The 57,671-nt window shown below is 68.8% G+C and carries 52 protein-coding genes and 1 riboswitch (1 of these 53 cut by a window edge); of the genes, 27 read left to right on the forward strand and 25 right to left on the reverse strand.

Annotation, left to right across the window (positions count from 1 at the left end):
* Positions 1-162: 162 nt before the first annotated feature.
* A complete protein-coding gene (hisC, locus tag ACH4NX_RS28370) occupies positions 163-1,242 on the reverse strand; it encodes a histidinol-phosphate transaminase (protein ID WP_398129077.1) in 1,080 nt (359 codons plus the stop codon).
* Between the two features lie 409 nt (positions 1,243-1,651).
* Here hisC and ACH4NX_RS28375 point away from each other — a divergent pair, with 409 nt between their 5' ends.
* The 3 genes from ACH4NX_RS28375 (at position 1,652) to ACH4NX_RS28385 (ending at position 5,295) form a co-directional block, all read left to right on the forward strand.
* Positions 1,652-2,764, forward strand: coding sequence for a LacI family DNA-binding transcriptional regulator (locus tag ACH4NX_RS28375; RefSeq protein ID WP_351387703.1), 1,113 nt, complete (start codon positions 1,652-1,654; stop codon positions 2,762-2,764).
* A 372-nt stretch (positions 2,765-3,136) separates the two neighbouring features.
* Positions 3,137-4,243, forward strand: a complete 1,107-nt coding sequence (gene sppA, locus ACH4NX_RS28380; protein WP_351387700.1) for a Ser/Thr/Tyr protein phosphatase SppA — start codon at positions 3,137-3,139, stop codon at positions 4,241-4,243.
* Between the two features lie 182 nt (positions 4,244-4,425).
* Positions 4,426-5,295, forward strand: coding sequence for a hypothetical protein (locus ACH4NX_RS28385; protein WP_351387698.1), 870 nt, complete (start codon positions 4,426-4,428; stop codon positions 5,293-5,295).
* A 24-nt stretch (positions 5,296-5,319) separates the two neighbouring features.
* On the opposite strand, the gene ACH4NX_RS28390 is transcribed toward ACH4NX_RS28385, so the two are convergent.
* Both ACH4NX_RS28390 and thiC read right to left on the reverse strand, forming a co-directional pair.
* Positions 5,320-6,804 (reverse strand): VWA domain-containing protein, encoded by a 1,485-nt coding sequence (locus ACH4NX_RS28390; protein WP_351387696.1) that lies wholly within the window; start codon positions 6,802-6,804, stop codon positions 5,320-5,322.
* Between the two features lie 642 nt (positions 6,805-7,446).
* The gene (thiC, locus tag ACH4NX_RS28395) at positions 7,447-9,240 is read right to left on the reverse strand and encodes a phosphomethylpyrimidine synthase ThiC (protein ID WP_351387693.1); all 1,794 of its coding nucleotides are present in this window, start codon (positions 9,238-9,240) and stop codon (positions 7,447-7,449) included.
* A riboswitch (TPP riboswitch) is annotated at positions 9,233-9,422 on the reverse strand. It overlaps the preceding gene by 8 nt.
* 71 nt (positions 9,423-9,493) lie before the next feature.
* Between thiC and ACH4NX_RS28400 the strand changes: the two genes are divergently transcribed.
* The gene (locus ACH4NX_RS28400; RefSeq protein ID WP_398129076.1) at positions 9,494-11,062 is read left to right on the forward strand and encodes a YibE/F family protein; all 1,569 of its coding nucleotides are present in this window, start codon (positions 9,494-9,496) and stop codon (positions 11,060-11,062) included.
* Between the two features lie 59 nt (positions 11,063-11,121).
* Here ACH4NX_RS28400 and ACH4NX_RS28405 read toward each other — a convergent pair whose 3' ends face one another.
* From ACH4NX_RS28405 to ACH4NX_RS28420, 4 genes are all read right to left on the reverse strand, one after another.
* Positions 11,122-11,559, reverse strand: coding sequence for an SsgA family sporulation/cell division regulator (locus tag ACH4NX_RS28405; protein ID WP_351387688.1), 438 nt, complete (start codon positions 11,557-11,559; stop codon positions 11,122-11,124).
* 99 nt (positions 11,560-11,658) lie between these two features.
* Positions 11,659-12,384, reverse strand: a complete 726-nt coding sequence (locus tag ACH4NX_RS28410; RefSeq protein WP_398129129.1) for an IclR family transcriptional regulator — start codon at positions 12,382-12,384, stop codon at positions 11,659-11,661.
* A 319-nt stretch (positions 12,385-12,703) separates the two neighbouring features.
* Positions 12,704-12,916 carry a DUF5326 family protein gene (locus tag ACH4NX_RS28415; RefSeq protein WP_007388908.1) on the reverse strand — a complete coding sequence of 71 codons (213 nt, stop codon included), beginning with the start codon at positions 12,914-12,916 and terminating at the stop codon, positions 12,704-12,706.
* A gap of 176 nt (positions 12,917-13,092) precedes the next feature.
* On the reverse strand, positions 13,093-13,410 hold the full coding sequence (locus ACH4NX_RS28420; protein ID WP_279565173.1) for a cupin domain-containing protein: 318 nt from the start codon (positions 13,408-13,410) through the stop codon (positions 13,093-13,095).
* Between the two features lie 59 nt (positions 13,411-13,469).
* Here ACH4NX_RS28420 and ACH4NX_RS28425 point away from each other — a divergent pair, with 59 nt between their 5' ends.
* The 7 genes from ACH4NX_RS28425 to ACH4NX_RS28455 all read left to right on the forward strand — a co-directional run bounded on the left by ACH4NX_RS28425 (position 13,470) and on the right by ACH4NX_RS28455 (position 18,803).
* Positions 13,470-13,847, forward strand: a complete 378-nt coding sequence (locus tag ACH4NX_RS28425; protein WP_351387685.1) for a phage holin family protein — start codon at positions 13,470-13,472, stop codon at positions 13,845-13,847.
* A 5-nt stretch (positions 13,848-13,852) separates the two neighbouring features.
* Positions 13,853-14,347: a low molecular weight protein-tyrosine-phosphatase gene (locus ACH4NX_RS28430; protein ID WP_398129075.1), complete on the forward strand. Its 495-nt coding sequence runs from the start codon at positions 13,853-13,855 to the stop codon at positions 14,345-14,347.
* Positions 14,344-15,522: a cystathionine gamma-lyase gene (locus tag ACH4NX_RS28435; protein ID WP_351387679.1), complete on the forward strand. Its 1,179-nt coding sequence runs from the start codon at positions 14,344-14,346 to the stop codon at positions 15,520-15,522. The genes ACH4NX_RS28430 and ACH4NX_RS28435 overlap by 4 nt, the downstream gene beginning before the upstream one ends.
* 231 nt (positions 15,523-15,753) lie before the next feature.
* A complete protein-coding gene (locus tag ACH4NX_RS28440; protein WP_351387677.1) occupies positions 15,754-16,659 on the forward strand; it encodes a LysR family transcriptional regulator in 906 nt (301 codons plus the stop codon).
* 67 nt (positions 16,660-16,726) lie between these two features.
* A complete protein-coding gene (locus ACH4NX_RS28445) occupies positions 16,727-17,209 on the forward strand; it encodes an NUDIX hydrolase (protein ID WP_351387675.1) in 483 nt (160 codons plus the stop codon).
* 142 nt (positions 17,210-17,351) lie between these two features.
* A complete protein-coding gene (locus ACH4NX_RS28450; RefSeq protein ID WP_351387672.1) occupies positions 17,352-18,218 on the forward strand; it encodes a GNAT family N-acetyltransferase in 867 nt (288 codons plus the stop codon).
* Between the two features lie 132 nt (positions 18,219-18,350).
* Positions 18,351-18,803, forward strand: a complete 453-nt coding sequence (locus tag ACH4NX_RS28455; protein WP_351387670.1) for a GNAT family N-acetyltransferase — start codon at positions 18,351-18,353, stop codon at positions 18,801-18,803.
* Between the two features lie 83 nt (positions 18,804-18,886).
* On the opposite strand, the gene ACH4NX_RS28460 is transcribed toward ACH4NX_RS28455, so the two are convergent.
* Together ACH4NX_RS28460 and dnaB are read right to left on the reverse strand one after the other, a co-directional pair.
* Complete coding sequence (locus ACH4NX_RS28460; RefSeq protein WP_398129074.1) at positions 18,887-20,272, reverse strand: serine hydrolase domain-containing protein; 1,386 nt, start codon at positions 20,270-20,272, stop codon at positions 18,887-18,889.
* Between the two features lie 55 nt (positions 20,273-20,327).
* A complete protein-coding gene (gene dnaB / locus ACH4NX_RS28465; RefSeq protein WP_351387665.1) occupies positions 20,328-21,806 on the reverse strand; it encodes a replicative DNA helicase in 1,479 nt (492 codons plus the stop codon).
* A gap of 458 nt (positions 21,807-22,264) precedes the next feature.
* Between dnaB and ACH4NX_RS28470 the strand changes: the two genes are divergently transcribed.
* Positions 22,265-23,602: an MATE family efflux transporter gene (locus ACH4NX_RS28470; RefSeq protein ID WP_351387662.1), complete on the forward strand. Its 1,338-nt coding sequence runs from the start codon at positions 22,265-22,267 to the stop codon at positions 23,600-23,602.
* 110 nt (positions 23,603-23,712) lie between these two features.
* On the opposite strand, the gene rplI is transcribed toward ACH4NX_RS28470, so the two are convergent.
* From rplI to rpsF, 4 genes are all read right to left on the reverse strand, one after another.
* On the reverse strand, positions 23,713-24,159 hold the full coding sequence (gene rplI / locus ACH4NX_RS28475; RefSeq protein WP_351387660.1) for a 50S ribosomal protein L9: 447 nt from the start codon (positions 24,157-24,159) through the stop codon (positions 23,713-23,715).
* Between the two features lie 18 nt (positions 24,160-24,177).
* Entirely contained in the window at positions 24,178-24,414 is a 237-nt protein-coding gene (gene rpsR / locus ACH4NX_RS28480; RefSeq protein WP_003949403.1) for a 30S ribosomal protein S18, read from the reverse strand.
* A gap of 42 nt (positions 24,415-24,456) precedes the next feature.
* Positions 24,457-25,050: a single-stranded DNA-binding protein gene (locus ACH4NX_RS28485; protein WP_351387657.1), complete on the reverse strand. Its 594-nt coding sequence runs from the start codon at positions 25,048-25,050 to the stop codon at positions 24,457-24,459.
* Between the two features lie 77 nt (positions 25,051-25,127).
* Positions 25,128-25,418 carry a 30S ribosomal protein S6 gene (gene rpsF / locus ACH4NX_RS28490; protein ID WP_077798159.1) on the reverse strand — a complete coding sequence of 97 codons (291 nt, stop codon included), beginning with the start codon at positions 25,416-25,418 and terminating at the stop codon, positions 25,128-25,130.
* A gap of 278 nt (positions 25,419-25,696) precedes the next feature.
* On the opposite strand from rpsF, the gene ACH4NX_RS28495 reads away from it, so the two are divergent.
* The 3 genes from ACH4NX_RS28495 (at position 25,697) to ACH4NX_RS28505 (ending at position 28,444) form a co-directional block, all read left to right on the forward strand.
* Complete coding sequence (locus ACH4NX_RS28495; protein ID WP_351387654.1) at positions 25,697-26,002, forward strand: hypothetical protein; 306 nt, start codon at positions 25,697-25,699, stop codon at positions 26,000-26,002.
* A gap of 158 nt (positions 26,003-26,160) precedes the next feature.
* Entirely contained in the window at positions 26,161-27,282 is a 1,122-nt protein-coding gene (gene femX / locus ACH4NX_RS28500) for a peptidoglycan bridge formation glycyltransferase FemX (protein WP_351387652.1), read from the forward strand.
* 130 nt (positions 27,283-27,412) lie between these two features.
* Positions 27,413-28,444: an alanine racemase gene (locus tag ACH4NX_RS28505; RefSeq protein WP_398129073.1), complete on the forward strand. Its 1,032-nt coding sequence runs from the start codon at positions 27,413-27,415 to the stop codon at positions 28,442-28,444.
* A 59-nt stretch (positions 28,445-28,503) separates the two neighbouring features.
* Here the strand turns inward: ACH4NX_RS28505 and ACH4NX_RS28510 are convergent, their stop codons facing one another.
* Together ACH4NX_RS28510 and ACH4NX_RS28515 are read right to left on the reverse strand one after the other, a co-directional pair.
* Positions 28,504-30,000: a glycosyltransferase family 87 protein gene (locus ACH4NX_RS28510; RefSeq protein WP_398129072.1), complete on the reverse strand. Its 1,497-nt coding sequence runs from the start codon at positions 29,998-30,000 to the stop codon at positions 28,504-28,506.
* Positions 30,001-30,130: 130 nt separating this feature from the next.
* Positions 30,131-32,536, reverse strand: coding sequence for a transglycosylase domain-containing protein (locus ACH4NX_RS28515; protein ID WP_351387645.1), 2,406 nt, complete (start codon positions 32,534-32,536; stop codon positions 30,131-30,133).
* Positions 32,537-33,179: 643 nt separating this feature from the next.
* On the opposite strand from ACH4NX_RS28515, the gene ACH4NX_RS28520 reads away from it, so the two are divergent.
* The 4 genes from ACH4NX_RS28520 (at position 33,180) to ACH4NX_RS28535 (ending at position 36,966) form a co-directional block, all read left to right on the forward strand.
* A complete protein-coding gene (locus ACH4NX_RS28520; RefSeq protein ID WP_351387643.1) occupies positions 33,180-33,857 on the forward strand; it encodes a helix-turn-helix transcriptional regulator in 678 nt (225 codons plus the stop codon).
* A 44-nt stretch (positions 33,858-33,901) separates the two neighbouring features.
* Complete coding sequence (locus ACH4NX_RS28525; RefSeq protein WP_345593821.1) at positions 33,902-34,984, forward strand: inositol-3-phosphate synthase; 1,083 nt, start codon at positions 33,902-33,904, stop codon at positions 34,982-34,984.
* Between the two features lie 78 nt (positions 34,985-35,062).
* Positions 35,063-36,325: an MFS transporter gene (locus ACH4NX_RS28530; protein WP_351387639.1), complete on the forward strand. Its 1,263-nt coding sequence runs from the start codon at positions 35,063-35,065 to the stop codon at positions 36,323-36,325.
* A gap of 122 nt (positions 36,326-36,447) precedes the next feature.
* Complete coding sequence (locus tag ACH4NX_RS28535) at positions 36,448-36,966, forward strand: hypothetical protein (RefSeq protein WP_351387637.1); 519 nt, start codon at positions 36,448-36,450, stop codon at positions 36,964-36,966.
* Between the two features lie 130 nt (positions 36,967-37,096).
* Here ACH4NX_RS28535 and ACH4NX_RS28540 read toward each other — a convergent pair whose 3' ends face one another.
* A complete protein-coding gene (locus tag ACH4NX_RS28540; RefSeq protein WP_351387633.1) occupies positions 37,097-38,566 on the reverse strand; it encodes a CCA tRNA nucleotidyltransferase in 1,470 nt (489 codons plus the stop codon).
* 234 nt (positions 38,567-38,800) lie between these two features.
* On the opposite strand from ACH4NX_RS28540, the gene ACH4NX_RS28545 reads away from it, so the two are divergent.
* The 7 genes from ACH4NX_RS28545 (at position 38,801) to trxA (ending at position 48,726) form a co-directional block, all read left to right on the forward strand.
* Positions 38,801-41,206 (forward strand): DUF6049 family protein, encoded by a 2,406-nt coding sequence (locus ACH4NX_RS28545; protein WP_398129071.1) that lies wholly within the window; start codon positions 38,801-38,803, stop codon positions 41,204-41,206.
* 44 nt (positions 41,207-41,250) lie between these two features.
* Positions 41,251-43,683: a murein biosynthesis integral membrane protein MurJ gene (gene murJ, locus ACH4NX_RS28550; RefSeq protein WP_398129070.1), complete on the forward strand. Its 2,433-nt coding sequence runs from the start codon at positions 41,251-41,253 to the stop codon at positions 43,681-43,683.
* Positions 43,684-43,824: 141 nt separating this feature from the next.
* Entirely contained in the window at positions 43,825-45,546 is a 1,722-nt protein-coding gene (locus ACH4NX_RS28555; RefSeq protein WP_398129069.1) for a protein kinase family protein, read from the forward strand.
* Between the two features lie 31 nt (positions 45,547-45,577).
* Positions 45,578-46,303: an RNA polymerase sigma factor SigM gene (sigM, locus tag ACH4NX_RS28560; RefSeq protein WP_398129068.1), complete on the forward strand. Its 726-nt coding sequence runs from the start codon at positions 45,578-45,580 to the stop codon at positions 46,301-46,303.
* Positions 46,304-46,320: 17 nt separating this feature from the next.
* Positions 46,321-47,220 (forward strand): anti-sigma factor family protein, encoded by a 900-nt coding sequence (locus tag ACH4NX_RS28565; protein WP_398129128.1) that lies wholly within the window; start codon positions 46,321-46,323, stop codon positions 47,218-47,220.
* 163 nt (positions 47,221-47,383) lie between these two features.
* A complete protein-coding gene (trxB, locus tag ACH4NX_RS28570; protein WP_279564449.1) occupies positions 47,384-48,352 on the forward strand; it encodes a thioredoxin-disulfide reductase in 969 nt (322 codons plus the stop codon).
* Positions 48,353-48,393: 41 nt separating this feature from the next.
* A complete protein-coding gene (trxA, locus tag ACH4NX_RS28575; protein WP_003975042.1) occupies positions 48,394-48,726 on the forward strand; it encodes a thioredoxin in 333 nt (110 codons plus the stop codon).
* Positions 48,727-48,807: 81 nt separating this feature from the next.
* On the opposite strand, the gene ACH4NX_RS28580 is transcribed toward trxA, so the two are convergent.
* The 9 genes from ACH4NX_RS28580 to rpmH form a co-directional block, all read right to left on the reverse strand.
* On the reverse strand, positions 48,808-49,425 hold the full coding sequence (locus ACH4NX_RS28580) for a GNAT family N-acetyltransferase (RefSeq protein ID WP_351387623.1): 618 nt from the start codon (positions 49,423-49,425) through the stop codon (positions 48,808-48,810).
* A gap of 333 nt (positions 49,426-49,758) precedes the next feature.
* The gene (locus ACH4NX_RS28585; RefSeq protein ID WP_351387620.1) at positions 49,759-50,874 is read right to left on the reverse strand and encodes a ParB/RepB/Spo0J family partition protein; all 1,116 of its coding nucleotides are present in this window, start codon (positions 50,872-50,874) and stop codon (positions 49,759-49,761) included.
* Complete coding sequence (locus ACH4NX_RS28590; RefSeq protein WP_351387755.1) at positions 50,871-51,944, reverse strand: ParA family protein; 1,074 nt, start codon at positions 51,942-51,944, stop codon at positions 50,871-50,873. The genes ACH4NX_RS28585 and ACH4NX_RS28590 overlap by 4 nt, the downstream gene beginning before the upstream one ends.
* Positions 51,945-52,278: 334 nt before the next feature.
* Positions 52,279-52,998: a 16S rRNA (guanine(527)-N(7))-methyltransferase RsmG gene (rsmG, locus tag ACH4NX_RS28595; RefSeq protein ID WP_345595842.1), complete on the reverse strand. Its 720-nt coding sequence runs from the start codon at positions 52,996-52,998 to the stop codon at positions 52,279-52,281.
* A 125-nt stretch (positions 52,999-53,123) separates the two neighbouring features.
* The gene (locus ACH4NX_RS28600; protein ID WP_398129067.1) at positions 53,124-53,636 is read right to left on the reverse strand and encodes a protein jag; all 513 of its coding nucleotides are present in this window, start codon (positions 53,634-53,636) and stop codon (positions 53,124-53,126) included.
* A 15-nt stretch (positions 53,637-53,651) separates the two neighbouring features.
* Positions 53,652-54,938: a membrane protein insertase YidC gene (gene yidC / locus ACH4NX_RS28605; RefSeq protein WP_351387615.1), complete on the reverse strand. Its 1,287-nt coding sequence runs from the start codon at positions 54,936-54,938 to the stop codon at positions 53,652-53,654.
* 3 nt (positions 54,939-54,941) lie between these two features.
* The gene (gene yidD / locus ACH4NX_RS28610) at positions 54,942-55,316 is read right to left on the reverse strand and encodes a membrane protein insertion efficiency factor YidD (RefSeq protein ID WP_351387613.1); all 375 of its coding nucleotides are present in this window, start codon (positions 55,314-55,316) and stop codon (positions 54,942-54,944) included.
* Entirely contained in the window at positions 55,313-55,684 is a 372-nt protein-coding gene (gene rnpA, locus ACH4NX_RS28615; RefSeq protein ID WP_279564442.1) for a ribonuclease P protein component, read from the reverse strand. Before rnpA ends, yidD begins: the two co-directional genes overlap by 4 nt.
* Positions 55,685-55,705: 21 nt before the next feature.
* Positions 55,706-55,843 carry a 50S ribosomal protein L34 gene (gene rpmH, locus ACH4NX_RS28620; protein ID WP_003975051.1) on the reverse strand — a complete coding sequence of 46 codons (138 nt, stop codon included), beginning with the start codon at positions 55,841-55,843 and terminating at the stop codon, positions 55,706-55,708.
* 376 nt (positions 55,844-56,219) lie between these two features.
* Here rpmH and dnaA point away from each other — a divergent pair, with 376 nt between their 5' ends.
* On the forward strand, positions 56,220-57,671 hold the 5' portion of the coding sequence (dnaA, locus tag ACH4NX_RS28625; protein ID WP_351387608.1) for a chromosomal replication initiator protein DnaA. Its footprint extends 528 nt past the window's final position; only the first 1,452 of its 1,980 coding nucleotides appear in the window; its start codon is at positions 56,220-56,222; the stop codon falls past the right edge of the window.

The raw sequence follows: 57,671 nt of genomic DNA on the forward strand, positions 1-57,671 counted from the left end.
CCCCTACCCCCCCCCCCCCCCGGCCCCCCCCCCCCCCCCCCCCCCGCCCCCCGCCCCCCCCCCCCCCCCCCCCCCCCCCCCCCGGGCCCGTCTCTCCACAGCGACCTGCGCACACAGCGACTCGCGCGTACGGCGAGTGACTGGCGCGTTGCGGCGGCGGACCTACAGCTCCTTGCGGAACTCCTCCGACACCTTCAGGAAGATGTCGTTCGCCTCGTTCTCCCCGACCGTCACCCGCACGCCCTCACCCGGGAACGGCCGGATGACCACGCCGGCCTGCTCGCAGGCGTCAGCAAAGGCGACCGTGCTCTCCCCCAGCCGCAGCCACACGAAGTTGGCCTGGGTCTCCGGCACCGTCCAGCCCTGCGCGCGCAGCGCGTCGACCACGCGCGTGCGCTCACACACCAGCGAACCGACCCGGCCGATCAGCTCGTCCTCGGCCCGCAGCGAGGCGATCGCCGCCTCCTGCGCGATCTGGCTCACTCCGAAGGGCACCGCCGTCTTGCGCAGCGCCGCAGCCACCGGTTCGTGTGCGATGGCGAACCCGACCCGGAGGCCGGCGAGTCCGTACGCCTTGGAGAAGGTGCGCAGGACGCAGACATTGGGCCGCTGACGGTAGATCTCGACGCCGTCCGGCACCTCGGGGTCGCGGATGAACTCCCGGTAGGCCTCGTCGAGGACCACCAGGACGTCGCTCGGCACCCGGTCGAGGAACCGCTCCAGCTCGGCCCGCCGCACCACCGTGCCCGTCGGGTTGTTGGGGTTGCAGACGAAGATCAGCCGGGTCCGGTCGGTGATCGCGGCCGCCATCGCGTCCAAGTCGTGCACGTCACCGGGCGTCAGCGGCACCTTCACCGACGTCGCGCCGCTGACCTGCGTGATGATCGGGTACGCCTCGAAGGAGCGCCAGGCGTAGATCACCTCGTCACCCGGGCCCGAGGTCGCCTGGATGAGCTGCTGGGCGACACCCACAGAGCCGGTTCCGGTGGCCAGGTGGGAGAGGGGCACGACGAACCGGTCCGACAGTTCGCTCATCAGGGACGTACAGGCCATGTCCGGGTACCGGTTGAAGGACGCGGCCGCGGCCGTCACCGTCTCCATCACGCCCGGCAGGGGCGGATAGGGGTTCTCGTTGGAGGACAGCTTGTAGGCCTCCGGGCCGTCGGTCGCGGCGGGCTTTCCCGGCTTGTAGGTGGGAATACCCTCCAGCTCGGCGCGCAGCTTGGGGCTCGTCTCGCTCACCGCAGTCCTCCTCGTGACCAGCACCGGAATCGAATACTTCTTACCCTATGAGGATTCGGCGCCGCTGCGTATAGCTGAGGCCAGACCTGGTCCGTCACACTGCCCTCAGGGGAATCAGGGGCATCAGCACACGAAGGCGCACGATTCGGGGGCGCGCCGCACATATATCTACGCGCCGGTGGCTCGCGCCGTGGCGCGCATCCCCCGTGCAGGTGAGTTGAGACCTCTTCGCAACATCCACCACTTGGCAGGCCCTCACTGTTCGACACGCCAGGTACGGGGGTGCAGGTGCTCAAGTGGCTTAATTCGCAAGGCTATTGCGGCTTTATGATCTTGCAGAAACGTGACTGTCAACGCATGCATATGCGTCCGCCCTACCCCACCCCATGAGCCCTACTATCGGCTCGCCATGACAGCAGCAGGGAAGCACCAGGTGAGCCGCGCGGAAACCTCACGTCGAGGCAGTCGGCCGGGCCGGGCGGGCATCAGGGACGTGGCCGCCGCCGCCGGAGTGTCCATCACTACCGTCTCCGATGCCCTCAACGGCAAGGGCCGACTCCCGGATGCCACCCGGCGCCATGTGCGCGAGGTCGCCGACCGACTGGGCTACCGGCCCTCGGCCGCCGCCCGCACGCTGCGCACCGGCAAGTCCGGACTCATCGGCCTGACCGTCACCACGTACGGGGATGAACCTTTCACCTTCACCGAGTTCGCGTACTTCGCCGAGATGGCGCGCGCCGCCACGTCCGCGGCGCTCGCCCGCGGCTACGCCCTCGTCATCCTCCCGGCGACCTCCCGTCACGACGTGTGGTCCAACGTCGCCCTCGACGGCACGGTCGTCATCGACCCCTCCGACCACGACCCGGTCGTCAGCGAACTGGTCCGCCAGGGTTTACCGGTCGTCTCCGACGGCCGCCCGGCCGGCTCACTCCCCGTCACCGCCTGGGTCGACAACGACCACGAGGCCGCCGTACTCGGCATCCTCGACCACCTGGCCGACGCAGGGGCCCGCAGGATCGGCCTGCTCACCGGAACCACGACCGACACGTACACCCATCTGTCGACCACCGCCTACCTGCACTGGTGCGAGCGCGTCGGCCAGGACCCGGTCTACGAGGCCTACCCGGCCCATGACCCGTGTGCCGGCGCGGTCGCCGCCGACCGGCTGCTCGCCCGCCCCGACCGGCCCGACGCCGTCTACGGCCTCTTCGACCCGAACGGCACCGACCTGCTCGCCGCCGCCCGCCGCTACGGGCTGCGCGTCCCGGAGGACCTGCTGCTGGTCTGCTGCAGCGAATCCACCGTGTACGCCAGCACCGAGCCACCCATCACGACCCTTTCGCTCAAACCACGCCGCATCGGCACGGCGGTGATCCAGGTCCTCATCGACGCCATCGAGGGGCTCGACTCGGACCAACCGGTCGAGCAGGTGATACCGACCGAACTGATCGTGCGTACATCGTCGCAGCGCCGCCCGCCCCGTACGACGGTCAGCCCTCCGCGGTCGCCCGAGGGCACGTAGGGCCGTCCGCGGGCACACGGAAACGCGGGGTCGGCCGGTGGGCACGGGGCTGGAGCGGGGCGGCCCTGCGCGGGAGCGTGGGCGGCCATACGCGGGCACGGCGGGATGTCACGCGCGGGCACGGCGGGATGTCACGCGGCGACGGCGGCGAGGAGGGTGGAGGCGGTGCCCGGCGCGTCCCGGGCATGACGGAACCGCCGTCACGGATGGGCTAAGCCGGGTCCAATCGGGGCGAAAGCCGCGGCGAACCGGAGTCCTGTTCTGATTCACCACCCCTGGGTCATCACACAGCGCGATCCGCATTCCTATGATGGGCCCACACACCGCGGGCCGCTGCGACCAGGCAGTCCGAAGCGGTGCAGATGCGGCGCGATGGTGGAGGGGTCGATGACTCAGGGGGCCGGTCAGGGACCCGAGGTGGAGCGGACGGCGACGGTACGCGACTTCCGGGTGCCCGCGTACGTCCACGAGGCCGCTCCGTACGCCGCCACCGGCACGCGCGCGAGCGAGTCCGCGCCGCCCTCCGAGGAGGGGTACGAGGAAGGCCTTCCGGAGGGGTACACGCCCACTCAGCGGGATCTGCCCGTCATCCGTCGGGGTGACACGGTCCAGGTGACCGTCGACCCCGAACCGGTCCAGGTGCAGCAGCCCGCCAGAGGTCAGGGACCGCTGTTCGTCGTCGGTGACGTGCACGGCTACCTCGACGAGCTGCTGGCCGCCCTTCGGGAGAAGGGCCTCATCGACGCCGCCGGGCAGTGGTGCGCGGGCACCTCCCGCCTGTGGTTCCTCGGTGACTTCACGGACCGCGGTCCGGACGGCATCGGCGTCATCGACCTCGTGATGCGGCTGTCCGCCGAGGCCGCGGCGGCCGGCGGCTACTGTAAGGCGCTGATGGGCAACCACGAGCTGTTGCTGCTCGGCGCCAGGCGATTCGGCGACACGCCCGTCAACTCCGGCGCGGGCACCGCCACCTTCCAGGCGGCCTGGCTGCTGAACGGCGGCCAGAAGACCGACATGGACCGACTCCAGGACCACCACCTGCAGTGGATGGCCCGCCTCGACGCCATGGAAGAGGTCGACGACCACCTCCTGGTCCACTCGGACGCCACCACCTACCTCGACTACGGCCGCTCCATCGAGGAGGTCAACGACACCGTCCGAGAGGCGCTCACGCGCAACGACGCGGAAGAGGTGTGGGACCTGTTCCGCAAGTTCACCAAGCGCTTCTCCTTCCGGGACGAGGGCGGCGCCGACGCCGTGCGCTCCCTGCTGGACACGTACGGCGGCACCCGGATCGTGCACGGCCACAGCCCCATCCCCTACCTGCTGGGCGAGGTCGGCTCCGAGGACGGCGAGGACGACACGCGTACCGCGGTGGAGGGACCTCACGTCTACGCGGACGGACTGGCCATCGCGATGGACGGCGGCGTGACCATGGCCGGAAAGCTGCTGGTCCAGCAACTGCCGCTCGACGTCTGACGGTTCACCGGACCGGTCTCAGCGCGGTCGCGTCCATACAGGTCGGCACCCAATTTCTGGAAACCCCCTGTCACCGCCCACCGTCACCGCTCTACCATCGGCTTATCCGTAGCAGGCTCCCCTCCGTTTCTGCCCGACGGCTCGTTGGCATGCGAGCCCCAAGCCCTACGGAGCATCGGGGGATGCACATGAACAGCGTTCCGCAGTACCTGTCGAACGAGGACCGCAAAGAGTACGAGCGGGTCCTCGACGAGGCACTGCGCTCCGCACCACACCGCCCGGAACTGGCCGCTGTCGGACAGCGGCTCAACCCCGAACAACTGCGCACCATGGCACTCAACGCCACCGCCCTCATCACGGCGGCGGCCACGACCGAGTACCAGCACTACGTGAAGGTCCGCGAGGAACTGCGCCATCCGGCGCCGTCCGCCCCGTCGTCGTCCACACGCGAGTCCGGCTCCGACGAGCCGGGCACGGGCGGGGTGGGGCTCGCAGCCACCATGGGCGAGGTCGCCGAGGCGACCGGCGCGGGTGCCGTCGCCGTCGTCGCCGTCCTGGCACCCGTCCTGGCCGGCACGGCCGCGGCGATCTTCCTGCTGGTCGGGTACATCCTGAAGATGCTCGATCCGGGGCAAACCTTCGCCCAGACCATGCTCACCACCGGATGGGTGTTCGGCGCCGTGACCGCGGTGGCGATCCTCGTCGCCGCTGTGGGCCTGCTGCTCACCGCGCTGCGCAACCGACCCACTGCCGAGCCCCACTTCTACGACGAACACGACGAGGAAGTGGTCCGGGCCAGGGACGCCTGGCACGACGCCCTGCTGGAACGCGGCATCCTGCCGTTCCTGCGGGAGGCACTGGCCGACCCGAGCACGACGGCACTGCACCGTACGGGCCTGGCGAGGCCGGCCAGCCGCATGCCGCACCTCGGCTACGGCCGTCCCGGCTTCACGAGCCCCGACGGCGGCCCCGAGGCCGGCCCGCGTCCGCGCTACTCGAGTCCGGACTACAGCAGCCCGGACTTCGGTGGCCCGGAACACCAGCCCGAGTAGCCACCGGCCCGGGCGGGCAACGGATCAGAGGATGCCCGCCCGGCCGGCGGCAGTGATCCAGGACGGGAACTCGGACAGCAGTCGGTCGTACAGCTCCGGATCCGGGACGGTGCTGATGTCGTCCACGGCGAAGAAGCCGACGTTGTCGACACGGCGGCCCGGCAGGGTGTCGAACCGTTCGAGCACCCCGTAGTTGGACCGCCCCAGCCCCACGAACTGCCAGAAGACGGGCTCCTCCACCGCCTCCCGCAGCTCCCGCTCGATCTCGGCGTTGCGATAGACACCGCCGTCGGAGAAGAACAGCACCAGGGTCGGAACCGACGCCGGGTTGTCCCGGACGTAGGCCCGGACCTCGGCGATCACCTTCTGCTCCTCGTTCTGGATGCCGACCGCCCGCATGTCGACCTGCTCGGGGTGCAGGCCCTTCTTCCGGCCGCGGCGGAACAGGCTGATCTCCCCCACGCGTACATGCAGCCGAAGCCAGTCGGGGAGGTCACCCAGGCGCAGGTCGGGCAGCCGGGCGGGGTTCGAGGCGAAGGTCCATGCCTGCATCTCACCGTCGTCGTCCAGCTGCGCGGCGACGGCGGCCATCCGCTCCACGACGTCCGTGACCACGCCCTTGGAGTAGAGGAAGGACATGGACCCGGAGGCGTCGAGGACCAGGATGACGCGTGCGGTGGCCCCGGCCGCCCCGTGCTTGGTCAGGCTGACAGCGACCTGTTCCTTGCGCAGGGACAGTCGCTTGCGCATGTCGACGGGAAGCTGTTCCTCACCCTTGGTGAGGCGGGGGCCGGAGCCGGTGGTGGCCTGCGGCGAGGCCGTCGCCGTGGGCGGAGCGGAGGGGGCCGTCGGTGCGGGCGGTGCCGGGGACGCCGGTGATGCCGGGGGCGCCGGTGATGCCGGGGGCGCGAGCGGCGGGGGAGCCGCTGCCGTCGACGGGGCGGCGGGCGCGGCATCCGGGGGAGTGTCGTCCACACTGATGCCGAAGTCGGTGGCCAGCCCCGCGAGGCCGGAGGCGTATCCCTGCCCGACCGCGCGGAACTTCCACTTGCCCTGGCGCCGGTACAACTCGCCGCCGACCATCGCGGTCTCCGTGCCGGCCGTGATGTCGAACCGGGCCAGTTCGGTGCGGGTCCCGGCATCCAGCAGGCGCAGTGACAGCCCCGGGACCCGACCGAACGTCCCGCCGTCCGCCGAGGCGCACAGGGCGATGCGGTCGACGGCCGGTTCCACCGAGCGCAGGTCCACCTCGACGGCATCGGTCGTGACACCCGCGCCGGAGCCGTGGCCGTCCTGCTTGCCCAGATACACCACCGCGTCGGACGCGTGGCGAGGCTGGTTGTAGAAGACGAAGTCGCCGTCGTCCCGCACCCGTCCGGCCGAGGTGAGCAGCAGCGCTGAGGCATCGACCTCCGGCACCCCCGGACCGGCGGACCAGACGAGTTCGACACGCACCGCGGGGGAGTCGACGGCGAGGTTGGCGCCCTTGCTCAGGGAGGTGGCTGTCATGCGCCCAGTCTGCCCAGCCGAACCCCTCGGTGGGGAGGGGCAGGCCCCGGCGGCCGCTCCTGTCCACCCACCCATCTGCCTCATCCGGCCTCATCCGGTCTCGGCTGCCTCAGCGTTACCTGTCCGCATCTGCTTCACGTCCCTCATCAGGCGCGTCCGGCTCGGGCGCCTCACCGGTGCGTCGGCTCCCCGGGGACTGCTCGTCATCGGCTGTGGCGTGGGTCGGACGCAGCAGCTCCTCACCCGTCGCGGACAGCTCGACCAGCAGCGGACGCTGAGACCGGCCCGCTTCCGTCAGGCCGTACCGCGTCCGCACGGGGAAGTCGCGCCGCCGTTCGACCTCCCCCGGGCCCCGCTCTTGAAGGACTCGCAGCTCCGTGAGCCCCCGGGGCTCCTCTTTCAGTTCACGCAGCGGCGAGGTGGTACAGCGACCAGAGGACGGCCGCGAGAGCGACTTCGACCGGACAACCGCCCTCGGGCCGGACGTGGCTCGCCGGTGCCGTACGGATACGGGCGCTACGTGATCGACAACCCGTTCGGGATGGCCAGGCCTCCCGGACAGGCATCGGCCCCCGGCTCACACTGAGCGCCCTCGCCGCACGCGTACGGGGCGGCTCAGTGTGAGATCGCAGCGGGGGACGCTCAGTCGGCCAGCGGCAAGTACACCCTGTTCCCGCTCGCCGCGAACTCCTTCGACTTCTGGGCCATGCCCTCCTCGATCTCGGCCTTGCTGCCTCCGTGCTCGCGTCGGATGTCCTGGGAGATCTTCATCGAGCAGAATTTCGGCCCGCACATGGAGCAGAAGTGGGCCGTCTTGGCGGGCTCGGCCGGCAGCGTCTCGTCGTGGAACTCCCGCGCCGTGTCCGGGTCGAGAGCCAGGTTGAACTGGTCCTCCCACCGGAACTCGAAGCGGGCGTCCGACAGCGCGTCGTCCCATTCCTGCGCGCCTGGGTGCCCCTTGGCGAGGTCGGCGGCATGGGCGGCGATCTTGTAGGTGATGACGCCGGTCTTGACGTCGTCACGGTTGGGCAGGCCCAGGTGTTCCTTGGGCGTGACGTAGCAGAGCATGGCCGTGCCCCACCAGGCGATCATCGCGGCACCGATGCCGGAGGTGATGTGGTCGTACGCCGGAGCGACGTCCGTCGTCAGGGGGCCGAGCGTATAGAACGGAGCTTCATCGCAGATCTCCTGCTGAAGGTCGATGTTCTCCTTGATCTTGTGCATCGGGACGTGGCCCGGGCCTTCGATCATGGTCTGTACGTTCAAACGCTTGGCGATTCGGTTGAGTTCCCCGAGCGTGCGCAACTCCGCGAACTGCGCCTCGTCGTTGGCGTCCGCGATCGAGCCCGGCCGCAGGCCGTCGCCGAGTGAGTACGTGACGTCGTAGGCGGCGAGGATCTCGCAGAGTTCCTCGAAGTTTTCGTAGAGGAACGACTCCCTGTGGTGCGCCAGGCACCATGCCGCCATGATCGAGCCGCCGCGCGAGACGATGCCGGTCTTGCGGTTCGCGGTGAGCGGCACGTACGCCAGGCGCACTCCGGCGTGGACCGTCATGTAGTCCACGCCTTGCTCGGCCTGCTCGATGACCGTGTCCTTGTAGATCTCCCAGGTCAGCTCCTCGGCCCGGCCGTCGACCTTCTCCAGGGCCTGGTAGAGCGGCACTGTCCCGATGGGGACGGGGGAGTTGCGCAGCACCCACTCGCGCGTGGTGTGGATGTTGCGGCCGGTGGAGAGGTCCATGACCGTGTCGGCGCCCCATCGGGTCGCCCAGGTCATCTTGTCGACCTCCTCCTCGATGGAGGACGTCACCGCCGAGTTGCCGATGTTGGCGTTGACCTTCACCAGGAACCTCTTGCCGATGATCATCGGCTCGATCTCCGGGTGGTTGACGTTGGCGGGGAGTACGGCCCGGCCGGCTGCGATCTCCTCACGGACCACTTCCGGCGAGACGCTCTCCCGCACGGCCACGTACTCCATCTCGGGCGTGATCTCGCCCCTGCGCGCGTACGCGAGCTGTGTGACCGCGCTGCCGTCCCTCCCCCGGCGCGGCTGACGCGGCCGTCCGGGGAAGACGGCGTCCAGGTTGCGCAGACCACCGCGCGGCGAGGTGTGCTTGATTCCGTCGTCCTCGGGACGAACGGGACGGCCCGCGTACTCCTCGGTGTCGCCGCGGGCGATGATCCAGTTCTCCCGCAGCGGAGACAGCCCCCTGCGGACATCGGTGTCGACGAGCGGATCGGTGTACGGGCCCGAAGTGTCGTACAGCGTGACCGACTGCCCGTTGGTGAGGTGCACCTGACGAACCGGCACGCGCAGGTCGGGGCGCGAGCCCCCGAGGTACGCCTTGTGCCAGCCGATGGACTTCCCGACCTCCGTGGGCTCCTCCTGGGCGGAGTTCTGCGTGGAGGCAGGCGTGCGTGCGTCCTTGATGGTCATGAGACCTACTCCCTACGCCGGCATTACCCGGTAACAGGTTCGGCGGTCGACGCAGCGGCTTCCGTCTGTCGACGCTTCGTGGGGAACGTCACTCGGATTCGGTGACGTTCCCCGTGAAACATCGCTGGGACGGAGGTCAGCGCCCTCTCAGCCCGGTGCTCCGAGCTCCCGCGTGTACAAAGGTGACTCCACGCTAGCGTCAATTCGGGCGCGGTGAACAGAGGGCCCCCCACGTTCTTGCGATGATCGGCCGGTGACCACACCGCAGCATCCCCCGTTTCCGCCGCACGAGCCCCGCCCCGGACCGAGCGCCGAGGACCACAGTCGCCATGAAGCCGGGCACGCCCCCGTCGGCTCTCACGGCACGGGTGGTGGCAGACCTGACGTGAGCGACAGGCACGGTGCCGGAGACGGCGGTGGGCACGGTGCGGGTGGTGGGCACGGTGCCGGAGACGGCGGTTCCGGGGGACACGGGGGCGGGGGCGGGGGCGGGCACGGGCATGCGCACGCCCACGGGCACGGACCGGCGGCGCCCGTCTCCCGGCACCTGAGGAAGGTCATCGCCGCGGTCCTCATCCCGTTCGCCGCGGCGGTGCTGATCGGGCTCGCGGTGCTGTGGCCGGGCGGTGCCCCGCCGCACGAACGCACCGGGGTGGGATTCGACCGGCAGACGGAGAAGGGCACCGTCACCAAGGTGGTCGAGCTGAGCTGCCAGTCCGTCAACGCCTCGGGCGTCCCCCCCACCGGCGACACCTCCACCGCCGAGGGCTCCTCCGCGGTGCAACAGGCGAACGGCGACTGCAAGCGGGCGACGATCCGCGTCGACAGCGGCGACGACAAGGGCCGCACGTTCACCGAGATCGTGCAGCCGGACCAGTCACGGCAGTTGCGGCAGGGACAGAAGGTCGTGGTCGCCTACGAGCCCTCCGCGCCGGAGGACCTGCAGTACTCGGTGACCGACATCAACCGTCGGCTCCCGATGGCCCTGCTCGCCGGCATCTTCGCACTCGCCGTCGTGGTCGTCGGACGGCTGCGGGGCCTCATGGCCCTGGTCTCGCTGGCCATGAGCTTCCTGCTGCTGAACTTCTTCATCCTGCCCGCGATTCTGCAGGGATCGAACCCGCTGGCCGTGGCGGTGGTCGGGTCCAGCGCCATCATGCTGATCGCGCTGTATCTGTGCCACGGCCTGTCCGCACGCACTTCCGTGGCGGTACTCGGCACCCTGATCTCGTTGTTGCTGATCGGTGTTCTCGGGTCGTTGTTCATCGGCTGGGCCGCGCTGACCGGGAACACGGACGACAACACCGGTCTCATCCACGGCCTGTATCCGACGATCGACATGAGCGGCCTGCTGCTCGCCGGTGTCATCATCGGCTCGCTCGGTGTCCTCGACGACGTGACGGTCACCCAGACCTCGGCGGTCTGGGAACTGCACGAGGCCAACCCGATGATGGGCCGACGCGCGCTGTACCGCGCGGGCATCCGTATCGGACGAGACCACATCGCCTCGGTCGTCAACACGCTCGTCCTCGCCTACGCGGGTGCCGCGCTGCCGCTGCTGCTGCTGTTCTCGATCGCGCAGAGCGGTGTGGGGACGGTCGCCAACAGCGAGTTGGTCGCGGAGGAGATCGTTCGCACGCTGGTCGGCTCGATCGGCCTGGTGGCGTCCGTTCCGGTCACCACGGCCCTCGCGGCCCTCGTCGTGTCGGCCGATCGGCCGGGCAGTCGACCGGCCGACCGGCCGGCGGCACAGGCCTCCGGGGCGACGCCGGGTACGGGTGCGGCTCCCGTGCGCGGACGGGGCCGCCGTCGTAAGCGCTGACTCCTCGACGGCTGCCCTGGCGAAGCGTTACGCCAACGCTGTGGAGCTGCCGTAACGGTTCAGCCCGCGCTCTGCTCCTCCGCCAGGATGCGGTCCAGGGCCTCGTCGAGGTGGGCGTCGAAGTCGGCGAGCGCGCCCTCCTGCCCCAGTGGCACCAGCTTGTCGGTCCGGTCGAGGAACGCCACCAGAGGGGCCGCGGACGAACGGAACAACGCCTGGTCGATGCCGACCTGGAGCCGGATCAGCACCTCGGCCAGCGGCTCGGGATCGACCGGGGCGATACGCACGTCACCGTCGCCACACGGCCGTCCCACCCCGTCGACCAGCAACTCCCGGCCGAACGCCCAGGTCACCGGCGCGTCCCCGGGCAGATGGAAGGTCAGTCGCACGGCATAGGGATCACAGGTCTCGTAGCGCAGCTCCACGGGAATACGGAAAGAGAGCTCCTCGGACACGAGAAAGCTCATCATGACCTCTGCCTGTACGGACTCGCCCATCGCCTACCCCGTCATTCGCCGTCGACTGTCCGGGAATCAAACCTCTAACACTGATGGCATCTTGCTTAACGTACACACCAGATCACAAGGAGTGAGTTTTCAGATACTGATAGAGATCGCGAGTGACCCCAGAAGCCGTCCCACCTCGTACTGCAACCGGTCCGCCGCGGGCAGCAGCCGACCGGCCTGTTGGAGGGGCAGGGAAATGGCCATCGTCGCCGCCGTGGTGCCGACGGTGATCGGAATCGCCGCGCAGACCGTCCCCAGGGCGTACTCCTGGCGTTCGGTCACCGGCGTCATCCGCCGCATGCGTTCCAGTCGCTTCAGCAGACTGTGGCCGTCACGCACCGTGTACGGCGTGACCGGCTGCACCGGGTATCGGTCCAGGTGGTCGCGGCGGGCATCCTCGTCCAACTGGGACAGCAGGCACTGTCCGATGGCGTGCGCGTGCCCGGTCTCGCGGAAGTCCGCCCATTCCTCGACCGCCGGATTGCCCGGTGTGTCGGAGACGCACCTGATCTCGATCTCGCCGTCACGGTACATCGCGTAGTAGACGGGAACGCCGATCGTGTCGCGCATGTGTGCCAGCGCGTCGACCACCGTGCTGCGACGTTTCTGCTCGGCTCCGCTGCTGCTCAGCCGCTCGGCGGCCTCGCCGAGGAAGAACAGACCCTTCTCACGGCGCAGATATCCCTCGTGCACCAGGGTGCGCAGCAGGTGGTACGCCGTGGGCAGCGCCAGTCGCGCCTCACGGGCCAGTTGCTTGGCCGGGGCTCCGTACTCGTGCTCGGCGACGCACTCCAGAAGGCGCATCGCCCGCTGCACGGAGCCGATGAGGGTCACGGCCGGAGGGTCCGCGGAGGGAGTCCCGGCGGGTGTCCCAGGCGTCGAGTGGGGCTGCACGGGCAGTGCGTGCAGTGGAACGAATGCGGTGTCAGCCGTGGCCAAGGGGCACTCCCGGAACGCGAGGGGGCAGCCCGTGCGGGGAACACGGGTGGGGGTGTACACCACTCGCGGGGTCGCCCCCGCGTGGAGTCACCGGACTCTAATCGCCGGTCACCGCTCGCCGACGGCCCGTCCGGGAAACTTCCCTCGCGCGAGGGAACCGGCGATTCCTGTTACCGCCACCGGTTCCCCACGGCTCTCACCAGTCGCTGCGCGACGAAGAACTCGACATGAACTTGCGTACGACGTAGATCAGTCCGCCGACGAGTGCCACGAAGACCAGCAGCTTGAACAGCAGTCCGATCACGAAGCCGACCACACTGGCGATCAGCCCGCCGAACACGACCAGGGCGATGACCGGCACCGCGATCCACTTCACCCACCACGGCAGTCCCGTGAAGATCTCTCGCATCGCCCTCGTCCTTACCTCTCCGCCCGTTCGAGTGCCGGTTCCTCGGATGGCCCGGTATCCCGCTGGGAATCTTCTGTTGTCCTGCACTCGATGCTAGAGCCGCGAGGGCCCCGGCAGGGCCCTCGCATCCCTTGTCTCCCCCTGACCGATCCCCTAGGGAACCCCGGGGTCGCGGCTCAGCTCTCGGGCGGAGAGAACACCACCAGAACCCGCAGGTCCTCGCTGATGTGATGGAACTTGTGCGCGACCCCGGCCGGCACGTACACCACACTGCCGCGGGCGACCTGGGTCGTCTCCATGCCCACGGTGATCGCGGCCCGCCCGCTCACCACGAAGTACACCTCGTCCTGCCCGTGCGGCTGCTGGGGGTCGGCCGTACCCGCGTCGAGGGCGTACAGACCGACCGACATGTTCCGTTCGCGCAGGAACTGCAGGTAGGCACCGTCGTTGGCGGCACGCTCCGCCTCCAGTTCGTCCAGCCGGAATGCCTTCATCGCCTCGTCCGCCCCTGCCTCACCGTTCGTTTCCGATCGCGTCTGCCACGATCAGACACATGAAGAATTTCCTAGTCAAGACGATCGCCAACGCCGGCGCCCTCGCGGTCGCCGTGTGGCTGCTCGACAAGATCACCCTGACCGGGGGCGGCACCGGCGAGAAGACCGCCACCCTCATCGTCGTCGCCCTGGTGTTCGGCCTGGTGAACATGCTGGTCAAGCCGATCGTGCAGCTACTGACCTTCCCACTGTTCATCCTGACCCTCGGCCTGTTCACGCTGGTGGTCAACGCGCTGATGCTGTTGCTCACGTCATGGCTGGCCGACAAGCTCGACCTGAGCTTCCACGTCGACGGGTTCTGGACCGCCGTCCTGGGCGGCCTGATCATCTCGATCGTCTCCTGGGCACTCAACGCGTTCCTGCCCGACAAGGACTGATCCCGATGACCTACCGCGTCTGCTTCGTGTGCACGGGCAACATCTGCCGCTCTCCGATGGCCGAGGCCGTCTTCCACGCGCGCGTGGCGGACGCCGGGCTGGGCGGCCTGGTCGAGGCCGACAGCGCCGGCACCGACGGCTGGCACGAGGGCGAGGGCGCCGATCCCCGCACCGTGGCCGTCCTGGAGGAGAACGGCTACGGCGTCGCCCACACGGCCCGCCGGTTCCGGCCGTCCTGGTTCTCCCGCCTCGACCTCGTCATCGCCCTCGACACCGGCCACCTGCGGGCCCTGCGTCGCCTCGCGCCCACGGAGCAGGACTCGGCAAAAGTGCGGCTGCTGCGGTCCTACGACCCGGCCGCCGACCGTGGCGACCTGGACGTGCCCGACCCCTATTACGGGGGAGTCGACGGCTTCGGGGAATGCCTTGAGATGGTGGAGACGGCGAGCACCGGACTGCTCGCCGCGGTACGCGAGCAAGTGGAAGGACGGGCGGCATGAGCCACTCCGCTACGAACGACGAGGCCGGTACGGGCGCGGAGGGGGTCCCTGCCGACACCGGTGACGGCACACGCGCGGTACGGGCCGGACTGCCCGAGCCCGTCAAGCACGAACCGACGCTGCCCGGTCCCGTCTTCGCCGCCCACTTCCATCTGCCGGGCGAGCCGACCGGTCCGTACACCTACGGCCGCGACGAGAATCCGACCTGGACACTCCTCGAGCGCGCCATCGGTGAACTGGAGGCGCCCGGGCAGGACGACGTCGAGACACTCGTGTTCGCCTCCGGCATGGCAGCGATCTCCTCGGTGCTCTTCTCACAGTTGCGTGCCGGTGACGCGGCCGTCCTGCCCGACGACGGCTACCAGGCGCTGCCGCTGGTCCGGGCCCAGCTGGAGGCGTACGGCATCGAGGTACGCACCGCGCCGACCGGCGGGGACGCCCAGCTCGACGTGCTGGACGGAGCGAAGCTGCTGTGGATCGAGACGCCGTCGAACCCCGGGCTCGACGTGTGCGACGTCCGGCGGCTCGTGGAGGCGGCCCACGCGCGTGGCGCCCTGGTCGCCGTCGACAACACGCTCGCCACGCCTCTCGGACAGCGACCGCTGGAGCTCGGTGCTGACTTCTCGGTAGCCAGCGGGACCAAGCAGCTCACCGGCCACGGCGACGTCCTGCTGGGCTACGTGGCCGGCCGCGACGCCGGGGCAATGGCCGCCGTACGACGCTGGCGCAAGATCGTCGGTGCGATCCCCGGGCCCATGGAGGCCTGGCTCGCACACCGTTCGATCGCCACCCTCCAGCTGCGTGTGGACCGGCAGAACGCCACCGCGCTCAAGGTGGCCGAAACCCTCCGCACGCGGCCCGAGATCACCGGTCTGCGGTACCCGGGGCTGTCCGACGACCCCTCGCACACGATCGCCTCGCGGCAGATGCTGCGCTACGGGTGCGTCGTCTCCTTCACGCTGCCCACGCGCACGCGTGCCGATCGTTTTCTCGAAGCGCTGCGGCTCGTGGACGACGCGACCAGCTTCGGCGGGGTGCGGTCCACGGCCGAGCGGCGCGGACGCTGGGGCGGCGACGCGGTGCCGGAGGGCTTCGTCCGGCTCTCGGTCGGCGCGGAGGACCCGGGGGACCTGGTCGCTGACCTGCTGCGCGCACTGGAGGAATCGGCGGACTGACCGCCGTCGCACAGCCGCCGCGCCGTGTCCGGCCGCATACGACGGGCGGTCCGAGCCTCCCCCCTCGTGGCTCGGACCGCCCTCCGGTTCCGCGCGCGAAGAACCGCGCGATTAAGGCTAGTTGACTCGGTGTCAGTGTCCAATCACAGTAGCGACAGCGACCTATCGACATATTTATAGTTGGGCGCGGCCGGGGGGCTGGAGGGAAACAGAAGAGGGAGAGGGTTTCTCGTGGACCTGGCCTTGCTGCGCACTTTCGTGACCGTGCACCGGGCCGGTTCCTTCACCCGCGCGGCGGCCCTGCTCGGCCTCTCCCAGCCGGCCGTCACCTCGCAGATCCGCACCCTGGAACGGCAGCTCGGACGCCCCCTGTTTCTGCGGCAGGCCCGCGGCGTCACCCCGACGACCATCGGCGACGAACTCGCCCACAAGGCCGCCCCGCACCTCGACGCCCTGGTGGAGATCGCCGAAACCGGGGTGGACGACGACTCCCTGCTGAGGACCCTGCATCTGGCCGGTCCTCCCGAGTTCACCGCCGAGCGGGCACTTCCCGTACTCACGGAGCTCACCGGCGAGGACGGGCAGGGTTTCGCCCTGCGCGCTTCGTTCGGCAACGCCGAGGAGACTCTCGAGGGACTGGCCGCCGGACATCACGATCTGGCCATCGGCACGGCCCGGCCGCGCGGCGCGCTGCTCACGGCGACTCCGCTCTGCGACGAGGAGCACGTCCTGGTCGCCGCGCCACGCTGGGCGGAGCCCATCGGCGCCGAAAAGGTCCGCCTGGCCCCCGCGCCCGCTCTGGAACACATTCCCGTGGTCGAGGTGCACGAGTCGCTGCCCTTTGTCGCCCGCTACTGGGCGTCCGTCTTCGACACCCGCCCGGCCGCCCCTGGCACGGTCATCGCCCCCGATCTGCGTGCGGTGCTCGCCTGTACGGTCGCGGGGGCCGGGCTCGCCGTACTGCCCCGCTATCTGTGCGCCGATGCACTGGAGCGCGGCGCCGTCGTCGCCCTGCACGAGCCTGCGGTGCCGCCGCTGCGGACCTACTTCCTGGTAGTGCGGACCGGCACGTTGGCGATGCCGCACATTGCCCGCGCCCATGAGGGGCTGCTGCGCGCGGCCGCCGACTGGAACTGAGCCGGCGGGCTCGCACGGTGAGCACCTGCGATGTTTCACGTGGAACCAACCGGGCCACATTTTCCCCATGACCGTCCGACCCGTGGTCAAGCGCACCGCCCGCGCCGTCCTCCTGGACGGCGACCACCTCATCCTGATCAAGCGCACCAAGCCCGGCGTCGACCCGTACTGGGTCACTCCCGGAGGAGGAGTGGAACCGGGCGACAACACCGTCGTGGACGCCCTCCACCGCGAGGTGTACGAGGAACTCGGAGCCAAGATCTCTGACGTGGTCCCGTGTTTCGTGGACACCGTGGAGCACATCGGCGAGGACGAGGGCGCGACCGGCGTGAAGGTGCAGCACTTCTTCGTCTGTCACCTGGAGTCCATGGATCCGGCCCTGCGCCACGGCCCCGAGGTCGACGAGCCCGCGGGTGAGTACGAGATCGTCCGGGTGCCGTTCACCCGGGTCGGGATTGCCTCCGTCCACCTCGTCCCGCTGTCACTGCGGCACTATCTGGACGGCAACATCGAAGGTGTGCGTGCCATGCACGCCCCCGACCTCGGCTGACACCGGCGGCAGAGGCTACCGACCGGTACGGCGTCCGGCGGACGACGGGCTACTGTGCGATCGGCCACAACATGGCCAAAGCTCGCGTGTTCCACCGGAAAGTGGTGGACGCGGACGGCCGTTGTCGGACAGCCTGACCTGCGTGCCGACACCTTCCCTCGCCTCTCTGCCGATCCGACGTCTGACGCTCCGCGATCTCAGCGCCTGCGCCGACCTGTCCGAGGACCGGGGGTGGCCGCGCGAGGAGCACAAGTGGGGATTCCTCCTCACAGCAGGGAAGGGATATGGCATCGACGACCCGGGGGGCGGTCTCGTCAGCGCCTGCACCGTCACCGAGTACGGGCCGCCCGAACGTCCCTCCCTCGCCGCCATCGGCATGGTCCTGGTCGCCGAGCGGCATGCCCGCCAGGGCGTCGGACGTCGGCTGATGCGTCACGTCGTCTCCGCGCTGGGACCCATCCCCCTGACTCTGCACGCGACTCCGTATGGCCGGCCGCTCTACGAGGAGCTCGGCTTCAAGGCCACCGGCAGGGCGGAGATGGTACGCGGGCGTTTCACTTCGGGCGGCCCCGAGCCCCGGGTCGCCACGCGCGCGGCCACGGCCGAGGACCTCACCGCGATCCTCCGGCTCGACGAGGAGGTGTTCGGCGCCGACCGCACCCACATCATCACGCGGCTGCCGGCCTTCTCCGACCAGCTGCGCGTCGCCGAGGAGCACGGCCGACTCATCGGGTACGCCGCGGCCTGGCCCAATATGGACACTCACGTCGTGGGCCCTCTGATCGCCCGCGACACCGATACGGCCAAGGCACTCATCGGCTCCCTCGCCGCCCGCACCGACCGCCCGCTGCGCACGGACATCGACGTACGGCACGAGGAGTTGCTGTCCTGGGCCAAGGCACACGGCCTCGCCTTCATCGCGCCCAACGTGGTCATGACGTACGGGATCGCCGAGCTGCCCGGAGACTGGAACCGGCGGTTCGCACCGCTGACGGTGGCGGCGGGCTGACCTGGCGGCCGACTGCCTCTCCTGACCCAACGACGCCGGGGTGGACCTCAAGCTCTTGACCGAGGCGTTCCCCTCCCATGACGCCGCCCTAACGCCGTGTTCCCGCCTGCCGCCTCTGCGTAGGGTGCGGTCATGGGAGATCTTGAAATACGCGCCACCACCGAGGACGACATCCCAGCGGTCGTCGCGATGCTCGCCGACGACCCCCTGGGCGCCCAACGGGAGTCACCGGACGACCTGAACCCCTACCTGGCCGCGTTCGAACGGCTCCGCGCCGATCCGAACCAGCACCTCGTCGTCGCTGTCCGCGACGACCGCGTCGTCGGCACCCTTCAGCTGACGATCGTCCCCGGTCTGTCCCGGCGCGGCGCCACCCGGTCGATCATCGAAGGTGTCCGCGTCCACACCGCCGAACGCGGCAGCGGACTGGGGACCCAGCTCATCGAGTGGGCGGTCGACGAGTCCCGTCGGCAGGGATGCCACCTGGTACAGCTCACCTCCGACAAGACCCGTACGGACGCCCACCGCTTCTACGAGCGCCTCGGGTTCTCCGCCTCACACACGGGCTTCAAGCTCCAGCTCTGAGCGAACGCTCCGCCTGCGCGTCCCTCCGCGTGTCCTGTTTCACGTGAAACAGGACACCGCACCCACGATTGCGGTCGAGATTCCTAACCGATCCCTCGCCACCCCGCCGGGTCCACTCCTCCCGGCACAGGGGCCCCCTCGTCGTACGGCTGACGCGTGAACACGAACGACCCGAGGTCCAGGTGGCTCACGGATCCGTCCGGGCGACGGACGGCTCGCAGGGACTCCCCGGCGTAGTAGCCCTCGAGCCCCATCCACGTACCGTCGTCGGTTGCCTGGAAGCGTGAACGGCGGCCGTAGCCCGACAGCGGCTCCAGCGAGACTCCCCCACCGGGCGCCAGCCGCAGGGCGAAGACCTGTGTCCCCCAGTACCACTGCCCGGCCAACTCCAGCACAGCCCTGTCGACATCCGGCAGAGGACGCCACGGTTCGGGGATCCGGGGCTCCGCCTCTGCGACGATGCGCACGAGATCGGCACCGACCCCGGCCGGCAGCGGCCCGGACGTGCAGTTGGTCAGTACCACCGCGGCAACGTCGTCCTCCACGCTGATGGTGAGGTTCGCCTGGAACCCCGGCAGGGAGCCGGAGTGCCCCACGAGCAGCCGCCCGTCCCAACGCTGGATCTGCAGACCGAAGCCGTACGCGGCGCCGTCCACGACATCCGCGGCCCCAGGCGGCGCCGCGGGCTCCCGCATCTCCCGCACGGTCTCCGCGCTCAGCACCCTGTCGTCCCCCTTCGTCAGGAAGGCGGCGAACCGTGCCAGGTCCGCGGTGGTGGACCAGAGCTGCCCGGCGGGGGCCATCCGCCCGAGGTCTTCGGCGGGCTCGGCCAGCATCACATCGGCCCACGGATGTACCGCCCAGCCACCGGCGTGAGGCGTCAGCGGACGCCCGGTCGTACGGTCCAGACCCAGCGGCTCCAGCACCTCCCGCCGCAGGACCTCCTCCCACGGAGCACCCCGCAACTCCTCGACCAGCGCGCCGAGCAGGGTATAGCCGGGGTTCGAGTAGTGGTGCCGACGGCCCGCCGGGTGCAGGAGCGGCTGCTTGCCCAGCACATCGGCGAGTTCGGGCCGCAGAGAACCCGGCGTGCGCTCCCACCACGGCCCGGGTGACTCTGCGGCCAGCCCGCCCGAGTGCGCCAGCAGTTCGGCGATCGTGGCCTCGCCCGCTCCGGTACCCGGCAGGTGTTTCTCCAGCGGATCCCCGAGGTCGAGCACCCCCTCGTCACGCAGCCGCAGAACGAGAACAGCGGTGAACGTCTTGGTGATCGAGCCGATCCGGTACTGCACGTTCTCGTCCGGGCCGTGTCCCTCGACCGAGGTCCGGGCTCCGTGCCACACGGCGCGCCCGTCCCGGACGACAGCGGCGACGAGCGACGGGGTGCGCCCTTCGGTCTGTGCCACGGCGATCCGGTGCAGCAGCGCCCGGCGGGTGGCGGGCAGCAATTCTTCCTGTTGTGTCGTCATATCCCCACTCCATCGGCCCGGGCCCCCCGAGTCGAGCCGATTTCCCGCGCGGGGGTCAGGTCTGCGCCATGTCCACGAAACGCGAGTAGTGGCCCTGGAAGGCGACGGTGATCGTCGCCGTCGGACCGTTACGGTGCTTGGCCACGATCAGGTCGGCCTCGCCGGCGCGCGGGGACTCCTTCTCGTAGGCGTCCTCGCGGTGCAGCAGGATGACCATGTCGGCGTCCTGCTCGATCGAACCGGACTCACGCAGGTCGGAGACCATCGGCTTCTTGTCGGTGCGCTGCTCGGGGCCGCGGTTCAGCTGAGAGAGCGCGATGACCGGCAGTTCCAGCTCCTTGGCGAGGAGCTTGAGGTTACGGGACATGTCCGACACCTCCTGCTGACGGCTCTCCGCGCGCTTGGAACCGCCGGACTGCATCAGCTGCAGGTAGTCGATGATGACCAGCTTGAGGTCGTTGCGCTGCTTGAGACGACGGCACTTGGCGCGGATCTCCATCATCGACAGGTTCGGCGAGTCGTCGATGTACAGCGGAGCCGCCGAGACATCCGGCATCCGGCGGGCCAGACGGGTCCAGTCGTCGTCCGTCATCGTGCCGGACCGCATGTGGTGCAACGCGACGCGGGCCTCGGCGGACAGCAGACGCATCGCGATCTCGTTGCGCCCCATCTCGAGCGAGAAGATCACGCTCGGCAGGTTGTTCTTGATCGAAGCGGCCCGAGCGAAGTCCAGAGCGAGGGTCGACTTACCCATGGCGGGACGCGCCGCGATGACGATCATCTGTCCGGGGTGCAGGCCGTTGGTCAGCGAGTCGAAGTCCGTGAACCCCGTCGGCACACCGGTCATCTCGCCGCTGCGGGACCCGATCGCCTCGATCTCGTCGAGTGCGCCCTCCATGATGTCGCCGAGCGGCAGGTAGTCCTCGCTGGTGCGCTGCTCGGTGACGGCGTAGATCTCGGCCTGGGCACGGTTGACGATCTCGTCGACGTCGTCGTCGGCCGCGTATCCCATCTGTGTGATCCGGGTGCCGGCCTCCACCAGGCGGCGCAGGACGGCACGCTCGTGCACGATCTCCGCGTAGTACGCGGCGTTCGCTGCCGTAGGCACGGTCTGGACGAGAGTGTGCAGATACGAGGCCCCGCCGACCTTGTTGATCTCACCGCGCTTGGTGAGCTCGGCGGCGATCGTGATGGGGTCGGCCGGCTCGCCCTTGGCGTAGATGTCGAGGATGGCCTGGTAGACCGTCTCGTGGGCCGGCTTGTAGAAGTCGTGGCCCTTGAGGATCTCGACGACGTCGGCGATGGCGTCCTTGGACAGAAGCATGCCGCCGAGGACGGACTGCTCGGCATCCAGGTCCTGCGGTGGCACCCGCTCGAACGACGGTCCGCCGCCGTCCCACGCGGCGTGGTCCGGACCGCGCTCGTGTTGATCGTCGCGGCTGCGGCCTCCGTCACCGCGGCGGCGGGAAGCAGGCAGACGATCACTGGGACCGCTGTCGGCCCACGGGTCGTCCAAGGGCTCGGAAATGCTCACCGAGCCACCTCCTCACGTCCGCCGAGCGGACCTCGCCGTGCCCTCATTTCTACGGCACGGCACTGACAAATAGGACGCCCAACTCCGGTTCTGACGCGTCGGTTTTGTGTTGGTTCACAAGCCGGCGGACGGAGCATGCGCCGGACCACCGTAGGCCTGCCGGCACCGTCAGCCAATCTGGTTATCCACAGGCCATGTGGACGACTGGCCAGATGCTGTGGAGAACTCGTCCAAACCTGTGCACGACTCGGTGGACAGCCCTGTGAACAAGCCCTCGACCTCACCTGGAAACCCATCCTGAGCTGCACCTTTGCCATCCACCCCCTGTGCAGGAGAAAAACTTTCCCACTTGGATCAAGATCGCTTCTCACCGTGCTCGGAAGCACACGCGGCGAGACGGCACGTAAGGGTCAGGAAAGCTTTGCATCTCTTACCTGTGGACGATTAGATTGGTGCTCATGACACAGGCCCCCGCGCGCTCCCGTACCGCACGGCGCCGGCATGACCGAGAGATCGTCGCGCTCGCCGTTCCGGCCTTCGGCGCGCTCGTCGCCGAGCCCCTCTTCGTCATGGCCGACAGCGCGATCGTCGGCCATCTCGGCACCGCGCAGCTCGCCGGACTCGGCATCGCCTCGGCGCTGCTCACCACAGCCGTCAGCGTCTTCGTCTTCCTCGCCTACGCCACCACGGCGGCCGTCTCTCGGCGCGTCGGTGCGGGCGACCTGCCATCCGCGATCCGCCAGGGCATGGACGGAATCTGGCTGGCGTTGCTGCTGGGCGCCGCCGTCATCGCCGTCGTACTTCCCACGGCGCCATCCCTGGTGGCACTTTTCGGCGCCTCGGACACCGCGGCCCCGTACGCCGTCACGTATCTGCGGATCTCCGCCCTCGGCATCCCCGCCATGCTCGTCGTGCTGGCCTCGACCGGTGTCCTGCGAGGACTGCAGAACACCCGCACCCCCCTCTACGTCGCCATCGCCGGCTTCGTCGCCAACGCCGTCCTCAACGTCGTACTCGTCTACGGCGCCGGCCTCGGCATCGCGGGGTCCGCCTGGGGCACCGTCATCGCCCAGTGCGGTATGGCCGCGGTGTACCTGTGGGTGGTGGTCCGCGGGGCACACCGGCACGGCGCCTCGCTGCGTCCCGACATCGCCGGTATCCGGGCGTCTGCCCAGGCCGGGGTGCCGCTGCTGGTACGTACCCTCTCGCTGCGTGCGATTCTGATGATCGCAACGGCCGTGGCGGCCCGCCTCGGTGACGCCGACATCGCGGCCCATCAGATCATCCTGTCGCTGTGGAGTCTGCTCGCCTTCGCCCTCGATGCCATCGCCATCGCGGGGCAGGCCATCATCGGCCGCTATCTCGGAGCCGGCGACGCCCAGGGAGCCCGGGACGCCTGCCGCAGGATGGTGGAGTGGGGCGTCGCGGTCGGGGTCGTACTCGGTCTGCTTGTGGTGCTGTCACGTCCGGCGTTCCTGCCCCTGTTCACCGGCGACTCCGCGGTGAAGGACACCGCCCTCCCCGCCCTTGTGATCGTGGCCGTCTCGCAGCCGATCTGCGGAGTGGTCTACGTCCTGGACGGCGTGCTCATGGGTGCGGGCGACGGCCCGTATCTCGCCTGGGCGATGCTGCTCACCCTGGCGGTCTACACCCCCGTGGCGCTTCTCGTTCCGACGTTCGGCGGTGGGCTCACCGCGCTGTGGGCGGCCATGACGCTGATGATGGCCATGCGCCTGGTGACCTTGTGGCTGCGCACGCGATCGAGTCGCTGGATCGTCACGGGCGCGACGCGCTGACCGTTTCACGTGAAACACGATGTTTCACGTGAAACCCGCCCACGAAGATGGGGCCGCATCCCCCCACTGGGAGATGCGGCCCCATCTCATCGCTTCAGCGAGAGCAGAGCTCAGGCTGCGACGACCTCGATGCTGACCTTGGCGGCCACCTCGGGGTGCAGACGCACAGACGTCTCGTGGGCGCCCAGCGTCTTGATGGGCGAGCCCAGCTCGATGCGACGCTTGTCGACCTCGGGACCACCAGCGGCCTTGATCGCCGAGGCGACGTCGGCCGGGGTGACGGAGCCGAAGAGACGGCCGGCCTCGCCGGAGCGAACGGCCAGACGGACCTTCACGCCCTCGAGCTGGCCCTTCACCTGGTTGGCCTGCTCGATGGTCTGGATCTCGTGGATCTTGCGAGCACGACGGATCTGCTCGACGTCCTTCTCGCCACCCTTGGTCCAGCGGATAGCGAACTTCCGCGGGATCAGGTAGTTGCGAGCGTAACCGTCCTTGACGTCGACGACGTCGCCCGCGGCACCGAGGCCGGAGACCTCGTGGGTGAGGATGATCTTCATGTTTCGGTCACCCTTCCCTTATCGCGCGGTGGAGGTGTAGGGCAGCAGTGCCATCTCACGGCTGTTCTTCACGGCCGTGGCGACGTCACGCTGGTGCTGAGTGCAGTTGCCGGTCACGCGGCGGGCACGGATCTTGCCACGGTCGGAAATGAACTTCCGCAGCATGTTCGTGTCCTTGTAGTCCACGTACGTGACCTTGTCCTTGCAGAATGCGCAGACCTTCTTCTTCGGCTTGCGCACAGGCGGCTTAGCCATGATGTTTCTCCTGTGTGATCAAGAAGTGTGAGTAGAGCCCGCCTAGAAGGGGGGCTCGTCCGAGTAGCCGCCACCGCCGCCGGAGCCACCGCCCCAGCCGCTGCCACCCTGGCCGCCACCGCCCTGCTGGCCACCGGCGGGAGCGCCGGTCGCCCAGGGGTCGTCGGCCGGAGCGCCGCCGCCCTGCTGGCCACCGCCGGGGCCGCCGCCCCAGCCGCTGCCACCCTGGCCGCCGCCACCGCCACCGCCGTAACCGCCCTGGCCACCGCGGCCCGAGGTCTTGGTGACCTTGGCCGTGGCGCTGCGCAGGCTGGCGCCGACCTCGTCGACGTCCAGCTCGTAGACCGTGCGCTTGACGCCCTCACGGTCCTCGTAGGACCGCTGCTTCAGCCGGCCCTGCACGATGACGCGCATGCCTCGCTGGAGCGACTCGGCGACGTTCTCCGCCGCCTGACGCCAGACCGAGCAGGTGAGGAAGAGGCTTTCGCCGTCCTTCCACTCGTTCGTCTGACGGTCGAAGGTGCGGGGGGTCGACGCGACACGGAACTTCGCGACGGCCGCACCGGACGGGGTGAAGCGCAGCTCGGGGTCGTCGACAAGATTGCCGATGACCGTGATGACGGTCTCGCCTGCCATGGGGGAACCTCTCGGCGGGTTTGCTGCTGGCTGCTTGTGCTGCTACTCGAATCCCGGGATCGGCTGAGCGGAAGGGCTCAGTGCATCTCGGGACGGAGGACCTTGGTCCGGAGGACCGACTCGTTCAGGTTCATCTGCCGGTCGAGCTCCTTGACGACCGCAGGCTCGGCCTGCAGGTCGATGACCGAGTAGATGCCCTCGGGCTTCTTCTTGATCTCGTACGAGAGACGACGACGGCCCCAGGTGTCGACCTTCTCGACCTTTCCGCCGCCGTCACGGACGACAGAGAGGAAGTTCTCGATCAGCGGGGAGACAGCACGCTCCTCGAGATCGGGGTCGAGGATGACCATCACCTCGTAGTGACGCATGTGGAACCCACCTCCTTTGGACTCAGCGGCCACGGTCGTTCCGTGGCAGGAGGGTTGCGATGCGTTGGCACCGGTATCAACGAGTAAACCAGGACCCACTGACAATCGGGCCTCCTCCGAGGAGGTGGCCCGGCCCGTGGCCGGCAGGAGACACCAGTGCAGAAGATACAGAGTACCCGGCCACCGGCCTGCGGTTGAAATCCGGCTGCGAGGGGACACAATCGGTACTCAGCGGATGTGAAGGGCGAAGACGCCCTGCCTTTGGCAGGAGGTTCCCCATGGCACAGATCATGCGACCCGCCAAGCCCCGGACCGGGCTGCTGGCCACCGACGGCAAACCCCACCCCCTCCAGGACACGCTGCTCGCCGTGACCCTGGTGCTCGCGGTCCTCGCCCTCGCCACCGCGAGCTTCCGAGGGCTCCACATCGTGACCTCCTGGGCCGGGCTGCTCGGGGTCCTGACCGGCGGATACGGCCAGCTCATCTCGGCGACGACGCGTGAGCGCTTCGGCCTGGTGCTGGGCCTCGGAGCCTCGGCGTTCGGTCTGTACTTCGGCATCTACCACGGCGGCTTCTTCGGCTGAGACCAGGAGCCGGGCCCCCGCCACCCGCCCACCGGCCAGCCCTTCCGCCCGCCTTACACCCGTACGCCGGACGGGGCGCTCACAGGGCGCAGTAGGCTTCGCGCGAGAGCCGGAGCCCCTGTACCCATGGGGACACACCAGCCCGAGGAGCGCCCCGAATGAGCCTGACCCTGAGGACCATCAGTCGCGAGCAGCATCTGGCCTACATCCAGAGCCTGCCGGCGGCGAGTCACATGCAGGTCCCGGCATGGGCAGACGTGAAGGCGGAATGGCGTTCGGAGAACCTCGGCTGGTTCGACGACCGGACCGGTGAGCTGGTCGGCGCGGGCCTGGTCCTGTACCGGCAGCTGCCCAAGATCAAGCGCTACCTCGCCTACCTCCCCGAGGGCCCGGTCATCAACTGGTTCGCGCCGAACCTGCAGGACTGGATGGAGCCCATGCTGGCGCACCTCAAGCAGCAGGGCGCCTTCTCGGTGAAGATGGGCCCGCCGGTGATCATCCGCCGCTGGGACGCCACGTCCATCAAGAAGGGCATCCAGGACCCCGACGTCAAGCGTCTGCGCGACATAGAGGCCGACCACATCGAGCCGCGCGCCTTCGAGGTGGCCGACAAGCTGCGCCGCATGGGCTGGCAGCAGGGCGAGGACGGCGGCGCCGGCTTCGGTGACGTGCAGCCCCGCTACGTCTTCCAGGTGCCGCTGGCCAACCGCTCCCTGGAAGAGGTCCACAAGAACTTCAACCAGCTGTGGCGCCGCAACATCAAGAAGGCCGAGAAGGCCGGCGTCGAGGTGGTCCAGGGCGGCTACTACGACCTCGAGGAGTGGCAGCGCCTGTACGAGATCACGGCCGTGCGCGACCGCTTCCGGCCGCGCCCGCTGTCGTACTTCCAGCGCATGTGGGCGGCCCTCAACAACGAGGACCCCAACCGCATGCGGCTGTACTTCGCCCGGCACAACGGGGTGAACCTGTCGGCGGCGACCATGCTGGTCGTCGGCGGGCACGTCTGGTACTCCTACGGCGCCTCCGACAACATCGGCCGTGAGGTCCGGCCCTCGAACGCGATGCAGTGGGCCATGCTGCGCGACTCCTACGCCCTGGGCGCCACCGTCTACGACCTGCGCGGCATCTCCGACTCCCTGGACGAGAGCGACCACCTCTTCGGCCTGATCCAGTTCAAGGTCGGCACGGGCGGGCAGGCGGCCGAGTACCTCGGCGAGTGGGACTTCCCCCTGAACAAGCTGCTCCACAAGGCACTCGACATCTACATGTCGCGTCGCTGATCCCCCTGCCCGACGCTCCCGGCTCCAGTAGCGTCGGTGACAGCGTCCACAGCTCCACCCACGCTTCCCCTCGATACACCGCAGCACATCGCAGCACATCGCAGCCACGAGAAAGGTCCCAGGTCCGGCCATGGCGCTCACGCTCTACGTCGACACCGCGCGCTGGCGGGCGCACCACAAGCACGTGCAGGAGCAGTTCCCCGGGCTGGTCCCGGTCTGCAAGGGCAACGGTTACGGTTTCGGGCACGAGCGGCTGGCGGAGGAGGCCACGCGCATGGGCTCGGACGTACTGGCCGTCGGCACGACGTACGAGGCCGCCCGGATCAAGGACTTCTTCGGTGGTGACCTGCTGGTCCTGACGCCGTACCGGCGTGGCGAGGAGCCCGTTCCGCTGCCCGACCGGGTCGTGCGCTCGGTGTCGTCCATCGACGGCGTGTACGGCCTCGTGGGCGCGCGCGTGGTCATCGAGGTGATGTCCTCGATGAAGCGGCACGGCATCAGCGAGCAGGACCTGCCGCAGCTTCACGCCGCCATAGAGAACGTCCGGCTGGAGGGCTTCGCCATCCACCTGCCGCTGGACCGTACCGACGGCTCGGACGCCGTCGAGGAGGTCATCGGCTGGATGGACCGGCTGCGCGCGGCCCGGCTGCCGCTGCACACGATGTTCGTCAGCCACCTCAAGGCGGACGAGCTGGCCCGGCTCCAGCAGCAGTTCCCGCAGACCCGGTTCCGCGCCCGGATCGGAACCCGGCTGTGGCTGGGGGACCACGAGGCCACGGAGTACCGCGGTGCGGTCCTGGACGTCACGCGCGTCGTCAAGGGCGAGCGTTTCGGCTACCGGCAGCAGAGGGCTGCCTCGGACGGCTTCCTGGTGGTCGTGGCTGGCGGTACGTCGCACGGGGTGGGCCTGGAGGCCCCGAAGGCGCTGCACGGCGTCATGCCGCGCGCCAAGGGTGTCGCCCGGGCCGGCCTCGCCACGGTCAACCGCAATCTCGCGCCTTTCGTCTGGGGTGGCAAGCAGCGCTGGTTCGCGGAGCCGCCGCACATGCAGGTGTCGATCCTGTTCGTGCCCTCGGACGCGCCGGAGCCGCAGGTCGGTGACGAGCTGGTGGCCCACCTGCGGCACACCACCACGCAGTTCGACCGGATCCTCGACCGCTAGCTCGACCGCTGAAAAAGGCCGTACACGGTCCTCCGTGTACGGCCTTTCCGTGCGTTCGCTCAGAGTGAACGACCTGTCTGTCTCCCGCCCCATCTCACCCGTGGCCCCTCGAAGTGGGCTGCGGGCTGCTCGGTATGAGCTGCGGGCCCCAGGGCGAAGACGTCCTCCGCACCGTCGAGCACACCACCCGACGGGTCGTCGTCCCCCTTCCTCCGGACCGGGTCCCGGTCCGGCATCAGGATGTCCCGCACGACCATGACGCACAGGAAGAGCGTTCCCAGCAGGTGCACGCCGATGGCCCAGTGGTAGCCGTCCGTCGGCAAGCCCTTGTGGGCGTCGCCGCTGGTCGTGTAGGCGAGGTACATCCAGATGCCCAGGAAGTAGGCCACCTCGCACGCCTGCCAGATCAGGAAGTCGCGCCACTTCGGCCGCGCCAGCGCGGCCAGCGGGATCAGCCACAGCACGTACTGCGGTGAGTAGACCTTGTTGGTGAGGATGAAGGCCGCGACGATCAGGAAGGCGAGCTGGGCGAACCGGGGACGCCGCGGGGCGGTCAGCGTGAGCGCCGCGACGGCGCCACAACACAGCAGCATCAGGAGCGTGGCGAGCGTGTTGACCGTCTCCGTGCTTGGCGGGTTGTCGGTGTTCTGGACCAGGATCAGCCAGAAGGAGCCGAAGTCGACGCCGCGTTCCTGGCTGAACGTGTAGAACTTCGACCATCCGTCGAAGGCGAAGAGCATCACCGGCAGGTTCACCACGAGCCAGGCGACGACCGCGCCCCCCAGTGCCTTTCCGAACTCCCGCCATTTACCCGCCCGCCAGCACAGCATGAGCAACGGGCCGAGGATCAGGAAGGGGTAGAGCTTCGCGGCCGTGGCCAGCCCCAGGAGAACACCGAAGGCCAGCGAACGCCCTCGCGACCACATCAGGATCGCGGCGGAGGTGAGAGCGACCGCCAGCAGGTCCCAGTTGACGGTCGCGGTCAGCGCGAAGGCGGGCGCGAGGGCGACCAGCAGGCCGTCCCAGGGGCGCCGGGTGTGCGTACGGGTCACGCAGACTGCGATGACGGCCGCGCACACCATGAGCAGCCCGGCGTTGACCATCCAGTACCACTGCTCCTGGTGCTGGATGGTGCCGCTGCCCGGTGTGAGCCAGGAGGCGACCTCCATGAAGACACCGGTCAGCACCGGGTATTCGAGGTACTCCATGTCGCCGGGGAGCTTGTCGAAGTACGGCACGAGCCCGTCGACGAACCCACGCCCCTGGTAGAGATGCGGGATGTCCGAGTAGCACGCGTGCGTGTACTGGGAGCTGGCACCGAAGAACCAGGCACCGTTGTAACAGGGCGCCTTCTGGACCAGTCCGAGGGCGAACATGCCGATCGCCACGAGTGCGATCACCCGCACGGGCGTCCACCAGGACGTCCCGAGCAGGGCACGCCGGCCGAGAGGACCGCCGATCAGCTCGCTGCCGGCCGCGGCGACCGTGTCCTCCCTGGTCGGCCGCACCGGGTCCGGCTCGTGCACGCTCGCTGGCGTCGATTCTGCACTGGGCATGGGGCACATCCTGCCGTACGCACCTGGGAATACACCGGGGCCGCCGCACCCTCGTGGATGCGGCGGCCCCGGTTTCACGTGAAACTTACGGGCGTTTCACGTGAAACGCCCATGCCGGTCGTTCCGACGGCTAGCCGTTCTGGCCCCAGATCGTGTTTCCCTGGCTGTTGCCGTTGCCATTGCCGTTGCCATTGCCGTCGCCGTCTCCCTCCGTCTCACTGCTCGACGGGGACGGTGACCCACTTCCCTCCGAGCCGCCCGCGTCATTGCCGCCGTTGTCATTACCGCCGTCGTTCCCGTCGTCGCAGTTCCATTCCCACATACCGCACGACGGACTCGGTGCGGTCGGCGAGGGACTGGTCTCCGACTTGCTGGGCGACGGGCTCGGCGACGGACTCGCCTCCTCCGTCTCGGAGGTGGAAGGCGAGGGCGAGGGGGAGGGACTGGGCGGCGGTGTGTCGTTGACGACCTCGCCGATGGGCTCCGGCTTCGGGAACTTCTCCGCCTTCGTGCCCTTCAGCGCGTCCTCCATGTAGTCCTTCCAGATCTCGGACGGGAACGACGCACCATGGATCTTCTTCTGGCCGCCCGTTCCGTACATCTCCAGGAAGGTCCGCTCCTTGACGGACTCGTCGTCCGGATAGCGGAACATGCTGATCGCGGTCGACAGCTGCGGGGTGTAGCCGACGAACCAGGCGGACTTGTTGCCGTCCGTGGTACCGGTCTTGCCCGCCACCTCGCGGCCGGGCAGCTGGGCAGCGCTACCCGTACCCTCCTCGACGACGGTTTTCAGAATGTCCGTGACGTTGTCCGCGACCTGAGCCGTGAACACCCGCTCGGACTTGACCGTGTGCGTGTAGATCGTGCCGCTCTTGTTCGTCACCTTGGTCACGGAGTAGGGCTCGCTCTGCTTGCCACTGGCCGCGAAGGTGGCGTACGCGTCCGCCATACGGATGGCACTCGGGGACGAGACGCCGATGGAGAACGACGGGTAGCCGGCGCCCGCCAGGCTGCCCTCGAGGAGGCCCGCGTCGATGGCGGCCTCCTTCACCTTGTCCAGACCGACGTCCATGCCGAGCTGCACGAAGGCGGAGTTCGACGACTGCCGCATCGCCTCACGGATGTCGATCTTGTAGTCCGGCGGGTCGCCGAGCGACTCCTTGCCGTCATTCTCCTGCAGCCACTGCTCGCCCTTCTCGTTCTTCCAGATCGTCCCGTCGTATTCCTTGATCTTGAGGTCGTTCTTGCCGCTGTAGAGGCTCTTCGGGGAGACGACCGTGCGCTCGTCCTGGGACTGCTCCGGACCGAGGTCGGGATCGCGCACGCCCCAGTTCATCGCCGCGGCGAGTACGAACGGCTTGAACGTCGAACCGACCTGGGCACCGGTCACGTCGGCGTTGTTGGTGAAGTGCTTGGTAGCGTCCTCGCCGCCGTACACGGCCTTGATGGCACCGGTCTCGGGATCCACCGACGCCCCGCCGAACTGGACGTGCGTGTCCTTGTCGGGACGCTTCTTGGGGTCGATGTTCTCCTTGTAGACCTTCTGCACCGCAGCCTCAAGGTCATCGACCTTCTTCTTCTCGAAGGTCGTGTAGATCGAGTAGCCGCCCCTCTCCAGCTGCTGCTCCGAGACCACGTCGTTTCTGACGATGGACGACTTGGCCAGCCTGACGAGGTAACCGATCTGACCGCCCAGCTGTGCGTTCGACTCCGGGTTCTTCACAGTGGGGAGTTCAGTGTGCTTGGCCCGCTCCTCCTGGCTCAAGTGGCCGTACTCCACCATCTTGTCCAGGGTGTCCTGCATCTGCCGCTGGGCGCGCTCGCTGTTGGCCTCCGGAGTCGCGGCCGGGTCGATCGAGGTCGAGCCCGCCGGGTCGAAGTACGTGGCGCCCTTGAGCATCGCCGACAGGAAAGCGCACTGTCCCGCGTTCAGGTCGACTGCATCCACGTTGAAGTACGCCCGCGCGGCGGCCTGGATCCCGTAGGCGCCGCGACCGTAGTACGCGGAGTTCAGATAGCCCTCGAGGATCTTGTCCTTCGGTTCCTCGGCACCGACCTTCATCGAGACGAAGATCTCCTTGACCTTGCGGGAGATCGTCTGCGACTGGTCGTTGAGCATCGCGTTCTTCACGTACTGCTGGGTGATGGTGGAGCCACCCTGCGTGTCACCGCCCTTGGCCATGTTGAACACGGCGCGAGCGATGCCCTTGGGGTCGATGCCGCTGTCGGAGTAGAAGGTCTTGTTCTCCTGGGAGATGACGGCGTTGCGCATCTCCTTGGGAATCTGTGCGAGGTCGACGCTCTGCCGGTTGCGCTCACCACCCGTGGCGACCATCTGGCTGCCGTCGGCCCAGTAGTAGACGTTGTTCTGCGCCGTGGCGGTCTCGTCGACGACGGGTACGCCGACCATGGCGTAGGCGATGCCCGCCGCGGTCACCATGGTGCCGAAGAACGCGATACACAGGCCGGAGACGAGTTTCCAGGAGGGCACCCAGCGGTGCCACCCGTCCTTGTCACGGCGCGGGTAATCGATCACCCGCTTCTTGCCGGACGCGACCGCGCGGCCCCGTCCGGCCCCTCCCGGGCCGCCGGGACCCTGCTCGGCCGCTCTGCGGCGGCCGCCTCCGCTGCGCTGTGCCGCGCGCCGGGCTTCGGCACGACTCCCGTACGGACGCTCCTCGTCCTCCGGACCGTACGAGCCGGACGGAGACCCTGTGGCGCCTCGCGGTGCCGCACGGCGGCCGGAGGACGAGCCGGACTGGCCGCGTCGGGCCGCGGCACGTCCGCCTCCCTGCGGCTGCGGCGGTTTGCGACGGTGCTCGCTCATCGAACGACTACTCCTCGGGCAGGCGCACCTTTGCGCGCCTGGTAAAGGCGGCTGGTTTCCGGTCCCCCCGAAGTACGGATGCGGCCCCTTCCGCATTCACCCGTACCGCACCAGGGACAGGGACGTCCCCAGGCGTCACTCGGTTCCCGGTGGTCTGCATGGCGCACAGACTACGCACCGTCAAAACCCCCGAGACTCGAAGTTCACCTCAAATCAGGCAACTTGCTCTCGATGAAACCCGGATGTGATCCCGTTCACCAAGCCGCCTCTTGTCGCACGCGGAAGCTCGATCTATCGTTCTGATGTATCGAGTCGATACATCAACGCGGCATAAGGGCGAGAGGAGGCGACGATGAGCCGGCGTTCCGGCATCCTCGAGTTCGCTGTACTCGGCCTGCTCCGCGAATCCCCGATGCACGGCTATGAGCTGCGCAAACGGCTCAACACGTCACTGGGTGTGTTCCGGGCGTTCAGCTACGGGACGCTCTACCCCTGCCTCAAGACGCTGGTCGCCAACGGCTGGTTGATCGAGGAACCGGGGAACGTCGGCGAGGCGGCCGCTTCCCTCACGGGACGTCGCGCCAAGATCGTCTACCGGTTGACGACCGACGGTAAGGAACACTTCGAGCAGCTCCTCTCGCAGACGGGTCCGGACGCCTACGAGGACGAGACCTTCGCCGCTCGCTTCGCGTTCTTCGGACAGACGTCGCGGGACGTACGCATGCGCGTACTGGAAGGCCGGCGCAGCCGGCTGGAGGAGCGCCTGGAGAAGATGCGGGCCTCCCTCGCTCGCACCCGGGAACGGCTCGACGACTACACGCTTGAGCTCCAGCGCCACGGAATGGAGTCCGTGGAGCGTGAAGTGCGCTGGCTGAACGAGCTCATCGAGAGCGAGCGGGCGGGGCGGGACCTGCGGGGTTCCGCCGCCGAGGGGACCGCTCAACAGGACACGACATCTGGAACGACGGGCGGCCTGCCCCGGCCGGGGGACGACCCCCGGCCGGATACGCCCGGCGACACCGCCACGTGAGTGCCCAGTCAGGGCCTCACTCGTACACACAGGGAGCAACCGGAATGGGTTCGGTTCGCGTAGCCATCGTCGGTGTGGGCAACTGCGCCGCATCGCTGGTACAGGGCGTCGAGTACTACAAGGACGCCGACCCGGCGGCCAAGGTCCCCGGCCTGATGCACGTCCAGTTCGGCGACTACCACGTCAGTGACATCGAGTTCGTCGCCGCCTTCGACGTGGACGCCAAGAAGGTGGGCCTCGACCTCGCGGACGCCATCGGCGCCTCCGAGAACAACACCATCAAGATCTGCGACGTGCCGAACAGCGGCGTCCAGGTCCAGCGCGGCCACACGCTCGACGGTCTCGGCAAGTACTACCGCGAGACCATCGAGGAGTCCGACGAGGCCCCGGTCGACATCGTCCAGGCCCTCAAGGACAAGCAGGTCGACGTCCTCGTCTGCTACCTGCCGGTCGGCTCCGACGACGCGGCGAAGTACTACGCCCAGTGCGCCATCGACGCCAAGGTCGCCTTCGTCAACGCTCTCCCGGTCTTCATCGCCGGCACCAAGGAGTGGGCGGACAAGTTCACCGAGGCGGGCGTCCCGATCGTCGGTGACGACATCAAGTCGCAGGTCGGCGCCACCATCACGCACCGCGTCATGGCGAAGCTGTTCGAGGACCGGGGCGTCGTCCTGGACCGCACGATGCAGCTGAACGTCGGCGGCAACATGGACTTCAAGAACATGCTCGAGCGCGAGCGCCTGGAGTCCAAGAAGATCTCCAAGACGCAGGCCGTCACCTCCCAGATCCCCGACCGGGACCTGGGCGCGGACAACGTCCACATCGGCCCGTCCGACTACGTGGCCTGGCTGGACGACCGCAAGTGGGCCTACGTCCGCCTGGAGGGCCGCGCGTTCGGTGACGTCCCGCTGAACCTGGAGTACAAGCTCGAGGTCTGGGACTCCCCGAACTCGGCCGGTGTCATCATCGACGCCCTGCGCGCCGCGAAGATCGCCAAGGACCGCGGCATCGGCGGCCCGATCCTGTCGGCGTCGAGCTACTTCATGAAGTCCCCGCCGGTCCAGTACTTCGACGACGAGGCCCGTCAGAACGTCGAGAAGTTCATCGCCGGCGAGGTCGAGCGCTGACAACCCCGGACTCCGGTCCGCCGAGGGTCCCTGGGTCGCGTGACCCGGGGACCCTTCCCGTATGTGAGGCTGTGCCCCATGGCCGTCGTCCGTGACCTGCGCGTCCTGCTGCGCCTCGAAGGGTTCCGGCGCCTGCTCGCCGTACGCCTGCTCTCCCAGGGCGCCGACGGCGTCTACCAGGTCGCGCTCGCCACCTACGTCGTCTTCTCCCCGGAGAAACAGACCTCGGCCGCCGCGATCGCCTCCGCGATGGCGGTGCTGCTGCTCCCGTACTCCCTGGTCGGCCCCTTCGCCGGCGTCCTGCTGGACCGCTGGCGCCGCCGCCAGGTCTTCCTTTACGGCAACCTGCTGCGCGCCGTGCTGGCCTCGGTGACAGCCGTGCTGATCTTCGCCTCCGTCCCGGACTGGCTCTTCTACGTCTCGGCCCTCTGCGTCACCGCGGTCAACCGCTTCGTCCTGGCGGGCCTGTCCGCCGCACTGCCGCGCGTGGTCGACGCCGAGCGGCTGGTGATCGCCAACTCGCTCTCCCCGACCGCCGGCACCCTCGCCGCGACGGCGGGCGGCGGACTCGCCTTCGTCGTACGACTCGTGTTCGCGGACTCCGATGCCGCCGTGGTACTGCTCGGGGCCGCCCTGTACCTGTGCGGGGCCCTGGCCTCGCTGCGCATCGCCGTGGAACTGCTGGGCCCCGACCGCACGCTCGTGCCACCCCGGCTGGCCTCCGCCCTCGCCGGCACCGCCCGCGACCTGGTGGCGGGAGTACGTCATCTCGCCGCACCCGCACGCCGGGAAGCGGCCTGGTCGCTCGCGGGCATGACGCTGATGCGGTTCTGCTACGGCGCCCTGCTGGTCATGCTGCTGATGCTGTGCCGGTACACCCTGACCTCGGACACGGAGGAGGGGCTCGCGCTGCTCGGTCTGGCGCTGGGCGTCTCCGGCGCGGGCTTCTTCGCGGCCGCGGTGATCACCCCGTGGGCGGCGGGGCGGCTCGGGCCCGGCCGCTGGATGGCCGTGTGCGCCGCGGCCGCCACGGTGCTGGTGCCGGCGCTCGGTCTGCCGTTCGCCACCGTGCCGCTGCTCGCCGCGGCGTTCGTGCTGGGCCTGACGACGCAGGGAGCGAAGATCGCGACGGACACTGTCGTGCAGTCCTCGGTCGACGACGCGTTCCGTGGCCGGATCTTTTCCATTTACGACGTGCTGTTCAACATCGCCTTCGTCGGCGCCGCCGGGGTGGCCGCACTCATGCTGCCGCCGGACGGCCGGTCGGTGACGCTGGTCGTGACAGTCGCCGCCATCTACGGAGCGGTTGCGGCTGCTATGGCCCGGTTTGAGAGTCAGTAAGTGTCACATCAGTGCCACAGAGCCTCATCGGGCTGCGGGGATGTCAGCGGGACCCGATAGCTTGCGTGCGTCTTATTCGCGTCATGTTCGCGACACGCACCTATGTTTCAGGGGGACCCCCAGTGACCACTCCACCGCCTCAGGGCAACCCATTCGCCCAGGGCCAGCCGCCGGTTCCGCAGCCGCCGCAGGGACAGAACCCGTACGCCCAGGGTCAGCAGGGGTTCCCGCAGCAGCCTGGCCAGCCCGGCTTCCCCCAGCAGGGTGCACCGTACGCCCCGGTCCCGCCACAGCCGGCCCGCAAACTGAGCTTCAAGACGATCAAGAACATCGTGATCGCCGTGATCGTCGTCGGTGTGGCCGTCGGTGGTTACCTCGCCAGCCGGGACGACGCCACCACGGCAGCGGTCGGCGACTGCATGCACCGCGGCAGCAGCAGCGACAGCGACCCGGACCTCGAGGTCGTCGACTGCGGTGACGCGAAGGCCCAGTACGAAGTACTGGCCAAGATCGAGGGCTCCTACTCCGCCCTCACCGCCGACAGCAAGTGCTCGGAAAAGGCCAAGGGCTTCCAGTACTCGTACACCGAGAGCGGTAGCGGCAGCGACTTCCTGCTCTGCCTGAAGGATTACAAGAAGTAGGGCAAAGCTCTCGGACGTGCAGCAAGGGGCGGCGTTTCCTGGGAAACACCGCCCCTTCGCATGCTCGAACCCTCACGCTTGTCAGCAGGGGTCGTGTTTCACGTGAAACACGACCACCCCGGTCCACCGCTCACGCCTCCTGCTCGGCCCACCACTCCTGGAGCGCCGCCACGGCAGCGTCGTGCCCCATGGGCCCGTTCTCCAGGCGGAGCTCCATCAGGTGCTTGTAGGCCTGGCCGACGGCCGGCCCGGGGCGGATACCGAGGATCTCCATGATCTCGTTGCCGTCCAGGTCCGGGCGGATCGCGTCCAGCTCCTCCTGCTCCTGCAGCTGCGCGATCCGCTCCTCCAGCCCGTCGTACGCACGCGAGAGCGCCGAGGCCTTGCGCTTGTTGCGGGTCGTGCAGTCCGAGCGGGTCAGCTTGTGGAGCCGGTCGAGCAGCGGACCGGCGTCCCGGACATACCGGCGAACCGCCGAGTCCGTCCACTCACCCGTGCCGTAACCATGGAAACGCAGGTGCAGCTCGACCAGGCGGGAGACGTCCTTCACCAGGTCGTTGGGGTACTTGAGCGCCGTCATGCGCTTCTTCGTCATCTTCGCCCCGACCACTTCGTGGTGGTGGAACGAGACCCGGCCGTCCGTCTCGAAACGGCGTGTACGCGGCTTGCCGATGTCATGCAGCAGGGCGGCCAGGCGGAGGGTCAGGTCGGGGCCCTCGCTCTCCAGGGCCATCGCCTGCTCCAGAACGATGAGCGTGTGGTCGTAGACGTCCTTGTGCCGGTGGTGTTCGTCCCGCTCCAGGCGCAGCGCCGGCAGCTCCGGCAGGACCCGCTCGGCGATGCCGGTCTCCACCAGCAAGGACAGGCCCTTGCGTGGATGGGACGAGAGAATCAGCTTGTTCAGCTCGTCCCTGACCCGCTCGGCCGAGACGATGTCGATGCGTTCGGCCATGTCCTTCATGGCGGCGACCACCTCGGGAGCCACCTCGAAGTCCAGCTGCGCGGCGAAGCGCGCGGCCCGCATCATCCGGAGCGGATCGTCCGAGAAGGACTCCTCGGGAGTACCCGGAGTACGCAGCACACGCGCCGCGAGATCGTCGAGGCCACCGTACGGATCGATGAACTTCTTCTCCGGAAGCGCGACCGCCATGGCGTTCACAGTGAAGTCCCGCCGGACGAGATCCTCCTCGATGGAGTCTCCGTAGGACACCTCGGGCTTGCGCGAGGTGCGGTCGTACGCCTCCGACCGGTAGGTGGTCACCTCGATCTGCCAGCTCCGATCGGCGTCTCCGACGCGGGCCTCTTTCTGTGCCCCCACAGTGCCGAACGCGATCCCGACCTCCCAGACGGCATCCGCCCAGGGCCGCATGATCTTCAGGACGTCCTGCGGGCGGGCGTCTGTGGTGAAGTCCAGGTCGTTGCCGAGCCGGCCGAGCAACGCGTCCCGGACCGAGCCGCCCACCAGGGCGAGAGAGAACCCGGCCTCCTGAAAGCGGCGGGCGAGGTCGTCGGCGACAGGGGCCACCCGCAGCGGTTCACTCACCGCGCGACGCTGCTCCTGGCTGGGGGCACTGGGGCTGAGTTCGTTGGCGTTCGGCACAACAGAACAGGGTACGTGGCCCGGGCGGACACGGGCGCCCCCATTGATCGGGGTGATCACACGCCGGATCCCGCACTTCCACGGCGCTACCTTTGTAGACGCGCATACGGTGCGGCTCCGCACTGTGGCGGATCTTGTGGCGTACTCCGCGGCACTTCCCCTCGGCGCGCATCGTTACCATGCGTGGACGCACATTCCGACGACCACTGACGACGACGAGGGACGGGCGAGCGCGTGGCCGAGGCGGCAGACTTCCAGGGGACCAGTCCCTCACCTGCCCGCCGGTGGCTACGGCGCACCACGGCGCTGCTGGCCGGGACGCCGCTGCTGGCGGGTCTGGTCCAGCTGCCGGCCGCGGGCCCGGCGCACGCCGACGGACAGTCCACCGCCAAGGCCGACGCCGATTCGGGCCCGGTGGCCGTCGCCGTCGACTCACTCACCCCCTCCGCGCCCACGGACGGGGACACGGTGACCGTGTCCGGCACCGTGACGAACAACGGCAAGCAGACCGTCACCGACGCACACGTGGGCCTGCGCGTGGGGCCCGAGGTCAACACCCGCTCGTCCCTCGACGCGATCGCCAAGGACAGCGACGATCTCCAGGGGTCCATCGCCCCGGAGATCGACGACAAGTACACCGAGAAGTTCTCCAAGCTCACCCCCGGTGTCGCCGAGCACTTCAACATCTCCGTACCGGTCGACGACCTGGACCTCGGCGGGGACGGCGTCTACGAATTCGCCGTCTCGCTCTCCGGTGAGACCTCCGCGCAGCCGTGGGAGCAGATCCTCGGCATCCAGCGGACCTTCCTGCCCTGGCAGCCCGACGGGGCCGACCCCATGACGAAGACGACGGCTCTGTGGCCGCTCGTGTCGACCACCCACATGGCCGCCGAGACCGGACCGAACGACGAGCAGACGCCGGTCTTCCTCAACGACGCCCTGGCCAAGGAGATCTCTCCCGGGGGCCGTCTGAACCAGATGGTGACGCTGGGCAAGGACCTCGACGTCACCTGGGTGGTCGACCCGGACCTGCTGGCCTCCGTCGACGCGATGACGGGCAACTACCGCATCCGGGACGGCGACAAGACCGTCGCGGGCACCCATCAGGCGGTCGCCAAACAGTGGCTCGCCGAACTGCAGGACGCGGTGGCCGACGAGGAGGTCGTCGCCCTGCCCTACGCCGACCCGGACCTGGCCTCCCTGGCCCACAACGGCACGGACGTCACCGGCTCGCTGAACCAGCTGAAGAGCGCCACTGACGTCATCGACAACACGGTCGAGCCGATCCTCCACATGAAGCCCAGCACCGACTTCGCCTGGCCTGTGGAAGGCGCCGTCGACCGGTCGATCGTCAAGGTCGCCACCTCCGCGGGCGCCGACAAGGTGATCGCCCGCAGCGACAGCCTCCAGGAGACCAGGGGCCTGCCCTACACGCCTTCCGCGGCCCGCCCCATCGGCGGCGGCACGACGGCCGTCGTCGCGGACGCCCGGATGTCCAGGGCGTTCGAAGGGGACCTGACGAAGGCCTCCGCGTCCACGCTCGCGGTCCAGCGGTTCCTCGCCCAGAGCCTCGCCCTGAACCTCCAGACCGGCAAGCAGCGCAGCGTCGTCGTCGCCCCGCAGCGCATGCCCTCCGGGAGCCAGGCCCGCGCGATGGCCGAGGCCCTGCGCGCGCTGCAGGACGGCACCTGGTCCGAGACCCAGAGACTGGCGGCGGCCGCGGCGGCCAAGCCGGACCCGGACGCCACCACGAAGGTGCCGGCCGCCTCCTCCTATCCCGCGGCGCTGCGCAGGAAGGAGCTGCCCCGGTCGGCGTTCGCGCAGATCGCCCGCACACAGGACACGCTCGACAACTTCAAGGTCGTCCTGTCGGACCCGTCCCGGGTGGCGACACCCTTCGGACGCGCCCTGAACCGGGAGATGTCGGCGTCGTGGCGAGGCCGTGCCGACGAGGCGGAGTCCTACCGCGCCGGCGTGAAGTCGTACCTCGACGGGCTGACCGGCCGGGTCAAACTGATCGACAAGTCGGAGACGAAACTCTCCGGCCGCAGCGCCACGATCCCCGTGACGGTGCAGAACAACCTGGTGCAGGACGTCGGCCCCCTGGTCCTGCGCCTCACCTCGACGAACCCGACGCGCCTGGAGATCGACGGCGCCGACTACGAAGAGCAGCCGATCTCGGTCTCCGGCGGACACAGCCAGTCGGTGAAGTTCACCACGTCGGCCAACGCGAACGGCCGGGCGACGGTGATCGCCCAGCTGTACACGATGGACGGGCGGAAGTACGGCGAGCCCGTCACCTTCGACGTGAAGGTCACCGAGATCACCGCCACCGTGATGCTCGTCATCGGCGGCGGTGTCCTGCTGCTCGTCCTCGCCGGCTTCCGGATGTACACGCAGCGCAAGCGGGCCGCGGCCCGCGAAGCCGAGAAGAACGAAACCGGCGAGGCGGAGGGACCCGAGGTCCCGAAGAACTCCGAGGACGGTCCGGAGAAACCGGAAGACCCCGCCGAACGTCCCCACAAGGAGTCCGAGGCACACCCCCGGGCAGGCGACCCCGAGCAGCCGAGTGACCCGACACCGGACACCGCAGCGGAAAGCGCCGACCCGTCCGGCACGGGTGAGAGAGTGGACCGTTGAGGATGTCGTGGCCGGTGGGCCCGGGACGATGAGGTGGGGTAACCATGAACGCGCCGTACGACGGTGACCGCGGTCAGGCCGTGGACGGCTCGGGTCACTCCGAGGGTCCGCCGCCCGAACCCGGCCAGACACCGCCGCAGCAGCCCGCGGACATGTACCTCCAGGATGCCTACGACCAGGATCCCTACCGGGCACAGGACCTCTCCGCCCAGGACCCGGTCTCCGAGGCCCTCTACGACCGCGCCGCGCACCCACCGCCGCCGCCGGGCACGTACCCGCCGCAGCAGCCGCTGTACTCCCAGCCCTCCCAGTCGCCCTACGCCCCCGACCCGCACGTCTGGGCCCAGACCCCGGCCCCCGAACCCGAGGGACCCACGCAGTACCTGCCCTACGGCGACGACCCGCGGACCACCCAGTTCGTCGGCGTGGACGACCTGGTCACCCAGGCCGGCGAGCAGCGCCACGAGCCCGACGCCTTCGCCCACCTGTTCCGCGACCAGCAGCAGGGCGGCGGCCACCCCTCCTACGACGACCAGGCGTCCGTCCCCGCCCCCGCCCCGGCTCCGGGGCAGTACGGCGGGACACCGGGGCCGGGCCAGTACGGCGGGCACCAGGGCCCCACCCCGTACGGACACGCTCCGGCACCCGGTCAGTACGGTGGGTACCAGGCCCCCGGCCCCTACGGAAACGCTTCGGCACACGGCCAGTACGGCGGCCCCGCTCCGACGCCCGGGCAGCACGCGGCGCCCGCACCGGGGCAGTACGCGGTGGCTCCCACGCCGGAAGCGGCCGAGACACCTCTCCTGGAACCCGAGCCCGCTGCCCCGCCGACCGCCCCCAAGAAGGGCGGACGCGCGGGCGGCCTGCTGAAGTCGAGCGCCGTGATGGCGGCGGGCACGATGGTGTCCCGGCTGACCGGGTTCATCCGCTCCGCGATGATCGTCTCGGCTCTGGGGCTCGCTCTGCTGGGCGAGTCCTTCCAGATCGCCTACCAGCTGCCGACGATGATCTACATCCTGACCGTCGGCGGCGGCCTCAACTCGGTCTTCGTTCCGCAGCTCGTGCGCTCCATGAAAGAGGACGACGACGGTGGCGAGGCCTACGCCAACCGGCTTCTGACCCTCGTCATGGTGGCCCTCGGTGCCCTCACCGTGCTGGCCATGCTCACGGCCCCGCTGCTGGTCCGCGCGCTGTCGAACCCGGTCGCCTCGGACCCCGCGGCCAACGAGACGGCCATCACCTTCACCCGGTACTTCCTGCCGTCCATCTTCTTCATGGGTGTCCACGTGGTGATGGGGCAGATCCTCAACGCCCGTGGCCGGTTCGGCGCGATGATGTGGACCCCGGTCCTGAACAACATCGTCATCATCGTCACGCTCGGCATGTTCCTCTGGGTGTACGGCACCGCCGCAGACTCCGGTATGACCGTCGAGAGCATCCCTCCGGAGGGTGAGCGACTCCTCGGGGTCGGCATCCTCCTCGGCCTCGTGGTCCAAGCCCTGGCGATGATCCCCTACCTGCGCGAGACCGGTTTCAAGCTGCGGCTGCGGTTCGACTGGAAGGGCCACGGCCTCGGCAAAGCCGCGATGCTCGCCAAGTGGACGATCCTGTTCGTGCTCGCCAACCAGGCGGGCGCGCTCGTCGTCATCCAGCTGGCCACTGCCTCGGTCACGGATGCCGACATCCCCGGCACCGGTTACAGCGCCTACGCCAACGCCCAGCTCATCTGGGGCCTGCCGCAGGCCATCATCACCGTCTCCCTGATGGCCGCCCTGCTCCCCCGCATCTCACGCTCGGCATCCGAGGAGGACGGTGGCGCGGTCCGCGACGACATCTCCCAGGGCTTGCGCACGACCGCCGTCGCCATCGTTCCGGTCTCGTTCGGCTTCGTCGCGCTCGGCATCCCGATGTGCACGCTGATCTTCGGCTCCTCGGGCACCGGCGCGGCCACCAACATGGGCTACATGCTGATGGCCTTCGGCCTCGGCCTCATCCCGTACTCCGTGCAGTACGTCGTCCTGCGTGCCTTCTACGCCTACGAGGACACCCGGACGCCCTTCTACAACACCGTCATCGTGGCCGTGGTCAACGCCGCGGCCTCGGCACTGTGTTACTTCCTGCTGCCCTCGCGCTGGGCCGTCGTCGGCATGGCCGCGTCCTACGGCCTGGCCTACGTGATCGGTGTGGGCATCGCCTGGCGCAGGCTGCGCAAGCGGCTCGGTGGGGACCTGGACGGCGCCCGGGTCCTGCGGACCTACGCCCGGCTGTGCATCGCGTCCGTCCCGGCCGCCCTGATCAGCGGTGCGGCCTGCTACGCGATCAGCCGTGCGCTCGGCCAGGGCGTCCTCGGATCGTTCGCCGCGCTGCTGGCCGGCGGAGTGCTCCTGTTCGGCGTCTTCTTCGTCGCCGCCCGCCGTATGCGCATCGAGGAAGTCAACTCGCTGGTCGGCATGGTGCGCGGACGCCTGGGACGCTGAGACCGGGGGTAGGCGCACAACCATCGTCTGCCACTGTGTGTCGTGCATAGCGGCGGACTGTGGGCACAATTGGGTTCGGCGTCGGACCGCGCGCATCGAGAGCCGGTCGGCGCGCATTGATATGGGGAGGCAGGAACGACGGTGGCGGAACGGAGCACAGCTGCCGTCGACGTGGCAGACAACAGCGGCGACGAGCCGCTGACCGCACAGGCGGACCAGTCCACGGCCGACGGGGTGGCCAACAACCGGGAGCGGGACACGGACAGCGACGAGGCACAGGGGAGCCCCACGAGCGAGGATTCCGGCAGGACCTCGCCTCCCGAACTGCACAGCGGGCACAAGCTCGCCAGACGCTACCGCCTCGAGGAATGCGTCACCCGTCTGGACGGCTTCAGCAGTTGGCGGGCCGTCGACGAGAAGCTCCGCCGCGCCGTCGGGGTCCACATCCTCCCCTCGGACCACGCGCGCGCCCGATCCGTACTGGCCGCGGCACGTTCCTCCGCCCTTCTCGGCGACCCCCGCTTCGTCCAGGTCCTCGACGCCGTCGAGGACAACGACATCGTCTACGTCGTGCACGAGTGGCTCCCCGACGCCACCGAGCTGACCGCGCTGCTCGCCTCCGGCCCGCTGGAGGTGTACGACGCCTACCAGATGGTCAGCCAGATCGCCTCCGCCATGGCGGCAGCGCACCGCGAGGGCCTCGCCCACCTGCGCCTGAGCCCCACCGCCGTGCTGCGCACATCGACGGGCCAGTGGCGGATCCGTGGACTCGCCGTCAACGCCGCGCTCCGCGGCATCGGCTCCGACACTCCTCAGCGCGCCGACACCGAAGCCATCGGCGCCCTGCTGTACGCCACTCTCACCCAGCGCTGGCCGTACGAGAGCGACGCCCACGGCCTGGCCGGCCTGCCCAAGGACATCGGACTGATCCCGCCGGACCAGGTACGCGCGGGCGTACACCGCGGCCTGTCCGAACTCGCCATGCGGGCGCTCGCCAACGACGGCGCCACCGCCTCCCGTCACGAGTCTCCGTGCACCACGCCGGAGGAGCTGGTGAAGGCCATCGGCGAGATGCCTCGCATCCGCCCGCCGGAGCCCGCCTACACCACTCCACCCGCTTACCAGCGCACGGCCTATCAGCAGGGCGCCTACGGCCGTCCCACGCCGCACCCCGGCGCCACCCAGCCAGTGCCGGCACCGCCGCCCCCGCTGCAGAGCCGCACCGGCAAGGCACTGAAATGGGGTGTCTCCGCTCTGCTGATCGCCGCGCTCGGCCTGGGCAGCTGGCAGCTCGCGGACGCCATCATGGAACGGGGCGGCAAGGCGGAAGACCAGAACCAGACGCAGACGACTGACGGCAACGACAAGAACGACGAGCAGCCCAGGCGGCCCGTCAAGCCGATCAGCGTCCAGGACTCCCAGGAGTACGTCGCCGAGGGCAGCGCCCAGGCCCCGGGGGACGTGGCCAAGACCTACGACGGCGACCCTTCGACCTACTGGCGTACGAACAAGTACATCGACGGGCCGACGCTCGCGCCGTACAAGCCGGGTGTCGGCATCGTCTACGACCTCGGTTCGTCCCAGGAGCTCTCGACGGCGTCGATAGGGCTCCGGTACGCGGGTGATCACACGACGGTGCACCTCTACGCCACCGACTCCCTGTCGCCCTCGACCGGCATCGACGGAATGAAGGAGATCGCGACCGCCACCACCAGTGACACCTCGCTCACGGTGAAAGCGGCGAAGCCACTCAAGACCCGGTACGTCCTGCTGTGGATCACCGCCGTGCCGAGTGCTCCCGCCGACGGTTACAGCGGCGCCGGGTACAAGCAGGCAGTCACCGACGTGACCTTCAAGGGCTGAGAGCCCGCCGGGGAAGAGGGGGAGGAGGCCCATGGCGGGTGACAGCGCAGACAGCGGCATCAGCGATCAGGACCTCCTCGCCCGGCACGTCGACGGCGACCCCGAAGCCTTCGGTGAACTCGTACGCCGTCACCGCGACCGGCTCTGGGCCGTGGCCCTTCGGACGCTGGGGGACCGCGAGGAGGCCGCTGACGCCGTTCAGGACGCCCTCGTCTCCGCCTACCGGGCCGCCCACACCTTCCGCGGGCAGGCAGCCGTCACGACGTGGCTGCACCGCATCACGGTGAACGCCTGTCTGGACCGCGCCCGTAAGACCGCCTCCCGGAAGACCGCTCCCGTCGACGACACCGAGCGCCTGGAGCAGCTCCTGGAGCCGCACGAGTCGGCCTCGGCCCCCGCCGAGCGCAACGACCTGCATCGTCAGCTGCTGGAGGCCCTGGGCACCCTGCCGGCCGATCAGCGGGCGGCACTGGTCCTGGTGGACATGCAGGGCTACCCCGTCGCGGAGGCCGCCCGGATTCTCGATGTACCGATCGGCACGATCAAGAGCAGGTGCGCCCGTGGCAGAGCCAGACTCCTGCCGCTGCTCACCCACCTGCGCCCCGACGGCAGCGGCGACAGCGGGAAGCCCGGCGCGGAACGGAACCGGACGCAGGGGGCATCCGTCCCACCCGCAGCGGGACCGCACCGTGCGGGTCCGTCGGACGTGGGGCCGAGCGATGCAGCCGCAGTGAAGGGCGGAGGTGGACGAGCGTGACGTCGTCGACGACAGACATGACCGGGCACCCGGACGTCGCGGAGATCTCCGACCTCGCCGAAGGCCTGCTCCCGTCCTCACGGACCACGGATCTACGGCGGCATCTGGGGGCCTGCGAACTCTGCGCGGACGTCTACACGTCACTGGAGGAGATCCAGGGACTGCTCGGCACACTGCCGGGGCCGACGCGAATGCCCGACGACGTGGCCGACCGGATCGACGCCGCCCTGGCGGCCGAGTCCCTGCCGAGGGCGAAGGCGCCGGGCACCCCGGAGCCCTCGCCTGCCACGGCGGTGCCTGCGGCCGACGCGAACGACGACGCGCGTGTTTCACGTGAAACATCGGCACCGGCGAGCCGGCCCGCCGGGCATGCCCGCTCTTCGTCCACCGGCCCGGGCCGCAAGGACCACAGGCGAGGAGGGCGACGCAGGATCGCCGTCCTCGGCACCGTGGCCGCCGCTGCCGCCCTCGGGCTCGGCACCGTGATCGTCACCTCCCTCACCGGGGGCAACCCGTCCGACGACACCGCCCACGGACAGCAGACCGCGCTCGCGGACACCTTCTCCGAGGAAAAGCTGAAGCAACAGGTCAACGATCTCATCACCCATGAGCAGGACTCCCGGAACGGACCGCGTACGCCGCGCAGCTTCGGCATGGAGTCCGAAACCGGTGGTGACAACCGCGTCTTCAAGCAGCCCACGGTTCCCGAGTGCATCCAGAAGGGCATCGGCCGCGACGACGCGGCGCTCGCCACGAAGGAAGGCGTCTACAAGGGGAAGGAAGCGCTACTCGTCGTGCTGCCCGACTCCTCCAACGACAGCCGTGTCACCGCGTACATCGTCGAGGCGACGTGTGTGGAACAGCCTGCTGTGAGCAAGGCCGAGATCCTTCTCAAGAACTCCTACGCACGTTCCTGAGCACGGAGATCCGTTCCTCTTCCCGTATGCCCGGACCTTCGGCTCCGTGTGCCCGGGCACAGCGGGAATGCGGGCCCCGTAGGATCCGTTGGGTGGGGTGAGAGCTCCGACAGAAGCTCCACCCGGCCCTGAAGACAGCAGTCCAGAGACGAGGAATGAAGCCGTGAGCGACGTCCGAAACGTGATCATCATCGGCTCCGGGCCCGCCGGCTACACGGCGGCGCTCTACACCGCGCGCGCGTCGCTGAAGCCGCTGGTGTTCGAGGGCGCCGTCACCGCGGGTGGTGCGCTGATGAACACCACCGAGGTGGAGAACTTCCCGGGCTTCCAGGACGGCATCATGGGCCCCGAGCTCATGGACAACATGCGGGCCCAGGCGGAGCGCTTCGGCGCCGAGCTGATCCCGGACGATGTCGTCGCCGTCGACCTGACCGGTGAGATCAAGACCGTCACCGACACCGCGGGCACGGTCCACCGGGCCAAGGCCGTCATCATCACCACCGGTTCCCAGCACCGCAAGCTCGGCCTGCCGAACGAGGACGCCCTCTCCGGCCGCGGCGTCTCCTGGTGCGCCACCTGCGACGGCTTCTTCTTCAAGGACCAGGACATCGCCGTGATCGGCGGCGGTGACACCGCGATGGAGGAGGCCACCTTCCTCTCCCGCTTCGCCAAGTCCGTGACGATCGTCCACCGCCGCGACACTCTGCGCGCCTCCAAGGCGATGCAGGAGCGCGCCTTCGGCGACCCCAAGATCTCGTTCGTCTGGGACAGCGAGGTCGCCGAGGTTCAGGGCGACCAGAAGCTGTCGGGCCTGAAGCTGCGCAACGTCAAGACCGGCGAACTCTCGGACCTGGCGGTGACCGGCCTCTTCATCGCGATCGGCCACGACCCGCGCACCGAGCTCTTCAAGGGCCAGCTCGACCTGGACCCGGAGGGCTACCTGAAGGTCGAGGCCCCGTCGACCCACACCAACGTGACCGGTGTATTCGGCGCCGGTGACGTGGTCGACCACACGTACCGACAGGCGATCACCGCCGCCGGCACCGGTTGCTCCGCCGCGCTCGACGCCGAGCGCTTCCTCGCCGCGCTCACCGACGAGGACAAGGCCGAGCCCGAGAAGACCACTGTCTGACCCCCGTTCGCCCCACGCACCAACCACTTAAGGAGCCCGCCGTGGCCGGCACCCTGAAGCATGTGACCGACGACTCCTTCGAGCAGGACGTCCTCAAGAACGACAAGCCCGTCCTGGTGGACTTCTGGGCCGCCTGGTGCGGCCCGTGCCGCCAGATCGCGCCGTCCCTCGAGGCCATCGCCGCCGAGTACGGCGACAAGATCGAGATCGTCAAGCTCAACATCGACGAGAACCCGGGCACGGCCGCCAAGTACGGCGTCATGTCCATCCCGACCCTGAACGTCTACCAGGGTGGCGAGGTCGCCAAGACCATCGTCGGTGCCAAGCCGAAGGCCGCGATCGTTCGCGACCTCGAGGACTTCATCGCCGACTGACGTTTCACGTGAAACACGAATGGGCCGACCCGGACGGGTCGGCCCATTCGCTTTACACAGACTTCCTGCACCACAGCGTTGCTACAGCGGTCGCAGTGCCGGTTCCTTCTGGACGGCCCCGAGCAGGCGGTCCAGCGCCATCTCCACGTCTTCCTTCCAGGACAACGTCGAGCGAAGATCCAGCCGCAGCCTCGGATGGCTGGGATGGGGCCGGACCGTCTTGAAGCCCACAGCCAGCAGGTGGTCTGTCGGCAGGACGCAGGCGGGCTCCTTCCAGCGGGCATCCCCGAACGCCTCGATCGCCTTGAAGCCCCGGCGCAGCAGATCCTTGGCGACCGTCTGGACCATCACCCGACCCAGCCCCTGCCCCTGGTATTGCGGCATCACGAACGCGGTCATCAACTGCACCGCATCGGGCGAGACAGGGCTGGTGGGAAACGCCGCCGAGCGCGGTACGTACGCCGGGGGCGCGTAGAGAACAAAGCCCACCGGGACGTCATCGACGTAGACCACCCGGCCGCACGATCCCCAGTCCAGCAGGACGGCGGAAATCCAGGACTCCTTCTCCAGACCCGGTGTGCCCGCCTTTACCGCGGCTTCGCCGCTGACGGGATCCAGCTCCCAGAAGACGCACGAGCGACAGCGCTGGGGAAGGTCCTGAAGGTTGTCCAGCGTGAGCGGTACGAGCCGGCGCCCCATGAAGGCTGTTCCTCGCTTCCTTCGCCCGCCGCGTCGCGGGCGGCTGTCAGAGCACTCCGTTCCCTGAGCAGGCTGCCGATGAACCCACCGACCGCGCCCAGCCCCAAGGCCGCGCTCACCAGTCCGGTACGTCTCACCATTCGCATGGCCCCTGCCTTCCTCTCAGCTCAGAGGTACTGCCAGGTGACTGCGCCATCCCGATCGCATCGTATCCACGATGCGGTGACCCCGACACCGACGCAATGCAAAGGGCGGGCCGTGTTCCGGTACGCACCGGACACGACCCGCCCCGTCAGCAGCTGGAGCAACGTCCGTGGTCCACCTGCCCGAGCCTCAGGAGTCGAGCTCCTCCTCGGCCTCACCGTCCAAGAGACCCTTCTGCAGCACGGGCCCTTCACCGGGGGCGAGGCTTCCCAGGATCCGCTCGAGATCCTCCATGGAAGCGAACTCCACGGTGATCTTGCCCTTCTTCTGGCCCAGATCGACCTTCACCCGCGTCTCGAATCGGTCCGAGAGCCGCGTCGCCAGGTCCGAAAGCGCCGGGGAGACCAGGGCACCGGCCCGTGGGCCCTTGGCCCGCTGTGTCTTCTGCGGCCGGGAACCCATCAGGGTCACGATCTCCTCGACCGAACGCACCGACAGCCCCTCGGCCACGATCCGGTGAGCCAGCCGGTCCTGCTCCTCGGGGTCCTCCACGGAGAGCAGTGCCCGCGCATGCCCGGCGGAGAGCACACCGGCGGCCACCCGGTTCTGAACCTTCGGCGACAGCTTCAGCAGACGCAGTGTGTTGGAGACCTGAGGCCGGGAGCGCCCGATGCGGTCCGCCAGCTGGTCGTGCGTACAGCTGAAGTCCTTCAGCAGCTGGTCGTAGGCGAAAGCCTCCTCCAGCGGGTTCAGCTGGGCCCGGTGCAGGTTTTCCAGCAACGCGTCCAGAAGGAGCTTCTCGTCCTCCGTGGCCCGCACGATCGCCGGGATGGCGTCCATCTCCAGCTCTCGGCAAGCCCGGAAACGACGCTCACCCATGATGAGCTCGTAGCGTCCAGGGCCCGTCTGCCGGACGACGACCGGCTGGAGGAGACCCACCTCCCTGATGGAGGTGACGAGTTCGGCCAGCGCGTCGTCGTCGAAGTCCTTGCGCGGCTGCTTCGGGTTCGGCGTGATGGCGTCGAGCGGGACCTCCGCGAAGTGCGCCCCCACAGGCGACCTGAGCGTGTCCGCACCACTCGATACCGCACCGGCGGCCGCCGACTCCTCGGTTTCACGTGGAACCGGAGGCAGCGTGGCCACCTTCGCCGCGGCCACCCCGCGGTCGTTCGGCAGCAGTGACCTCGACCCGGGGGAAGCGGAGGCCGCATTCCCCAATGCCGCCGAGGCCACCGACTTCTCTGTCGGAGCATTGGGGATCAGTGCGCCCAGACCACGGCCCAGCCCCCTCCGTCGATCACTCACTGGATCCCCTCCACCATGTTCGGGTCGTTCTCTGCGCCGGCGTGGGCGTGTGTCGCGTCGTAGCTGACGCCCACACCCCGCAGCGCGATCTCGCGTGCCGCCTCCAGATAGGAGAGAGCTCCACTCGATCCTGGATCGTAGGTCAGAACCGTCTGCCCGTAACTCGGGGCCTCGGAGATACGGACCGAACGCGGAATGCTCGTCCGCAGTACCTCGCCCCCGAAGTGACTGCGCACCTCGTCCGCGACCTGTGACGCGAGCCGCGTCCGGCCGTCGTACATGGTGAGCAGGATCGTCGACACGTGCAGCGTGGGGTTGAGATGCCCCCGCACCAGCTCGACGTTCCGCAGGAGCTGCCCCAGCCCTTCCAGCGCGTAGTACTCGCACTGGATCGGGATCAGCACCTCCTGGCCCGCGACGAGCGCGTTGACCGTGAGCAGACCGAGGGAGGGCGGGCAGTCGATGAGGATGTAGTCCAGCGGCTGCTCGTACGCCTGGATCGCCCGCTCGAGCCGGCTCTCGCGTGCCACCAGAGAGACCAGCTCGATCTCCGCACCGGCGAGATCGATCGTGGCCGGCGCACAGAAGAGTCCCTCGACATCGGGGACCGGCTGGACCACCTCTGAAAGCGGCCTGCTCTCGACCAGCACGTCGTAGATGGAGGGGACGTCGGCGTGGTGGTCGATACCCAGCGCAGTAGAGGCATTGCCCTGCGGGTCGAGGTCGACGACCAGGACCCGGGCGCCGTGCAGGGCGAGCGACGCGGCAAGATTGACGGTCGTCGTCGTCTTGCCCACACCGCCCTTCTGGTTGGCGACGACCATCACCCTGGTCCGCTCGGGCCGTGGCAGCCCCTCACCGGCACGGCCCAGAGCATCCACCGCCACTTGGGCAGCACGACCGATCGGAGTGTCGTCCATCGGAGGCGGTGTTTCACGTGAAACATCCGCCCCCATCGACTCGGTACGGGGACCGGGGACCGGATCGGTCATCGGTCCCGCGATATTGGCGTCGGACCGCAAGGATTCACTCTCCTCGACTTCAGGCTCGCAATGAACAGAGCCTCCCATGCCTTCGGGGTCATGAACCAGTGAGGCCTGGCGTTCTGTGGAGAAATCCACCTCTGTGGACAACTCCGTGCCCTCCCCGAGCGACCCGAGAGGCTTTCGGTCACGAGGGTCGGCCGCAGCGCGGCCGCGACTGATGATGCCGTGCAGCAGTGAGCGACGTTTCACGTGAAACACGATGCACGCAGCCGAAGCCGAACTACCGCGACACTCCGGCATGCGCAGCTTTGGCAGCTTGTGTGGAGTACTGCCGGTCCCGCCCCCCTACCGTCGGCCGTCACGACGGAGCGGCCAGGAGGACCGACACCTCTCACGCGGATAGCGGCCACCCGGGCCGCTATCCGCGGCGCCGACGCGCCCGCCCCGTCCGGGCCGCCTTGGCCCGCTTGGCGGCAAAGCGCACACCCCCCGGGCTCTCCCCGACCTCAACCCGCACCACAGTGGACATGGGGTCCACGACCCCCTCACCGACATGCAGAATGGACGTCTCCACCGCACCCAGCTTGCTCAGCGCCGTGGCCGAGGCCTTCAGCTCCTCCTCGGCCGTGTCCCCCTTGAGAGCGAGCATCTCGCCGTACGGGCGCAACAGGGGAACCCCCCACGTGGCCAGCCGGTCCAACGGAGCGACGGCACGGGCCGTCACCACATGCACCGGCGGCATCTTGCCCATGACCTCCTCGGCCCGACCACGCACGACAGTGACATGGTCCAGGCCCAGCAGCTCCACGACCTCGGTCAGGAAGTTCGTACGCCGCAGCAACGGCTCCAAGAGAGTGATCTTGAGATCCTCCCGGACGAGCGCGAGCGGAATCCCCGGCAGGCCGGCGCCCGAGCCCACGTCGCACACCATCACACCCTCGGGCACGACCTCCGAGAGCACCGCGCAGTTCAGCAGATGCCGCTCCCACAGGCGAGGCACCTCACGCGGACCGATCAGACCGCGCTTCACCCCCGCCTCGGCGAGCAGCTCCGCGTAGCGGACCGCGTCCGCGTACCGATCACCGAACACTTCACGCGCCTGCTCGGGCACAGGGGGAAGCTCCGCTGCCTCCGTCACGGGGGACCGTCCTTCCGTACGGCACCGGCGCACCAGTCGCCGCTGCCAGAACCACCAGAACTATCAGGCTGACAAAATTCGGCCCCGTCTGCGCAACAGACGGGGCCGGAGAACGTGAGAACCGATCAGGCGGGAAGCACGACGACGAAGCGCTCCGGCTCCTCGCCCTCGGACTCGCTGCGCAGACCCGCGGCCTTGACCGCGTCGTGCACGACCTTGCGCTCGAAGGGGGTCATCGGCTTCAGCCGCGAGGGCTCGCCGCTGCTCCTGACCTCGGCCGCGGCCTTGGCTCCCAGCTCGGAGAGCTCGGCTCGCTTCCTGGCCCGGTACTCCGCGATGTCGAGCATCAGCCGGCTGCGGTCCCCGGTCTCCCGGTGCACGGCAAGGCGCGTGAGCTCCTGCAGAGCCTCCAGCACCTCACCGTCCCGGCCGACCAGCTTCTCCAGGTCACGGCCGTTCGAGTCGCTGATGATCGAGACAGAGGCACGGTCGGCCTCGACGTCCATGTCGATGTCGCCGTCGAGGTCGGCGATGTCGAGCAGACCCTCCAGGTAGTCCGCGGCGATCTCGCCCTCGTTCTCGAGGCGAGTCAGGGTGTCTGCACCCTCGGCAGCGGCGGAGGTGGTGCCTTCCGTCACGGGATGGGCTCCTTCTTACTTCTTCGACGGGGACTTGGGCCGCTGCGGGCCCTTGCGCTGTCCGGACTGGGCCTTGCTACGGCCACCGCCGCCGGACTTCTGAGCCGGCTTCTTGGCGCCGGCCGCAGGCTTGGTGTCCTGCTTTCCGTCCTGCGGCTCGTCCGACTTGGTCAGCGATGTCTTCGGCTCGGCCTCGCCGGCCACCTTGGCGGTCTGGCGCTGGGACTTGCTCTGCCGCTTGGGCTGCTGCCGCTTGGGCGTCGCCGGGGTGGCCACGGTCGCCCCGTCCTCGGTCTGGGCGGCGACAGCGGCGTCGTTCTTCACCACGTTGCCGTCGGCCTGGGCCGCCATGCCCGCCTTGTTCAGACCGTTGACGAACTTCCGCTCGAACTCGTTGCGGTCCCGGCCCTTGGCGACGATGGCCTTCACGATGGCCTTCTGACCGCGACCACGCGTCTTGCCGTGCTGGGTGACGCTCTTGTGCAGGCGCTCCAGGTAGGCGGCCTGCGCCTTGGAACCAGGCGTCGGGTTGTTGCGGATGACGTACATCTGCTGGCCCATGGTCCACACGTTGGTGGTCAGCCAGTAGACGAGGACACCGACGGGGAAGTTGATGCCGAAGATGGCGAACATGACCGGGAAGACGTACATCAGCATCTTCTGCTGCTGCATGAACGGCGTCTTCACCGTGGTGTCGACATTCTTGGTCATCAGCTGGCGCTGCGTGAAGAACTGCGACGCCGACATCAGCACGATCATGATCGCGGTGACGACCCGGACGTCCGTCAGCGAGGACCCGAGAGCCTCCACCTTGTCGGCGCTGTCCATGAACTTCGAGGCCAGCGGCGCACCGAAGATGTGAGCCTTCTGCGCGCTCTCCAGCAGGCTCTTGTCGATCACACCGATGGTGTCGTTCGACGCGATGCTGTTGAGCACGTGGTACAGGGCGAAGAAGAACGGGGACTGCGCCAGGATGGGAAGGCACGAGGAGAGCGGGTTGGTACCCGTCTCCTTGTACAGCTTCATCATCTCTTCGGACTGGCGCTGCTTGTCGTTCTTGTAGCGCTCCTGGATCTTCTTCATCTCCGGCTGGAGCGTCTGCATCCCGCGCGTCGCCTTGATCTGCTTCACGAAGAGCGGGATCAGGCAGATACGGATGAGAATCACCAGGGACACGATGGACAGGCCCCAGGCCCATCCGGTGTCAGGGCCGAAAATGGCGCCGTACACGCTGTGGAACTGGACGATGACCCAGGAGACAGGTGTCGTGATGAAGCTGAAGAGGCTGGCAATCGTGTCCACTAATCATGCTCCTTGGGCATGGGGCTGGGTCTCTGCGGCCGGGCTCGAAGGACTGGACGGACTCGTCGGAGAAGTCCGTCCCTCGGTGGCCGGTTCGGCGGCGGAGGGCCCGCCCTTGCGTGCACGCCAGGCGCCACGCAGCATTTCGTGCCACCGCGGACGCTTACGCGGCGGAACATGGTCCACGCCGCCCAGCGACCACGGATTGCACCGCAGGATGCGCCAGGCGGTGAGCGCCGTGCCCTTGATGGCACCGTGCCGGTCGACGGCCGTGTAGCCGTAGTGGGAACACGACGGGTAGTACTTGCACACAGGCCCCAGCAGCGGACTGATCGTCCACTGGTACAGCTTGATCAGAGCCAGCAGCGGGTACTTCATCGCGCGCCCCCTCCCAGCAGCCGCTGCAAGGCGGCATCCAGGTCTCGGGCCAGCTGTGCATGGTCTGCGTCACCCGCACCGGGCAGCGCTCGTACGACTACCAGGCTACCGGGGGGGAACAGGGCGATCCGGTCGCGCATCAGATGGCGAAGCCTGCGCTTCACCTTGTTGCGCACCACCGCACCTCCCACAGCTTTGCTCACGACGAAACCCGCACGTGTCGGGGGAGCGCTCTCCCCAGGCGCGTGCGGGTCCGTGGCACCGCTTCGAAGGTGGACGACGAGGGCCGGGCGGCCGGCCCGGCGACCTCGTCGAACCGCGGTCGCGAAGTCCTCGCGCCGCCTCAGCCGGTTTTCGGTGGGCAGCACGATGTCATGACCTGACCGGGATCAGGCGGACAGACGGGCGCGACCCTTGCTACGGCGGGTCGCCAGAATCGCGCGGCCGGCACGGGTACGCATACGCAGCCGGAAACCGTGGGTCTTCGCACGGCGACGGTTGTTCGGCTGGAAGGTGCGCTTGCTCACTCGGGGGCTCCAGAAAGAATCGGGGTTGGCGGGGTGCCGTCCTGGCTGTCACCGTGCGCCCACGAGTAGCTCGCGTTACGCCCGTGTGCACCGCTTTTCAATCACCTTGGACGTGATCTGTGCCCATCGGAGGCAGGCGGCAGCAGCCATCGACAACTCGACCTGGTTACGGTACGTGAGACTGCGCCATTCGGTCAAACCAGCGGTGACCGGGAGACGCTTGTCCACAGGCTGGGGACAACAACTTGAACCCTACCCGCCGCGCTGACTACCGTGACTGGACTCCGATTCGTTCCCTTATCCCTGCCCCACCCGAGTTTCACCCCGACCCGTCCCCGAATCACACCTTCGAGGGACTCGTGAGAGAGCGTGCCCTGTGGCTGACGTACCTGCCGATCTTGCCGCAGTGTGGCCACGCGTACTGGAGCAACTCCTCGGGGAGGGCCGCGGGCAGGGTGTCGAGTCGAAGGACGAGCACTGGATCCGGCGCTGCCAGCCCCTCGCGCTGGTCGCCGACACCGCCCTGCTCGCCGTACCGAACGAATTCGCGAAGGGCGTACTGGAGGGCCGTCTCGCCCCCATCGTCAGCGAGACCCTGAGCCGCGAATGCGGCCGTCCCATCCGCATCGCGATCACCGTCGACGACACCGCGGGCGAACCCTCCGGGCCCACCCCGCCGGCGCCGCCCGCCGGCCCCCAGCACCGCTACGAGGAGCCCGAGCTCCCCGCCCCCGGCCAGGGCCAGGGCCAGGGCCGCGACGAGTACGAGGGATACGACGGGTACGGCCGCCACCGCGCCGACCAGCTCCCCGCCGCCCGCCCCACGTACCCGCAGGAATACCAGCGCCCCGAGCCCGGCCCCTGGCCCCGCCCCACGCAGCAGGACGACTACGGCTGGCAGCAGCAGCGCCTCGGCTTCCCGGAACGTGACCCCTACGCGTCACCGCCGCAGGAGTCCTACGGCCAGGAGCCGTATCCCAAGGGCGCCCGGCAGCAGGACCCGTACCCGCAGGACACGTACCAGCAGGGCTACCGTCCGCAGCCTCCGGACCGCTCTCCGTACGAATCACAGCGCGGCGACTCCCGCGGCGACTCACAGCGCGGCGACTACGAGCAAACGCGCAACGACTACGAGCAGAACCGCAACGACTACGACCAGCCGCGCGGCGACTACGACCAGCGCGGCCCCCGCCGGGACCTGCCCGAGCCTCCGTCCGGCTCCGGACACGTCCACCGCGGCGGCCCCGTCGGACCCGGCCCCGCGACCGGGGCGCCCGGCCCGCTGGCCGCGCAGCCCGCGCCGGCGACCGGCCCCGGCGAGCCGACCGCACGACTGAACCCGAAGTACCTCTTCGACACCTTCGTCATCGGCGCCTCCAACCGCTTCGCCCACGCCGCGGCCGTCGCCGTCGCCGAAGCACCCGCCAAGGCGTACAACCCGCTCTTCATCTACGGGGAGTCGGGACTCGGCAAGACCCACCTCCTGCACGCCATCGGGCACTACGCCCGCAGCCTCTACCCCGGCACGCGCGTGCGCTACGTGAGCTCCGAGGAGTTCACCAACGAGTTCATCAACTCGATCCGCGACGGCAAGGGCGACAGCTTTCGCAAGCGCTACCGCGAGATGGACATCCTGCTCGTCGACGACATCCAGTTCCTCGCGGACAAGGAGTCGACGCAGGAGGAGTTCTTCCACACCTTCAACACCCTCCACAACGCCAACAAGCAGATCGTCCTCTCCTCCGACCGGCCGCCCAAGCAGCTGGTCACACTGGAGGACCGGCTGCGGAACCGTTTCGAGTGGGGCCTGATCACCGACGTCCAGCCG

Origin of the sequence: Streptomyces sp. NPDC017225 (assembly GCF_044331465.1) — a bacterium.
Lineage (GTDB): Bacteria > Actinomycetota > Actinomycetes > Streptomycetales > Streptomycetaceae > Streptomyces.

Excerpts from the sequence above, each read along its gene's own strand:
- murJ (WP_398129070.1), top strand. The coding sequence starts at position 41,251 with ATGAACGCGCCGTACGACGGTGACCGCGGTCAGGCCGTGGACGGCTCG.
- rplI (WP_351387660.1), bottom strand. The coding sequence starts at position 24,159 with ATGAAGATCATCCTCACCCACGAGGTCTCCGGCCTCGGTGCCGCGGGC.
- ACH4NX_RS28445 (WP_351387675.1), top strand. The coding sequence starts at position 16,727 with ATGACCGTCCGACCCGTGGTCAAGCGCACCGCCCGCGCCGTCCTCCTG.
- ACH4NX_RS28520 (WP_351387643.1), top strand. The coding sequence starts at position 33,180 with ATGAGCCGGCGTTCCGGCATCCTCGAGTTCGCTGTACTCGGCCTGCTC.
- ACH4NX_RS28565 (WP_398129128.1), top strand. The coding sequence starts at position 46,321 with ATGACCGGGCACCCGGACGTCGCGGAGATCTCCGACCTCGCCGAAGGC.
- ACH4NX_RS28470 (WP_351387662.1), top strand. The coding sequence starts at position 22,265 with ATGACACAGGCCCCCGCGCGCTCCCGTACCGCACGGCGCCGGCATGAC.
- ACH4NX_RS28505 (WP_398129073.1), top strand. The coding sequence starts at position 27,413 with ATGGCGCTCACGCTCTACGTCGACACCGCGCGCTGGCGGGCGCACCAC.
- ACH4NX_RS28435 (WP_351387679.1), top strand. The coding sequence starts at position 14,344 with ATGAGCCACTCCGCTACGAACGACGAGGCCGGTACGGGCGCGGAGGGG.
- rpsF (WP_077798159.1), bottom strand. The coding sequence starts at position 25,418 with ATGCGTCACTACGAGGTGATGGTCATCCTCGACCCCGATCTCGAGGAG.
- ACH4NX_RS28495 (WP_351387654.1), top strand. The coding sequence starts at position 25,697 with ATGGCACAGATCATGCGACCCGCCAAGCCCCGGACCGGGCTGCTGGCC.
- ACH4NX_RS28405 (WP_351387688.1), bottom strand. The coding sequence starts at position 11,559 with ATGGGCGAGTCCGTACAGGCAGAGGTCATGATGAGCTTTCTCGTGTCC.
- ACH4NX_RS28485 (WP_351387657.1), bottom strand. The coding sequence starts at position 25,050 with ATGGCAGGCGAGACCGTCATCACGGTCATCGGCAATCTTGTCGACGAC.
- yidD (WP_351387613.1), bottom strand. The coding sequence starts at position 55,316 with ATGAAGTACCCGCTGCTGGCTCTGATCAAGCTGTACCAGTGGACGATC.
- ACH4NX_RS28455 (WP_351387670.1), top strand. The coding sequence starts at position 18,351 with ATGGGAGATCTTGAAATACGCGCCACCACCGAGGACGACATCCCAGCG.
- ACH4NX_RS28510 (WP_398129072.1), bottom strand. The coding sequence starts at position 30,000 with ATGCCCAGTGCAGAATCGACGCCAGCGAGCGTGCACGAGCCGGACCCG.
- sppA (WP_351387700.1), top strand. The coding sequence starts at position 3,137 with ATGGTGGAGGGGTCGATGACTCAGGGGGCCGGTCAGGGACCCGAGGTG.
- rpsR (WP_003949403.1), bottom strand. The coding sequence starts at position 24,414 with ATGGCTAAGCCGCCTGTGCGCAAGCCGAAGAAGAAGGTCTGCGCATTC.
- ACH4NX_RS28425 (WP_351387685.1), top strand. The coding sequence starts at position 13,470 with ATGAAGAATTTCCTAGTCAAGACGATCGCCAACGCCGGCGCCCTCGCG.
- ACH4NX_RS28390 (WP_351387696.1), bottom strand. The coding sequence starts at position 6,804 with ATGACAGCCACCTCCCTGAGCAAGGGCGCCAACCTCGCCGTCGACTCC.
- ACH4NX_RS28525 (WP_345593821.1), top strand. The coding sequence starts at position 33,902 with ATGGGTTCGGTTCGCGTAGCCATCGTCGGTGTGGGCAACTGCGCCGCA.
- ACH4NX_RS28375 (WP_351387703.1), top strand. The coding sequence starts at position 1,652 with ATGACAGCAGCAGGGAAGCACCAGGTGAGCCGCGCGGAAACCTCACGT.
- ACH4NX_RS28590 (WP_351387755.1), bottom strand. The coding sequence starts at position 51,944 with ATGGGAGGCTCTGTTCATTGCGAGCCTGAAGTCGAGGAGAGTGAATCC.
- ACH4NX_RS28530 (WP_351387639.1), top strand. The coding sequence starts at position 35,063 with ATGGCCGTCGTCCGTGACCTGCGCGTCCTGCTGCGCCTCGAAGGGTTC.
- thiC (WP_351387693.1), bottom strand. The coding sequence starts at position 9,240 with ATGACCATCAAGGACGCACGCACGCCTGCCTCCACGCAGAACTCCGCC.
- ACH4NX_RS28385 (WP_351387698.1), top strand. The coding sequence starts at position 4,426 with ATGCACATGAACAGCGTTCCGCAGTACCTGTCGAACGAGGACCGCAAA.
- ACH4NX_RS28460 (WP_398129074.1), bottom strand. The coding sequence starts at position 20,272 with ATGACGACACAACAGGAAGAATTGCTGCCCGCCACCCGCCGGGCGCTG.
- ACH4NX_RS28580 (WP_351387623.1), bottom strand. The coding sequence starts at position 49,425 with ATGGGGCGCCGGCTCGTACCGCTCACGCTGGACAACCTTCAGGACCTT.
- femX (WP_351387652.1), top strand. The coding sequence starts at position 26,161 with ATGAGCCTGACCCTGAGGACCATCAGTCGCGAGCAGCATCTGGCCTAC.
- ACH4NX_RS28420 (WP_279565173.1), bottom strand. The coding sequence starts at position 13,410 with ATGAAGGCATTCCGGCTGGACGAACTGGAGGCGGAGCGTGCCGCCAAC.
- ACH4NX_RS28430 (WP_398129075.1), top strand. The coding sequence starts at position 13,853 with ATGACCTACCGCGTCTGCTTCGTGTGCACGGGCAACATCTGCCGCTCT.
- ACH4NX_RS28415 (WP_007388908.1), bottom strand. The coding sequence starts at position 12,916 with ATGCGAGAGATCTTCACGGGACTGCCGTGGTGGGTGAAGTGGATCGCG.
- sigM (WP_398129068.1), top strand. The coding sequence starts at position 45,578 with ATGGCGGGTGACAGCGCAGACAGCGGCATCAGCGATCAGGACCTCCTC.